We start from the raw sequence: 57,671 nt of genomic DNA, 5'->3' as shown, positions 1-57,671 counted from the left end.
TCGAGTCACCCCGTCGCCTCAAAGCCACGCTCCGGGAAATCGCCGAGTTCGATGCCGACCGCGAAGTAGTCACGGCGCGGGAGCTGACCAAGAAATTCGAGCAAGTTCTCAGGGGTACGGCGGGCGAAATGCTCGAGCGCTTAGATGCGACCGAGATAAGGGGAGAGGTGGTTCTGTTGATAGCGCCGTCAAAAGAAAAACGTCCCCGAATATTGGAGGCCGATGGTTTAAGGTCCGCGGTTGTCGGTCTCATGAACGAAGGTATGCCAAAGAAGCAGGCGATTTTCGAGGTAGCTAAAGGTTTGGGTGTCGGCAAGCGTATAGTCTACGAGTCCGTTAAGGATATCCACACGTAGACTCTTGAGACAGGCCCATTGACGCTACATCCATGCTATATCGCAGGGCCGCCGGTTCTTCCTACCGGTTACTCCACTGTTGTCCGCTATACTTTTCGATCTATCAGAAGCTCCTTTTTGCAGTCTTGGCAGACATTTTTGCCTTTAAAAGTTTCGATCCGGGTGCCGCTTCCGCAAAAGACACAGACCGATTGATACTTGGATAAGACGATAGAATCACCGTCGACAAAGATCTCTAAGGGGTCCTTGATCTCTATGCCAAATGTTCGTCTTAGCTCCATGGGTATTACTATTCTTCCTAGTTCGTCTACACGCCTCACAATGCCGGTGGACTTCATGGTGTACCTCCTGCTGCTTTCCTTGACAAGTGGTTGCATCAATTATATGGTTGAGGAAAATTTGTGTCAACGCAGACTATTATAGAATTAAGTGAAATTTTTACAACAGGCGCGGGGAGATTTTAACTTGTCAAGGAAGGCTTTTTACGTAACGACGCCTATCTACTATGTTAATGATGTTCCCCATATCGGACACGGATATTCGACTATAATCGCGGACGTTATGGCTAGGTACAAGCGTTTTACCGGCTATGACGTGCTGTTTTTGACCGGCACCGACGAACACGGCCAGAAAGTAGAGAAGGCCGCGCGTGAAAAAGGGCTCTCTCCTCAAGAGCACTCCGATCGAATGGTCGAACCGTGGCAATCGTTATGGAAAAAGCTGAACATATCGTACGACGATTTTATAAGAACGACGCAGGAGCGACATATCGAGGTCGTACAAAGCATCTTCCAGGCGCTCTATGATAAAGGGGATATTTATAAGGGGCTGTATGAAGGCTGGTACTGTGTCCATGAAGAGACTTTTTATCCCGAAGCTCAACTTGTCGGCGGATGCTGTCCCGAATGCGGCCGCGAGGTCGAATGGCTGAAAGAGGAGAGCTATTATTTCAGGACCTCCAAATATCAGGAAGCTCTCCTGACGCATATCGAAAAGCATCCCGACTTCGTTCAGCCCGATTTTCGCCGCAACGAGGTTTTGAGTTTCATGGAGGGCGGCGTCCAAGACATATCGGTTTCGCGCACGACCTTTCAATGGGGCATACCCGTACCCTTCGATTCGAAGCACATCATATATGTCTGGTTCGACGCGCTAATCAACTACATTACCGGTAGCGGCTACCTCCAAGACGATGAGAAATATCGGAAATACTGGCCCGCGGACATCCATGTCATCGGCAAAGACATCATCCGCTTCCATGCGGTTATCTGGCCCATAATGCTGCTGGCGCTCGGCGTCGAGCTTCCCAAAAAAGTATTGGCCACCGGTTTCTGGACGCTCGGCGGCGAAAAGATCTCGAAATCCAAAGGCATTGTAGTCGACCCCAACGAGTTGATAGACGAGTTCGGAGAGGACACCATCCGTTATTTTCTCTTGCGCGAGATCGGCCTGGGGCTCGATGGTGAGTTCACCAAAGACGCCGTCGTGCGCAGGATCAACGGCGACCTCGCCAACGACCTCGGCAACCTCGTCCACCGCACGGTGGCGATGATGATGAAATACTTCGAGGGAGCGATTCCCGAGGCGGGGGAGGTAGGCCCGATCGACGCGGATTTAAAAAACGAAGCGCTCGGTCTAGCCGATGCCGTCGGGGAAGCGATGGATAGGATTGATATTCGAGAGGCGCTTGTGCGGATATGGAAGGTAGTCGGCAAAGCCAATAAATATATCGATGAAGCGGCCCCTTGGGCGCTGGCTAGAGAAGGACAGGCCGAGCGGCTCGCAACCGTGATGCGCACGCTCCTGGAGAGTATTCGTATCGTCGCACTCAACCTAACTCCGGTGATGCCGAAGACCGCCGCTCAGATATGGAGCCGGCTCGGGCAGGAGGGCTTCGAGGAACTCTCTTTCGAGGACGCTAAGAGCTGGGACGGTCTAGCCTCCGGCACATCGGTCAAGAAAGCGCCGCCGCTCTTTCCTCGAATCGAGATAGAAGAAGACGCATAAACTCTTGCCAAGTTGGATAGTATTGTGGTGTAGTTGTTGCTCTGAGGGTTACTTTTATGTGTGAGATCGGAGGCCGATGGGTAATAAAAGAGGCGGTTTGACCGATAGCCATGCGCATTTGGATTTCTATGGCTCAGAGCCTAAGATAGAAAAAGTATTGGCGCGCGCGGCCGAGAACGGTGTAACCGGTATAATCACGATTGCGGATAGTCTTGAGAGCAGCTATAGGGTCGTCGAGCTGGCCCGGAAGTACAGTGAGGTATACGCCGCGGTCGGCGTCCATCCCCACAACGCGAGCGACGTCAACCCCGAGACGCTCAAAGAGTTGGAGCGCCTGGCAAAAGAGCCGAAGGTCGTGGCAATAGGGGAGATAGGACTCGACTACCATAAGAACCACTCGCCCCATCTGGTGCAGCGGAAAGTCTTTGAGCAACAGCTCGAGCTGGCCAAGAAATTGAAATTGCCGGTCATAGTCCACGATCGCGATGCGGATGCGGATGTTATGGGGGCGCTTATCAAACATGGGACCAAAAAGGGGGTCTTTCACTGCTTCAGTGGAGACCTGGCGTTTGCCGAAAAAGTTCTCGCCATGAATTTCTATATATCGATCGCCGGCCCCGTCACGTTCAAAAACGCGGGCGCATTGGCCGGTATAGCCAAATTCGTTCCTTTGACCAAACTCCTCGTCGAAACCGATTCACCGTATCTTACACCTCACCCGTACCGGGGCCGCAAAAACGAGCCCGCGCATGTGCGCTTGGTCGCGGAGAAGATCGCCGAACTCAAAGAGATCGACGTTTCGGCGGTCGAGGCATCGACGCAGGAAAACATACGGCTTCTCTTCGGCATCGCTTAAATAGTCCGCTTATATTGTATCGACGCGGGTTACATCGTCTAATATTCGGGTCTCAGCGTTGGGCGACTCGAATAATCGCCGTGTTTCTGTCGATGCCGTACCGTGCCCGTCATTTAAGTTTTTCAAAACGAAACCGATTGTGCTATAATGACAGGCACTCGTTGCGATTGTGCCTTGACAACTTAATAAGCAAGCTGAAGGGACTGATTTGATGAAGGCACGTTTTCCTCAGCTAGCCGGCGGTTTTGGTGTAAGAAAGTACGAAGTGCTTCTTCTCGCGCTAATTATGGTACTTGTCTTGATGGATATGGTTTACAGTGAAGCTAAAGTAAACCTGGTCATCGATGGAGAGGCGAAGACGATAACGACGCGAGGCCGGACTGTGGCTGCTGTATTGAACGAAAACGGCGTAACGATCAAGGCATCAGACGAAGTAACGCCCGAACCCTCCGACCGAGTTAGGGAGGGTATGACAGTAAAAATACAACAAGCCGTACCATTGAAAATAAGAATCAACGAAGCTGAATTTGGAGTGATGTCGACTAACGGCACCGTTGGAGGAGCCCTGGAAGACATCGGGTTACGTCTAAAGCCCGCCGATAAAGTGGAGCCGAGTATCGACACGAGGCTCAAGGCAGGCTTAGCGATTAACGTAGCGCTGGTGACGAGCAAGTTTGAAGTCACCAAGACCACTATTCCTTATGAGACCGTAAACAAGACGGACGCGGGTCTCGATTATGGGAAGAAGAAGGTCGTAGCGGCGGGCAAGCAAGGTTTGCTCGTAAAGATTGTCGAAGTTGTGTACGAAGGCGACCGGCCGGTCACGAGAAGTGTTAAATCTCAGAGTGTTGTGACGCCGCCGTCGAGCGAGGTGGTGGCGGTCGGCACAAAACGTAAGGTCGCCCGATTGGTAGGGTCCAGTGTATCGCGAGGGGCTACTCGTGCTCCCGCCGGAAAGACGGTTGTTATGGAAGCTACCGCCTATGCGCCGAATTACGGCCCGGGCGTCGGCAGCATAACCGCTAGCGGCATGAGAGCACAGAGAGGCGTCGTCGCGGTAGACCCGAGAGTTATTCCTCTGGGCACAAGGGTGTATGTCGAAGGTTATGGCGAAGCGATCGCAGCGGATACCGGTGGAGCGATTAAAGGAAATCGTATCGACCTGTGCTATAACACACCGGGGGAATGCTTTAAGTTTGGCCGACGGGATGTAAAAGTTACCATCCTGGAATAGGTTACTACGAGGCGATGGAGCCACAGTGACTCTAGCTACGCCACACGCGACACTGGAAGTTGTCAAAAAATTTAGCCTCAGGCTCGATAAGAGCCTGGGGCAACATTTTTTGGTAGACCAGAATATCCTAAATAAAATCGTCGACGCCGCGGACCTCTCGGCCGACGACGTCGTTCTCGAAGTCGGCCCCGGCATCGGAACCCTTACCCAGGCCTTGGCCGAACGAGCGGGCAAAGTCATATCGCTCGAACTCGACCGGCGGCTAGAGCCGGTCCTCGAATACACGCTCAAAGACTTCCCCAATGCCGAGGTGGTCTTTATCGATGCGCTCAAGGCGGACTTGCCGCACCTTCCAGGAGGTCTGCCGGTTCCAAACAAGCTGGTGGCGAACCTTCCTTATCAAATAGCGACACCGCTTCTCGCCGGCTATCTCGACAACTTCGAAGAACTAAAGCTTTATGTGGTCATGATCCAAAAAGAAGTCGCCGATAGGGTCACGGCAAAACCCGCGACTCGGGATTATGGCGTGTTTTCGGTAAAAGCGCAGTTCTACTGCGATATAAACAAGGTCGCGACGATATCGAGAAACGTCTTTATCCCTCCACCGGAGGTGCGGTCGGCGGTTATCAAGATGGAGCGTTATGTCGAGCCGAGCGCGGACGTAGTCGACCGCGACCTCTTCTTCGCGGTCGTCAAAGGTGCTTTCGGGATGCGGAGAAAGACCATAAAGAATGCTCTGGCCGGGAGTGAGCCGCTCCGTCTCGACCCCTCTACCTTAGGTGAGCTGCTCCATCGAGCCGGCATCGACCCGCTGCGCCGCGGAGAGACGCTTTCAATAGATGAGTTTGCGCGTATAGCGGACGTCATCTATAAGGAGACGCATAGGTAGTTTTGCGCATGTCTCTCAAGCAACGACGAGGTTGCAAGAATATCCGCGAATGTTTCAAAATTTTATTAATAAAGAAGGATTTGACCGTACTTTGTCGTATAAAAAATATTGGCGAAGATATTCTTGCATTTGATTACCGCTCAAGGTAAACTTGTAGTTTTTGCGATTTTGATATATAATTGGTGGGTATCTGAAGGAGAGGATAATAGCGATGGCATTAATTCAAGTGCCCCATGCCGAAGTCGTCGATCGTATTCGGAAGGAGCTTGACGAGTTCGTAGGCGAAAAAATGCGTCTTAAGGCAAATATGGGGCGCTGCAAAATCATAGAAAGAGAGGGTGTTCTTGAAGAGACACACCCTAATTTGTTCGTCGTCAAAGTCGAGGAGAAGAGGGATCGTTGCAGGAGGGTCTCTTATAGCTACGCCGACGTTTTGACCAAGACGGTCGAACTTTCAAACCCCGATAACGGGGAAAACTTACTACCTTGGCTCATTCAATAATATCGAGTTTAGGCTTGACGACGGATTACGGGGCCTGGTGAACCAATGACGGCTGAGACCAGCAAAAATTTGCTTACGATTAAGGCTTTCGCCAAGATAAACCTTTACCTCGACGTAATCTCGCGCTATCCCGACGGATACCACCGGATTGTAAGTATCATGCAAAGCGTCTCACTCCATGATTTGCTCGAAATATCCGAAGCGCCCTATCCGGTCATCGACGTGCGTTGTACCGCGGGGGGCTTAAGCGGAACGACCAACCTGGCGTATCGGGCGGCGCTGGAGTTGAGGGAGCAGACCGGTGTTAGGGCGGGCGCTCGCATAAGCATCAAGAAGAACATTCCCATCGCGGCCGGATTGGCGGGAGGAAGCGCCGATGCGGCCGCGACGCTTTTCGGCCTCGACCGTCTATGGGGCCTCGACCTTTCAAGCGAGTATCTCAAAGAGATAGCGACTAGAATCGGTGCCGACGTACCGTTCTGCCTTATCGGCGGCACTATGCTGGCCGAGGGCAAAGGCGAGATACTGGCGTCCCTGACACCGGTGCCCGATGTTTCGCTGGTAATAGCGACCCCACCGATGCCTGTCTCTACCGCGGAGGTCTACCGTCAGTTCGATGAGGCGGGGCCGGCGCCGCTTGGGAAAAAAGACGAGATATTGAGCGCGCTTTACCACGGCGACGCCCGAGGCATCGCGGGTTCACTCAACAATCTTCTCGAATATGTAGTGCTCAAACGCTATCCCATAATTTTAGAGGCCAAAGATATAGCGCTTGCGTCCGGGGCGCTTGCGGCGTTGATGTCGGGAAGCGGCCCATCGGTCTTCGCGCTCTGCGGCGATGAGGTTGCGGCGCTCGAGGTCGCGCGGGCTATGCGCCTCCACGACAGCTCGTTCTTTGTGGAGGTTGTAAAACCGGCGCGTACCGGTGTGGAACTGGTGTAAGAGGCGCCAAGCGTCGGCTGGAGCGCCGATATTGGACGAAGCGCCGACCGCAATTTGAAGTTTTCCGTCGATATGTTGAGATTCTTTGAGCAAACTTCATCTAAACTAGAGGAAAAACAGGTAAGAATAACGAATATGTAACACCCAATAGAAGTTTAGAGGTGGCAAGTATTGGTAGACGCGATTGTCCTGGCCGGAGGCAATGCTCGTGGGCTCGCGCCGGTTGCGGCCAAAGGAATGGTCCCGATAAACGGCAGGCCCATGTATGAATATATTGTCGAGACTCTTTTGAGTTGCGCCGATATCGGCCGGATTTGCGTAGTGCTCCCCTCCGAAGAGGGAACGTCTCATATGGATGACCGGGTAACGATCAAGGTCGCGAGTGGTAGTTTGCCGCAAGTGGCAAAGGCCGGTTTTGAGTCTTTGGCGGCGAAGAAGCCGGTCCTTATGCTCTCGGCCGATATCCCGTTGGTAACCGTTGAGGCCGTCGGCGATTTTCTGCTTCGATGCGCAAAACGCGATGTCGATATATGTTATCCGATTATCCGTTACGGTGAGCCCGAGCGCCGTTTTCCCGGCATGAAGCGGACCTATGTCCGTTTGCGGGAAGGAAGATTCACGGGGGGGAATATTATGCTTATGAACCCGGTCGTGGTCTCGAAGAACATGGATTTGATGGAAGACGTTTATGATATGCGAAAGAGCCCGATGAAGCTCTTTCAAATACTTGGTTTTTGGTTTCTGGTCGGGTTCTTTCTGGGGATGCTCGACATTCGCCGGATGGAGCAACGAGTGGGCGATGTGTTAAACGCCACATGCGCGGGGATTGAGACGCCGTTTATAGAGATAGGGGTCGATGTCGACAAAGAATCGGATTTAAAATTGGTCGAAGCAGTTCTCTCTGGGGGTCGACATGAATAAGATAACGATAATAACCGAAGGCGCACCGCTTCCCGTGGGACCATATTCGCAGGGGATACGGGCCGAGAACCTCGTCTTTGTCTCGGGTCAGATTCCGCTCGACCCGAATACGGGGGAACTCGTCGACGGCGACATGCGAGTGCAGACGCAGCGCGCTCTTAAGAATGTCGAAGCCATCCTTTTAGCGGGAAACAGTTCGTTTGACAAGACTTTAAAGATGACGGTGTATCTGAGCGATATAGCTGATTTTTCAACCGTCAACGATGTTTTCGGTGAAATATTTTCCCAACAGCCGCCTGCCAGAGAAGCGGTTCAAGTCGCAGCTCTGCCAAAGGGCGCTAGGATAGAGATTTCAGCCATCGGGTTGGCAACCACACAGTAAAGGAGCGCAAGTATGGAAATTACAAAGGTGAGCATTCGACCGGTAGAGATGAACAAGGTGAAAGCGATAGCGAGCATTACCATCGATGACCAGTTTGTCGTTCACGATTTGCGAGTCGTCGAAGGGGACAAAGGCCTATTTGTCGCTATGCCCAGCCGTAAGTTGCCAAACGGCGATTTCAGGGATATCGCCCATCCTATCAACAGTGAGACTCGGGAGCGCATCCAAGCCGCGGTAATCGAGGAGTACAAGGGGCAGCTCGATCAATAGCAAGAACGTCTGTGTGTGCCGGCTCTGTTCTTTAGGCGATAGGGGCGTTAAATAAAACAAGGACGTTTTGCGGTAAAACCGGTATTTGGAGTGACCGCGTGTCGCATATATGTCCCGATTCTACCGGCTTAAGCCGCTTTCAGGTCGAATTTCGAAAGTGTTCGAGGGGCGCCGTTTTCCGGCGTCCGACAAGTCTTAAGTAACCCCCGCCCCTTCGATTGTTCCCGCCGGGAAACCGTTTTTTTATCAACGCTGAAGTCTGGAATCTTTTGCCGTGGATTGTCCGACATGCGCTCATTATTACGCATAGTTTTAAATATCGGGCTATAAGTGTATAATTTCTTAATTATGAACCTTGCTGTGATTGTTTTGGCCGCGGGTGAGGGAACCCGCATGAAATCGTCGACGCCGAAAGTTCTCCACGCCGTCTGCGGGAGGCCGATGTTGCACTATGTCGTCGATGCGGCCCGCGCGCTTGAGCCGAAAAAGATTATAGTCGTCGTCGGTCATAAGGCCGAGGAGGTCATGTCCGCCGTCGACGGCGTCGAGTTCGCCCTCCAAGAGGAGCAGCTCGGTACGGGGCATGCGGTGATGGCGAGCCGTCCGATGCTCTCCGGATTTGAGGGTAGTCTTGTGATCTTAAGCGGTGATACGCCCCTTATCAGACCCGAGACGATATCCGAACTCATCGATGCCTACCATACCGCGGGCGCCGCCGTCGGCATTTTGACCGCGCGGCTCGATAATCCTACCGGATATGGCAGAATCGTTCGGGCGGCCGATGGTTCGGTCGCAGCCATCGTCGAGGAAAAGGACGCGACCGAGGAGGAGAAAAGAATCGACGAGACCAATTCCGGGATTTACTGTTTTGACTCGGAGAAGCTATTTGCGGCTTTGGGGCAAGTTGGCGCCGACAACGAGCAGAAAGAGTATTATCTGACCGACGTCATCGAAATCCTGCGCGAGCAGGGTGCCGCGGTCGCCGCACGCACCGCGGGCGACGCCGATGAAATCGCCGGCGTAAACTCACGGGTGCAGTTGGCGCAGGCGGATAAGGTTATGCGCCACAGAGTCAACGAGGGCTATATGCTGCGCGGCGTGACCATCATCGAATCCGCATCGACCTTTATAACGCCCGGCGCCCAAATCGGCGCCGACACCATCATTTATCCGATGACCTTTATAGATGCCGAGACAATCATCGGCGAGGGATGTGTTGTGGGGCCATCCTCGCGACTGAAGGGCTCCAAGGTCGGGGATAATACTACGATAGACAATTCCATAGTGCTCCAGAGCACCATAGAGGACGACGCGACCATCGGCCCGTTCGCTCATGTTCGACCGGGGACGCATGTCAAGACGGGGGCCAAGGTCGGCGGTTTTGTAGAGATAAAAAACAGCGAGCTGGGCATCGACAGCAAAGTGCCGCATCTCAGCTATATCGGGGACGCACTAATCGGCGATTATGTTAATATAGGTGCGGGAACCATAACCTGTAATTATGACGGTTTCGAGAAACATAGGACCGTCGTCGAGGCCGGCGCTTTCATCGGAAGCGACACCATGCTCGTCGCCCCCGTCAAAGTAGGCAAGGGTTCGTTTACGGGCGCGGGTTCGGTTATCTCTAAAGACGTGCCCGAGGATAGCTTGGCGATTGAGCGTTCAGAGCAGCGGACAATCGGCGACTGGGCTAAGAAGCGAAGAAAAAAGGCGAGACGGCCTGAACAGTAAAGCATGAGGAGATAATGGCTAGCGAAGAAAGCAAACGGTTGATGATGTTTAGCGGCCGGTCCATACCGGCGCTCGCCCAGGAGATCGCGGGGCATCTCGGGATACATCTGGGTGAGGTGGAGTTGGCGACCTTCAGCAGCGGCGAAATCTACGTTCGGTACCTCGAAAGCGTGCGGGGCGCCGAGGTCTTTGTCGTTCAAACATTGTGTGATCCCATAAACGACTATCTGGTCGAGCTGCTGATCATGATCGACGCGCTCAAACGCGCTTCCGCGCACCGGATTTCCGCGGTTGTCCCATTTTACGGCTACGCGAGGCAGGACAAGAAGGCGGCCGCGCGAGAGCCCATCACAGCGAAGCTCGTCGCCGACATCTTGATGACCGCCGGTATCAACAGAGTGATAACGGTAGACCTGCATGCCGGGCAGATACAAGGCTTCTTCAACGTCCCTGTCGACCACCTGACGGGCCTTCCGCTCCTGGTGGACTACTTTAAAGAGAAAAACCTCGAAAATCTGGTTATTGTCTCGCCCGACGTCGGCAGGGTAAAAATGGCTAAGAAGTTTTCGGACAGAATCGGGGCGACGCTTGCTATTCTTCATAAGAGCCGACCGGCGCATAATGTCGCCGAGATATCGCACGTTATAGGTGAAGTCGAAGGAAGGCCGTGTCTGCTCGTCGACGACATGGTGGATACCGCCGGGACGCTGAGCAACGGCGCCCAGGCGCTTATGGAGCACGGCGCGAAAGAGGTCTTCGCCGCCGCGACGCATCCGGTACTATCCGGTCCGGCAATCGACAGGATAGCCAAGTCGCCGATAAAAGAGCTGGTGGTCTTGGACACGCTTCCGATACCGGAGAATAAGCTTCTATCCAGGATAAAGGTCGTCTCCATCGCACAGCTCTTTGCTGAGGCGATTAGAAATGTATACGAGGACAGGTCGGTAAGCGAGCTTTTCGACGGGCAAAACCAAGACTAGGGACGAGAAGCGGTTTACAATTACAGGTAAATGATGATTATATGGCATGTCGCGGTTGGGCCTAAAAAGCGGCTCGCTAAGGAGTTGACAGGTCGGCGGCATGGCGAAAGCACAGGAGTGATGAGATGGAAACAGCCGAACTTAAGGCGGAAAAGCGTGATGTCGTAGGTAAAGAGTCGAGCAAAAAACTGCGACGTGAAGGAAGGGTGCCCGCGGTCTTATACAGCGACGGGGAGTCGTCGACGCTGACAGTCGACGCCCGTGACTTTCGCGCGATCGTGCACTCGAAATCAGGAACCAACGTTATCGTCAAGCTCAAAATCGCGGGTATGCGGAGCCACCCGAGCGCGATAATCAAAGAGATTCAAAAGAATCCCTTGCGGAACGAGTATTTTAGTATCGACTTTCAGAAGATAGCGATGGATGAGAAGATAAACGCGATGGTTCCGATATCGGTCGTAGGGGAAGCGCCCGGTGTAAAAGCCGGCGGGATGCTCGAGCAGCAGCTTTGGGAAGTAGAGCTTGAGGGTCTGCCTACGGACATGCCGGGAAACCTTGTGGTCGACGTGAGCACTTTGGTGGTCGGTGCCGCCATCCACGCGCGGGATATCGTAATTCCCGCCGATATCGAGCTGGTGACCGACCCGGATTCGACGATTCTTGCCATATCCTTAGGCAAGGCGGAGGTCGAGGGCGCTGAAGCGGTCGAGGGCGCTGAGCCTGAATTGGTCGCAAGCGGCGGAGCCGCGGCTAAAGCGGCCGAAAAGGAAGCCGAAGCGTCTAAATAGGATCAAACCTGGAAGCGCGGGCGCGATCCGCGCTTTTTTCTTTGAGGTTGCATGAATATAGTAGTAGGATTGGGAAATCCCGGAACCGAATATGAATCGACACGCCATAACGCGGGCTTTATGGTCGTCGAGCGCTTGGCGCAAACCCGCGACATCGCTCTCGACAAGAGAACCCGGTTGGCGCGGTGGGGCGAGGGCGCCATCTCAGGGATACCGGTAACGTTAGCCGAGCCGCGCACGTTCATGAACAATAGCGGGCTGGCGGTGAAGGAGCTTCTCAGGGCGGCCGACGCGGACCCCGAGAAGCTCATCGTCGTCTACGACGACCTCGACCTGGAGCCGGGTCAGATACGCGTTCGAGAGAATGGCGGGAGCGGCGGACATAAAGGAATAATCTCCATCGTAGACCAAATCGGCTCCGGCGCGTTTGTGCGAGTGCGGGTCGGCATCGGCAGGCCGCCGGGCCGCCAAGACCCGGCGCGCTATGTTCTAAGCCCTTTTAGCAAGCGTGAGCGCGAAGATATGGCTGTCACAATCGAGCGCGCGGCGGACGCGGTAGCATATTTGCTCTCGGAAGGCGTCACCAAAGCTATGAACGAGTTTAATCGCCGTTCCGACCAAGACTAAATTTTGAATCGAACCAACAGGGGCCTGGGCAGCTTGCCGAGGCCTATGCGGCATGCGAATGATGCGGGGATTTATGTGGAAATAAGCAAACTGGTCGAATATATCTCAAGCGACGAGCGCTATAAGAGTATTATCAGCGAGTTAAAGAGCGGCTCCGAAGCGGACGTGTCGATTAGCGCGAGCGCGCGGGCTTTTCTGCTCGCGGCGATTCGCTCGGATTTGCGCTCATCGATGCTGGTACTAACGGCAAGCGCGGAGCGCGCCGTCCGTCTGGCCTCGGACTTGCGGGCGTTCTCGGTCGACGCGGATGTCTTCCCGGACCCCGAGACGATGCCCTATGATCCGCTCTCACCCGGCGCGGCATCCGCGGGTAAGCGACTCGCGGTTCTCGACAGCATGGCCGCGGGCGTGCCGCGGGTGTGGGTAAGCTCCATTCAGACGGCGATGGGCGTACTGCCTCCCGTCACGGAATCACTCCATCATCCGGTCGAGGTGCGCGTCGGTGAGACGATAGATATCTATGGCTTAGCTGAGCGGTTGGTGTCGATGGGCTATTTGCGAACGATGCGCGTCGAGGGCCAAGGTCGGTTTAGCGTGCGCGGCGGCATCATCGACGTCTTTCCGGCACAGGGGAAGACACCAATCCGTATCGAGCTTTTCGGCGACGATGTCGAGTCGATACGGACATTCAGCCCGACAACACAGCGCTCGACCGGCAATATGATCAGCGCCGTCGTCTACGGATGCCGTCACCTATCGCTCAACGAGGGCAATATCGAACGGGCGCTCCGGAGGCTTCCGGAGAGATACCGGGCCGAGCATGAAGATGAGATAGCCGCGTTGCGGGAGTTTCGCTACTTCGACGGAATCGAGAAATACCTGCCGTTTCTCTACGAAGAGACGGCTTCATTGATGGATTACCTGCCGGAGCATTGTATAATCGTCCTCGATGAACCCGAGGAGACGGAGCAAGCGGGCGAGCGCTACTACGAGCAGCAACAATCCTATATCGAGCACCTGGTGGAGGACAGCGCCGCGACGGGCTCGGCCGATACGTACTTCATGCGGCCGGCGGCGCTCCTCGAGAAGGGCGCGCCGACTTTGCGGTTGTTCTCTATAGGCCAATCATCAAACGAGGTCATGAGTTTTGCGGCCTCGGCGATTCAGCCGCTTTTCGGAGACATCGACGCGCTAGAAAAACTTCTCAAAGATTATGTAAGCGCCGGAATGGCGGTCGTAGTGGTTCTGCGCAATGAGGGAGAGCGCGCGCGTATGGCAGAGATATTCTCTGAGCGGGGGATTGCCTACTCGCGGGATTCGCTCGTTTTGCACGGTGTCTGTCTCGCGCTCGGAAATCTTTCCGGCGGTTTCGACAGCGGCGACCTCGCGCTCGCGGTAGTATCCTTTGCCGATATTTTCGGGAGGCAAAGCGCCGCGACTAAAGTCGGCGGTGTGACGCCGGGTCGGGCTATCGCAAGCGTCTCCGAACTCAACCCGGGCGACTTTGTCGTCCACAGCAACCACGGCATAGCGGTCTACGCGGGGCTCAAGCGGCGCGAAGTCGCCGGTATCGTCCGCGATTACGCGCTCCTCGAGTATGCCGGTACCGACAAGCTCTTTGTCCCGATGGAGCAGCTCGACCGGATAACCCGCTTTATCGGCACAGCCGGCGAGGAGCCGACTATATCGCGACTCGGCAGCGCCGAGTGGCTCAAAGCGAAGCGAAAGGTTCAAGCATCCGTCAAGAAGGTCGCCTATGACCTTTTGTCGCTCTACGCCGAGCGTTCGAAGGCGAGGGGCCACGCGTACTCGGCCGATACGGCGTGGCAAAACGAGATGGAGGGCGACTTTGTCCACGTCGAGACGCCCGGCCAACTGACCGCGATAGACGATGTCAAGCGCGACATGGAAGCCCCAAAGCCTATGGACAGGCTGATATGCGGCGACGTCGGCTACGGTAAGACCGAGGTCGCGGTCCGCTCCGCGTTCAAGGCGGTCGTAGACGGCAAGCAGGTTCTCGTTCTCGTGCCGACGACTATTCTGGCGCAGCAGCACTACACCACATTTAAAGAGCGGCTCTCGGCCTATCCGGTCAATGTCGATATGGTCAGCCGCTTCAGGTCGCGCAACGAGCGGAAGGATACCATAAAGCGTTTTAACGAGGGCGAAGTAGACATTCTGATAGGGACGCACCGGCTGCTCCAGGCCGATGTGAAACCGTTCGACCTGGGGCTCGTAATAATCGACGAAGAACAGCGCTTCGGGGTCAACGACAAAGAGAAAATCCGCAACTTCAAAAAGAGCGTCGATGTCCTGACGCTGAGCGCTACGCCGATACCGCGTACTATGCAGATGTCACTGGCGGGTGTGCGCGATATGTCGGTGATAGAGACGCCCCCCGAAGATCGCCGCCCGATCATCACCCATGTCGGCCGTTATGATGAGGAGATGTTGCTCCGGGCCGTCCGCCGTGAGCTTGGCCGGGGTGGGCAGGTTTATTATGTCCATAACCGCGTAGAGACCATTACCGGTGTCGCGGTGCGCCTGACCTCGCTAGTGCCCGAGGCGCGCGTCGCCGTCGCGCATGGGCAAATGAGCGAGAACCAACTTGAAAAGATAACGGCGGCGTTTCTAGAAGGTGATTACGATGTCCTAGTCAGCACGACTATCATCGAGTCGGGAATCGATATCCCGAACGTAAACACGCTCATAGTCGACCGCGCCGAGCATCTGGGCCTGGCCCAACTCTACCAACTAAGGGGGAGGGTCGGACGGAGCGAGCGCCGCGCCTACGCCTACTTTTTCTTTACTCCGAACCGGCTCCTAACCGGCCGGGCTTTCGAGCGGCTCAAGACGATCAGCGACTTTACCGAGCTGGGCTCCGGCGTCAAGATAGCCATGCGCGACCTCGAAATCAGGGGAGCGGGCAGCCTCCTCGGAGCCGAGCAGAGCGGGCATATGTCGGCGGTAGGTTTTGAACTCTACTGTCAGATGTTGCGCGAAGCTATCGAGGAGATGGAGGGAAAATCGGTGGCGGAACCCGCCGAGATAAAGATCGATTTGCCGGTCGACGCGTACCTGCCGGAGCCGTACATCGCCGAGGAGAATCTGCGGGTAGAGGCGTACAAAAAGATAATCCTCGCGCGGTCGCCCGAAGACCTCGATGAAGTCGCCTTGGAGTTAGCCGACCGTTTCGGTCCGGTTCCGGAGCCGGTCGACGCCTTGCTCGGTATCGCGCGCCTACGCTTAATCGCCAATGTTCTCGGCATAAAAGAGGTCAGCCTGCAATACGGCAAAGTAAGGGTGTCTCCGATACGAGTGCCCAAGCACCAAGAGGTTGTGTTATCGGTGTCATATAAAAATTTGTTATTCAAGCCCGAGCGCGAATACCTCCAGGTAGCCAAGGTGGAATCGTCGAACATAATTCCCTTCATGTTGTCTTTATTTAGTGATATAATGAGTTCGCTCTCTTCAAGAGACGATGTAAGCACGAAAGCGAGGTAATTTGATGAAAGTTTTGAGGTACGGCACGGCAATCGCGCTTATCGCGGTGGTTGCTCTATCCGTAGCCGGCTGCTCCAAAGAGCCCCTGGCTGCAAAGGTTAACGGTAAGAAGATCACATTGGCCGAGGTGGATGTGAGGATGGCTCAAATGGTTGGGCAGCAGGCCGAGATGTTCCAAGGAGAGCAGGGCGAGCAGGCGAAAGTGCAATTCCGAAATCAAGTCTTAGACCAAATGATTGAAATGGAATTGCTCATGGCTGAAGTCAACAAACGCGGCATCAAGGTGACCGATAAAGAGATAGACGACAAGTTAAAAGAGTTGATGAAAGAGTACGGTCTCAAGGAGCAAGCGGAACTCGAAGCGGCTCTTAAGCAGCAGAACATGACGCTTGTCCAGTTTAAAAAAGAGTTGGCGGACCGTATCCAAATAGAGAAACTCGGCGAGCAGGTGACCAAGGATATCAAGGCTTCGAACAAAGAGGTCAAAGAGTATTACGAAAAGAACAAGGCGAGTTTCGCGGTAAAAGACCAGGTACAGGTGGCTCACATTCTCGTCCAAGAAGAGGATAAAGCCAAGAAGATACTCGCGGATGTCCGGGCGGGCGCGGATTTCTCCAAATTGGCCAAAGAGCACAGCATCGACCCGGGGAGCAAAGATAAAGGCGGCGAGATGCCGATGACCGACAAAGACCAGTTTGTTCCAGAGTTTGCGGAGGCGTCCTGGAAGCTTGAGCCCGGGCAAATCAGCGATCTCGTAAAGACGACCTACGGCTTTCATATCATCAAGATGATCGCCAAGAAGAATGGCGGAGAGAAGGCATACAAGGAAGTCAAAGACGAAGTCGAAGAGCAGATGCTCAGCGCTGAGAAGCAAGAGACTTTCGGAAAGTGGCTCGAGGAGCTAAAGAAGAAGGCAAAAATCGATAGATATATAGACGCTAATCCACCGCAGGTAGCGCCGGGAGCGGCTCCAGGTGCGGCCCCGGGAGCGGTTCCGCCCGCCGACCAGGGAGCGCCTCAAAATACGGTGCCCCAGACAGGCAAATAATAATTTAAAATCAAAGGCCCGCAAATGCGGGCCTTTTTTTGATACACGCGGATTGCTCCGGATGGTTTCGGGAAAAGACCTAATATGGGGTCGGGGCCGGTGGAGCCGCTTGAGCGCCCGATATAGGCGCGCTATGTATCCCGCCGGGTAGAGTATACTTCGCCGTCTTTTCGTGGTATCTTTCTCTCTGTGGAGGTGGACTCTATGGCGGGCGATTACGGATGTGAGGACCTTATAGAGCTGATGGCGACGCTCCGCGGCCCGCAGGGGTGTCCGTGGGACAAAGAGCAGACCCATGAGACACTCCGGCGCTATCTTATCGAAGAGGCCTATGAGACCGTCGAAGCAATCGACAACGGTGACCGTCGGCACTTAATGGAGGAACTCGGCGACCTCTTGCTCCAAATAGTCTTTCACGCCCAAATCGCCTCGGAGGCGGGGCAATTTACGATGAGCGACGTCGCCGAAGGCATTGTCACCAAGCTTACGCGGCGTCATCCGCATATCTTCGGCGAAACGCAAGTTTCTTCCGCCCGCGAAGTGGTAATAAACTGGGAAAAAATCAAACACGAAGAGAAAGAGCGAGTTCGCGTGCTGGAGGGTGTTCCTAAATCGCTCCCGGCGCTACTCTATGCTTTTCAGATGCAAGGCAAAGCCGCCAGGGTCGGTTTCGACTGGGAAAACATCGAGGGAGCGCTCGAGAAGGTCGTCGAGGAGGCCGGGGAGCTTGCAAGGGCCGGGGCGGGCGACGGCGGCATCGAGCAGGAGGTCGGTGATTTGCTCTTCGCCCTCGTCAACATCGCGCGCCATCTTGAGGTCGAGCCCGAACTCGCGCTTAGAAAAACCTGCGAGAAGTTCGAGAGAAGATTTTGCTACATCGAGGACGAAGCGGCTCTGCGGGGGCAAAATCTTGCCGACATGACCCTGCAAGAGAAGGATAAGCTATGGGACGAGGCGAAAGAGCAAGAGTAGCCGCGGACCTTTGGTAGCTCATAGTTATATGAATTTCTTACTATTTCTTACTAAAACAGGAGGCGAAATGAGCACGATCGATCAGATTATCGGTAGGGAGATTATGGATTCGCGGGGCAATCCGACCGTGGAGGTCGAGGTCGTCCTCGAAAACGGGTATCTCGGGCGGGCGGCGGTTCCCTCCGGGGCGTCCACCGGCGCATATGAGGCGCTAGAGTTGCGCGATGCCGACCCCGGACGCTATCTCGGAAAAGGGGTTCAAACAGCGGTCGACAATATCAACGAGATCATAGCGCCCGAGATTATAGGTTTTGACAGCCTGGACCAGAGGTTCATCGATTTGACCATGCTCCGGCTCGATGGTACGGATAACAAGAGCCGTCTCGGCGCCAACGCCGTTCTCGGCGTCTCCCTAGCGGCGGCGAGCGCGGCGGCGAACTATCTCGGGCTGCCGCTCTATCGCTATATCGGCGGGGTCAACGCCCACGTTCTGCCGGTTCCGATGATGAACATATTAAACGGCGGTGCGCACGCCGACAACAACGTCGATTTTCAGGAATTTATGGTCATGCCGGTCGGCGCCGCCTCTTTTAAGGAAGGCTTGCGCATGGGTGCCGAGGTCTTCCATAGTCTGCGTAAAGTATTAAAAGCCAAGAAGCTCAACACGGCCGTCGGCGACGAGGGCGGCTTCGCGCCCGATCTCTCATCGAACGAGGACGCGATAAGAATGATCATCATTGCGATTGAAGAGGCCGGCTATATACCGGGCAAGGAGATATTTATCGCCCTCGACCCGGCTGCCAGCGAATTCTATAAGGACGGAAATTACGTTCTGGAAGGCGAAGGCCGGACCCTTTCAGCCTCGGAGATGGTCGACTATTACGCCCAACTGAGCGAGAAATACCCCATCATCTCAATCGAGGACGGCATGTCGCAAGACGACTGGGATGGCTGGAAGGAGCTGACCGAACGGATCGGTGAAACAGTCCAAATCGTCGGCGACGACCTCTTTGTGACCAACGTAAGGCGGCTCAAGGCGGGAATTGAAACGGCGACCGCCAACTCGATTCTGGTCAAACTAAACCAAATCGGCAGCCTTACCGAGACGCTCGAGGCGATAGAGATGGCGCAAACAGCCGGTTACAGCGCGGTAATCTCGCACCGTTCGGGCGAGACCGAAGACACGACCATCGCCCACCTGGCGGTCGCGCTCAACGCGGGCCAGATAAAGACCGGCGCGCCGTCGAGAAGCGACCGTGTCGCGAAATACAACGAATTGCTCCGCATCGAAGAGGAGTTGGGCTCCGCGGCGGCTTATCGCGGCATGGAAGCGTTCTACAACATAAGCCGCTAACCATAAGGCTTGGCGGTTGACGCACGGTATTAACGGAATTAACGCGAGTTTTTTTGGAGGCGATGTGAGACACGCGAAGATAGTATGCACGATAGGGCCGGCTAGCCGGGATAAAACGGTCATGAGAAGGCTGCTCGATGCCGGCATGGATGTCGTGCGTATCAATATGGCGCACGGAACGCACGACGACCACGCCCTCACAATCAAATTTACACGGGCCATGGAAGAGGAGACCGGCCGGCCCATCCCGGTTCTTATGGACCTCGCGGGCCCAAAACTCAGGGTCGGCGAGGTCGATGGCGGTGAAGTAGAGCTTATCGACGGTGACGAGTTTGTCGTCACCACTCGCGATATTCTCGGCACTAAAGACGCCGTCTCTATCAACTACCACGACCTGCCCGGGGATGTGCGGCCGGGCGACACCGTCTTGATAGACGAAGGTTTAATAACGCTGGAAGTGCTGGGGGTCGAGGGCGAAGATGTGCGCACCCGAATCATCGAGGGCGGCCCGCTCAATTCGCGCCGGGGAGTTCATCTTCCGGGCGTCAAGGTCAGCCTCTCGCCGCTCTCCGAGAAAGATCGTGCCGATTTAGAGTTTGGCCTTGAGAAGGGCGTAGACTGGGTCGGCCTATCGTTCGTCAGGAACGCGGAGGATATCGAGTTGCTGCTGAGCCTGATAGCGGAGGCATCTTCCAGCGCCAAAGTAATCGCCAAGATCGAAAAGACCGAAGCGGTCGAGGACTTCGATGATATTTTAAGGGTTTCGCACGGCATAATGATAGCACGGGGCGACCTCGGTATCGAGATGCCTACCGAGAAGGTCCCGTTTGTGCAGAAGATGATCATCGACAGGTGCATGAAGGCGGCCAAGCCGGTCATCACCGCGACTCAGATGCTCGATTCGATGATACGCAACCCCCGCCCTACGCGCGCCGAAGTAAGCGATGTCGCCAACGCGGTTTTGGATGGGAGCGACGCCTTGATGCTCTCGGGCGAGACCGCGATGGGCAGATTTCCGATTGAGAGCGTCGAGATGATGGGGCGGAGCATCATGGAAGCGGAGAAGGTTCTTACCTATTGCGTCGACCGCGGCGGAGCCAAAGGTAAAGCTGTCGGCACGACCTCGGCGATTAGCCGGGCTACGTGCGAAATCGCCTCGTCGCTCAAGGCTAAAGCCATTATCACCTCCACGCAGTCGGGCGAGACCGCCAGGCAGGTCGCAAAACACCGCCCGCTCCAGCCGATAGTGGCGGTGAGCCCGAGCCCGGAAGTCGTTCGGCAGCTCCAACTCTCATGGGGCGTCATCCCGCTTGTCGCGAGCCCGAGCATTCATCTCGACAACATGTTCGATATTGCCGTCGACATCCCGCTCAGGGTCGGCTTGATAGACAGCGGAGACCTCGTGGTAATCACCGCCGGCGTGCTGGTAAATGTGCCGGGAACTACTAATCTGATAAAGGTCCATCGCGTTTGAGCCGTTCGGTATGGCGGTTGACGCTCGACGCGCAGCGGCCAAGGCGGGCTTTCTTTTTACCGCGAGCGATTGTAATATTATAGTTAAGAAGGTTGGCCGGCGGGCGCTGGGGCGCTCTACCAATATTCGTAGCAATCGATACGGCAAGAGAGATAGCTGTGAGAACAGAGCAAAGGGGCAAGAATAAACAGCGGACGACTATGAAGTCCCTTAAACCGGCGCAGCTCAAAACCGCGTCGGGCGCTAAAGTCACGCCGGCGAAGGCGCGGCGCAAACCGGGCAAAGTCACGGCTATACGCCCGAAGCGGCGGGCTCGGCCCAATGTCGGGCGCATCATCTTACTCGGAATATCGATTGCGCTCATAGCTTGGGCCGTCTATCCGGTAACATACCGCATGGAGCACAGCCGTGAGCTGGCGCGTCTCGATACCCAGTTAGCGCGGATCAAGGCCGAAAATATCCGGCTCAAGGGAGAACTCAAAGAGTTGGACTCGGACGATTATGTCGAGCAGCAAGCCAGGTCGCTCGGGCTATCAAGAGCCGACGAGGAGATTATCATAGTCGTTCCCGAAAAGCCGAAAGAGTCGCTCAAGCCGAATCCGGATGACGCCGCAAAGAACGGGCAAAACGAAGGGTTCTCTTCGCTTTGGAAGCGTTTAACCGATTGGCTTACGGGTGTTTTTTAGGAAAACTAAATATCCAACAAGCGGGGATTTCGACGATAATACCCGCTTAGACATAGAGAAAAGTATCCTCACGGATGTTTTTTTGTTGTTTAATGGAGGATGTGAAAGAGAAGATAGCCGAGGATGATAGAGTAATCATCGAGACGCAAATCAAGCGCAAGCCTCGCCGACTAAGGCGCGTGGCTGCTCGCTGTGATTTCGGTTGTCCCGAAGTTGTCGAAACGGAACCGTTTTTGAGCGATGGAACGCCCTTTCCAACCCTTTATTGGCTTACTTGTCCGATGAAAGTCAAGGCCGTAGCGCGACTTGAAGCTAGCGGCTGGGCGGCCGGGTTTATCGACAGGCTCTCCCGCGATACGGAGTTACGGGCCCATCTCAACCAGGCCCAACGGGAGTACGGAGAGGCCCGCAAGTGCGGCGTACGCGATACGGCCCATCCCGTATACGACAAGGGCATCGGCGGCGTGCGAGACCTCGACGCCATCAAGTGCCTTCACGCGCACTTCGCGCACTATCTCGTGTCCGGGTCTAATCCCGTCGGCAAGCTGGTGGCGGAGAATCTCGGAGCCGGGGCGTGCGACGCGCGCTGTGACGGCAAATGAAAGCGGCGGTCATCGATATCGGTACCAATACGGTGCGGCTTCTAATCGCCGAGGAGGGCGCCGACGGCAAATGGCTCGATGTCGTGCGCGAAGTCGAGATAGCGCGACTCGGCGAAGGGGTCGAGCAGAGCCGGGAGATAAACCCGCGGGCGATGGAGCGCACGGTTGCCATACTCGAGGGCTACCGGGATTTAATGCTCAAACACGGCGTGCGCAAGGTGCGCGCGGTGTCGACGAGCGCGATGCGCGACGCCCGCAACGCGGACGATTTTATCGCCATGGTCGAGCGCCGGCTCGGGCTCCAAATCGAGGTCATCTCAGGAGAAGAAGAGGGGAGGCTCACCTTCGCGGGCGCCGCGTCGGAGTCGGCCGTCGCGCCCGGCGGCATGACCCTCGTCGTCGATGTAGGCGGCGGGAGCACCGAGTATATCCGGGGGGCCGGCGGCGGTGTTCTCGATGCGGTCAGCATCGATATCGGCGCGGTCCGCCTTACGGAACTCTTTTTCAAATCCGACCCACCGACCGATACCGAGTTCGCGGCGGCGCGCGCGATGATAGGGGAACGGACGCGCGATCTCTTCGAGCGCATAGTCGCGGCAAAGCCAAACGCTCTGGTGGCCGTAGCCGGAACCGCCACCCAGTTAGCCGCTGTTCTATATAGCGTTGAGCCCTACGACTCGGCGCGAATCCACGGCTCGAGAATCACGCGCGGTCAGCTGCAAGCATTGGTCGCACAGCTAGCGTCGCTCGACCTCGACGCCCGCAAAGCGCTGACCGGCATGGACCCCAAGCGCGCCGACGTCATAATCGCCGGAGCCCTCATCCTCGACGAGACGCTTGAGAGACTTGATTTTGCCGAGATGGTCGTTAGCGAGCACGACATCCTGGATGGCCTGATTCGCGCGCTTGGCGACGGGTCGACTTCGTAAGCCCTTTGTCGGTCCGAGAAGAACCGGATTGATATGTTTTGGATATGTTTTAGCGCAACGAAAAACAATCCATATTTAACTAGGATTTTATGAGTAAGATTTATATAATCGAAGAGATGCCCGAGTGGCGGAATAGGCAGACGCAGCGGACTTAAAATCCGCCGACCTTTAGGTTGTGCCGGTTCGACTCCGGCCTCGGGCACCATACTTTGAACAACCGGCGGTTAGCCGGCTTTGTGCTTCCGTAGGCGATAAGCCCAACAAAAATCTACCCACAATAATCAACGATAAATCCCCAAAGACGCCCCGCAAAATCCTTGATGCAAGCTGTTACCGGGCAAGTTTTATCTGGTCATTCTTATGGAAACTACTAAGTAGCGATAGAATTTAGACGACGATAAGAGCGGTGTCCGCGCCGTACTGTGAGAAGTTGGGGATGATGAGCAAGGATAGCGAGACTTTTAGGGAACTCGAGAGGGAGCTTAAGCGGTTCAAGAAACTCTTCGCGGAGGCTTTCGATGCCATAATCGTCTTCGGGCTCGATGGGACCATCGTCGACTCGAACGGCTACGCGAGCGAGCTTACCGGTTATTCGAGAGACGAACTCCTGCAAATGGACGCGTTTGGGCTGCGCCCGCACTCCGAGCGCCCGCAGGTGCGGAAAATACTCGATATACTCATCGCAAAGGGCCACGTTCGCGATTTCAGCGAAACTCACTTTAAGAAAAAGGACGGGACGTTGATTCCCGTCGAGATCAACGCGAAAGTCATCAAAGTAAACCGCCGCGCTTTTATATTGAGTATCGCCCGCGACATCACCGAGCGACTGCGAATCGAGAAAGAGCTGCGCGAAGGAAAAGACAACCTCGAACTACTCAACAAGGTCGCCCTTGAGATTACTTCACGCCTGGACTTTCGGGAGATTCTAACGCGCGTAGTGGAAAATGCGGTCGAAAGCATGGGCGGAAACGCGGGTGCGATAGGTTTCTACGATGAGCATGACGGCACGGTAAGCTATCCTTACCTCTACAATATGCCGCGAAATCTCGAGAAAGCCATAATAAGAAGGGGTGACGGGCTTTTCACCCGCGTCATCGAGACTAGAGAGCCGGTCATCATAGAGGACTATCCAAACCATGAGTTGGCGGTGGAGGAGTTCGTGGAGGCCGGCGTGAAATCAGCGGCCCTGGTCATATTGGAATCGAAGGAGACGGTCCTTGGAGTGCTCGGCGTCTTCGCCGTCGAGCCGGAGTCGGGGTTGCTCAGCGAAGGATTGGGCCTCTTGGTCGGTATGGGGCGCCAAGCCGCGGCGGCCGTTGAGAACGCGCGCCTCTTCGAGCGGGTAAAGGATTCCGAGGCGCGCCTGCGTGACCAAAATCGCAACCTACAGATACTCGCCAGGACCGCGCTTGAGATAACGTCCGGTCTTGAAGTCGACAAGTTTCTCCCGCTTATCGTCAGGCGCGCCGTGCAGTTGTCCAACGCCGACGCCGGTGCCGTCGGGTTTTACGATGAAAAATCGGATACCCTTACATACGGCCACGCATATCGTTTTCCGGGCACCTTGTCCCAGGCGGCCATACACTCCGGGGTCGGGGTGACCGGGGATGTCATCAAAACGAAACGGCCGTCTCTGGTAAACGAATGCCCGCCGCACGCGGCATCTTCCGTTGAGTTTGCGGGTTGCGGGGTAAAGTCTTTGATTGTCGTACCGCTGCTCGTAGACGAACGGCTGATAGGTTCGCTCTTGGTCGGCAACCTTAGCGAGGCGCGCAAATTTAGCGGCAACGACTTGACGATGGTCGAAGCGGTCGGACGTCAAGCGGCGATAGCCATCGAGAACTCGCGGCTCTTCGCGGAGACCGAGGAGCGGGCGAGGCGCAGCGAGGCCGCGAACGAGATAAGCCGAATCATCAGCTCCACCCTCGAACTCTCCGAAGTCCTCCAACGGGTCATCAATGAGACAAGCAATGCTATCGGCATCGAGGCCGGAGGCATCTTCTTTTACCAGCCTGATGAGGGTAGGTTCTACGGGCAGATGGGCTATGGTCCGGTCGGTGAGCGCATCCATGACATCGTCGAGGACGCGAGCAAGTTTCGCTTCGCCGCCGAGGCGATAAAGACCAAAGAATATGTGTTGATCAAGGACGCCAATATCGACCCGCGGGTTCCCTATAATTATGTTCAGATGTTTGGGCTGCGCTCGGTACTGGTGCTGCCGCTGGCCGTTAAAGACAAGGTGAGCGGGGTTATCGTATTAAGCCATACCGACGGGGAGCATGAATTCGACGAGGACCAGATAGCGTTTGCCGAATCCATCGCATTGCAGGCGGCAATCGCTATCGAAAACGCTCGTCTATTTGAAAAAAGCCGCCAATCGGCCAAGGAGGCGGGCCTGCTTATCGAAGCCAGCGATACGCTCACCTCCGCGCTCAATATCAATGATGTCCTCCAGCGGCTCGGCCTAGTCGCTACCGAGTTGACAGGGTTGAAGCGCGGCAGTATCCAGTTTTACGACCCCGAACGCCGGGGCATCGAATTTGTCGCGAGTATCGGTCGGCCAAATTTCGCGGTGGGGACGCGCGTCTCGCTAACGGAGATGGGCGATATGCTCGCCTCGATGTATGCGGAGATACGAACGGTCGTCATCGATGACCTCCAAACCGAGAGCCCACTCCGGGACTTCGTCGCGGACTTGGATATGAAGTCGCTCCTCGGTGTGCCCATAGCTCAGCGTGATGAAATAATCGGCGGCCTGTTTCTCGATAACCCGGGCGCCTCTCCGGCTTTTACGCCATCGCAAATCAGGCTGGCTGAAGCGATAGCGAGAGAGGCGGCGCTGGCCATATCGAACGCGCGTCTCTACGAGAAGATAAAGGACGCCTATGAGCGCGAGAGATACGTAGCCGATGTCCTGCAGCGCAGTTTCTTGCCGGGGCGCTTGCCGCAAATACCCAACACCGAACTGGCGGTCTACTATGCGTCGGCGAGCGAGGCCGCTAAAATCGGCGGAGATTTCTACGATTTCATCGACATCTCGGACAGTCTTATCGGACTGGTCATCGGTGATGTCAGCGGCAAAGGTATCGAAGCCGCCTCTACTACCGCGCTCGCAAAATATACGATGCGCTCGTTCGCCTACCAAGCCAAATATGCCTCAGGCGTCGTCGAGATGGCTAACCGGGTCATATCGCGAGACATCGAGACCGGCACTTTTATCACCCTTGTTTACGCGGTTTACGATTGGAACAGCGGTCGCTTGTTAATCTCCAACGCCGGACATCCTCATCCCATACATTATTCGGGAACGCTCCGTCGGGCGCGCCAGATAGAAAATTTCAACGCGGCGTTCGGCATTTTACCGGACTTGGCCTATACCGAGACGGTCGAGAGGTTGAGCGAGGACGACTTCCTCGTCTTCTACACCGACGGGGTAATCGAGGCGCGGCACGGCTCGGAGTTCTACGGCGTAGAGCGCCTGATGCGCGCAGTAGAGGTTCACGCGTACCTCTCCGCCGAAGAGTTGGTCGGACGCGTGATAGAGGAGGTCACGTTCTTCGCGCGCGGCCGCCTCACCGACGATATCGCCCTGAGTATACTCAGAAGAAAGTCGGCTAAGTAGAATACCTGGTATTTTCGGCTACTTCACCGTAAAATTATATCTCGAGGATTCTTATGAGGACTAAACCCTCGAAATGTTGGGCGCGCTCACACCCGTTTGTTTTTGCCGCGTCCGTTGTTCCCAAGAGGCCGTTCCCGTTTCTATCCGGTTGCGTATTGTGAGGTATGTCGATGCATGACAATAATATAAAGCGGTTGTTGAACGATATGAAGAGCGGCCAAATCGATGTCGATGAGGCTTACGCCAAACTAAGGGATTTGCCCTTCACGGAGCTGGGGTTCGCTAAGGTCGATAACCACCGCGCGCTGCGAAAGGGATTCCCGGAGGTCATATACTGCGAAGGAAAGACCGCGGAACAGGTAGAGGCTATCGCCGCTACTATCCTTGAGCGGGGAAGCGCGCTTTTGGCGACCCGAGCCGGGCGCGGCGCATACGATGCCGTCAGAGGCATCTGCTCCGACGCCGTCTATCACGAGGCGGCCCGGGTTATCGCGGTCGACCGCCGCCCCCAAGAGGCGCCCGTCGGCTTCGTGGCGATCCTGAGCGCCGGTACGGCGGATCTTCCCATTGCCGAAGAAGCCGCGATAACCGCTGAGATGCTCGGCGCGCGCGTCGAACGCGTCTTCGATGTGGGTGTCGCGGGTCTCCACCGCCTCTTGGCCTTTTACCAGACAATTGTCTCCGCCAAGGTTATTGTGGTCGTCGCCGGTATGGACGGCGCGTTGCCGAGCGTCGTCGGAGGCCTCGTATCTTGTCCGGTCGTAGCGGTTCCCACCAGCATCGGTTACGGGGCGCACTTTGGCGGACTCGCCCCGCTGCTGACGATGCTCAACTCATGCGCCACCGGTGTCGCGGTCGTCAATATCGACAACGGCTTCGGCGCGGGGTATATGGCCGCGCTCATAAACCAAATCGGCGAAGACGAAAGATAGGACATGAAGACGCTTACCCAAAAACACGCGCATCTCGAAGATATGCTGCGCGAGATGGACAGCCTTCTCGTAGCGTTTTCCGGGGGTGTCGACAGCACGCTCCTTTTGAGGGTGGCGCATGGGCTTCTCGGTGGCGACGTCCTGGCGGTGACCGGGGTCTCCGCGACGCTCCCGCCCGGTGAGCGGGGGCGGGCGGCGAGCATAGCCGCCGCCATCGGAGTCGACCACCTTTTCGTCGAAGCCGGCGAGATGTCTAATCCTGATTTCATCGCAAACCCTCCCGAGCGCTGCTATCATTGCAAGAAAGCGCGGTTTTCCGAGTTCTTAGAGATTCAATCCGAGCGCAAGCTGGCCTTGGTTGTAGACGGCGCCAACGCGGATGACGCCAATGACTGGCGCCCCGGTATGCGGGCCGCGGCGGAGCTGGGGGTGCGAAGCCCGCTGAAAGAAGTCGGCTTCACCAAAGCCGAGATACGCCGGCTCGCGGCGGAGTTGGGCCTTGCCAATTGGGACGCCCCAAGCTCACCGTGCCTCGCTACGCGCATCCCATACGGACAGCCCATTACCGAAGAGAAGCTCCGTCAGATAGGAGAGGCGGAGCAGTTTCTTGCCTCGCTAGACTTGGGTGAGTTGCGTGTTCGTCACCACGGCGAGCTGGCGCGGATAGAGCTTGGCAGAGTAAAGATGGCCGACGCGCTCGCCTGTGCGACTGAGATACACGAGCGCTTTGCCCAAATCGGTTTCAGGTTCGTCGCCCTTGACCTGCGGGCGTTTAAGAGCGGCAACATGAATATCGGCCTCGAAGAGGACTCGCCCAACAGGTAAGCGGTGCGGGCTCGTGTCGCATGTCGAATCTCCTAAAACTCCTAATTCGCAGCGTTATCCATAGGCAATTCCACGGATAATAGACCTCGCTATCCTGGAAGAGCTTGACATCGTCAAAGCGCGGTGGTACGGTCGCTCTATAGTAAGGCGCACTAAATTTATCGGAATTATAAAGAAAGCAAAGCAGGGAGTAAGATGAAATTTTCGGCCAAGAGCGAGTACGCGCTTAGGGCATTAGTCGATATGACACACTATTTCGGACAAGGCCCCGTCGGCGTGCGCGAAATAGCGGCGCGCCAGGGTATTCCCGAGCGCTTTCTTGAACAGCAAGTAACGGTTTTGCGCAAAGCAGGACTAGTAAAAAGCCGGCGCGGCGCCCAGGGCGGGGTTTTGTTGGCGCGCGACCCGGAGAGTATCACGGTCTTTGAGGTAATAGAAGCCCTGGAGGGGTCGCCCGCCGAGGTGAGCTGTGCCGGGAGCTATGCGTCCGAGTGCGCGAGAAACGCGCAGTGCGCGATACAAGACCTTTGGTGCCAAGTCGGACGCGCGGTCGAGCGTGTCCTCAAGGGGACGACCTTGAGGCAGCTGGCGATGGACCAGGTTCACTATGACCAAACACTCAAACCGATGTATTATATCTAAAACATTAAGGGGGAGACACATGGCGCAAATCTATAACGACCTTTCGGAGACTGTCGGTCGAACGCCTTTAGTCAGGCTCAACCGGGTCACCGACGGGGCGGACGCGGTGGTCGTTGCGAAGATAGAGTCGTTCAACCCGGCCGGCAGCGTAAAAGACCGAATCGGTGTCAACATGATCGACTTCGCCGAGCGCGAGGGAAAGTTGCGTCCCGGGCAGACCATCGTGACCTTCGCAAGCGGCGGCGCAAGGGCGAAAGGCTCGACCATAATCGAGCCTACTAGCGGAAACACGGGAATTGCGCTCGCTTTTGTCGCGGCGGCCCGTGGATATAAGGTCATTCTTACCATGCCGGATACGATGAGCCTCGAGCGGCGCAATCTGCTCAAGGCGTACGGCGCGGAGCTTATTCTCACCTCCGGCGCGGAAGGCATGAAGGGGGCGATTGCTAAAGCGGAAGAGATAGGCCGCGAAAACCAGGAATTTTATATGCCGCAGCAATTCGAGAACCTGGCCAACCCCGATATCCATCGCCGGACGACGGCGGAGGAGATATGGCGCGACACCGATGGCGCAATCGACATATTGGTAGCAGGCGTCGGGACCGGCGGGACTATTACCGGCGTCTCCGAAGTAATAAAGGAGCGCAAACCCGGTTTTAAGGCCATCGCCGTCGAGCCGACCGATTCACCAGTGCTCTCTGGTGGACAGCCGGGTCCGCATAAGATTCAAGGAATCGGGGCGGGCTTCGTGCCGCCGGTGCTCAATCAAGAGATAATAGATGAGATAGTCCAGGTCACAAATGACCAGGCGTTTGAGTATACTCGCAGGTTAGCCCGCGAGGAGGGCATACTGGCGGGCATCTCAAGCGGTGCCGCGGCCTGCGCCGCGGTCCAGATAGCCCAGCGTCGAGAGTACCGGGGCAAGCTGATCGTAGTTCTTCTGCCCGATACCGGTGAGCGGTATTTGAGCAACCCGGTCTTCGCCGATTTTGAATAATCCGCTAACGCGTAAGGGGTGCTTTAGGTGTTTAAGGCGCTAAGGGAAGAGATAAAAACGATATTTGAAAAAGACCCGGCGGCAAAGAGCGTGCTGGAGGTAGTCTTCTGCTACCCGGGGTTTCACGCTATCTTAATGCATCGATTCGCGCACTTGCTTTACGAAAGGCGCGTGCCGCTCATACCGCGCATCATATCTCAATTTAACAGATTTCTAACCGGAATCGAAATCCATCCGGGAGCGCAAATCGGGAGGCGCTTCTTTATCGACCACGGCATGGGCGTAGTGATAGGAGAGACCGCCGAAATCGGCGATGATGTCCTCTTGTACCAGAACTCGACTCTCGGAGGTACCGGCAAAGAAAAAGGAAAACGCCACCCCACAATCGGCGACCGGGTTGTCGTCGGCGCGGGCGCTAAGGTCCTTGGCGCCATCACCGTCGGCGACGACGTAAAAGTCGGAGCCGGCTCGGTCGTGGTGCGCTCGGTGCCGGCAAACACCACCGTAGTCGGCATACCGGGGCGCGTCGTTATGAGCCATGGGAAGCACTTGAGCGCCGAAGAAGTCCTCGAGCACGGGCATCTGCCCGACCCGGAAGCCCAGGCCATCAAATGCCTGGGGGATAAGATACGCGAGCTTGAACAAAAGATAGAAGCCCTGTCGAAGGGGGAGCAGCCGTCGGAGTTGCGGGTAGTCCCCGGTGAGCAGGGGGAGACATCGTGCGGCATCGACTTAGGCGCGACGCAAAAAGAAGGATAAGGCGCACCCTCTGCCGCTAGGATTAACGGCGCGCGTCGAGCGGGCGAGAATTTCTAGGTTTTATCAACGAGGAGGCAGCAGACTTGGAAAAATCGATTTATATGGATTACGCGGCTACGACGCCGATGAGACGAGAGGTTCTCGACGCGATGATGCCGTATTTGACCGATGAGTTCGGCAACCCGTCTTCGCTCTATACGTTAGGGCGAAGGAACAGGGGCGTCATCGAGGAAGCCCGCGAGCGCATCGCGGCGTTTCTCGGAGCCGACCCGAGGGAGATAATCTTTACGAGCGGCGGGACCGAGGCCGACAATTTTGCCGTCAAGGGGACGGTCTACGCGAATGAAAAAAAGGGTAATCATATAATAACCACCCCAATCGAGCACCATGCGGTGTTGGCGCCATGCCACTATCTCGAGAAACGCGGTTTCGATGTCACGTACCTGCCGGTCGATGAGTATGGTCTGGTCGAAGCGGCCGACGTCGCAAAAGCGATAACCGATAAGACGGTGCTCGTCTCGGTCATGCACGCGAATAACGAAATCGGCACAATCGAGCCGATAGGGGAGATATCGAAGGTGACCCGCGACAAAAAGGTATTGTTCCATACCGACGCGGTGCAGACCTTCGGCCACATCCCGACCAAGGTCGATGTGCTCGGCGTCGATTTACTCTCGATCTCCGCGCATAAGCTGTATGGCCCGAAAGGCGTCGGCGCGCTCTATGTCCGCAAGGGGACGAAGATGGTACCGATAATGCACGGCGGCGGCCAGGAGCACAACCGCCGCGGCGGGACGCACAATGTCGCCGGCATCGTAGGCTTCGCCAAGGCGGTCGAGCTGGCCGAAGAAGAGATGGACGCCGAGGCTAAGCGCCTCATCGAATTACGCGATTATCTCATCGCCGGCATCGTCGAGCGGGTCGAAGATGTCCGGGTCAACGGCCATCCGGAAAAGCGCTTGCCGAACAACGTGAGCGTATGTTTGAACGGGGCGGAGGGCGAGGCGATTCTGTTAAGTCTCGATATGGAGAATATCAGCTGTTCGAGCGGCTCAGCGTGTACCTCTGGCACTCTCGACCCATCGCACGTCCTCCTGGCCATCGGTGTACCGCCGGAGGTGGCGCATAGCTCGCTCAGGCTGACGTTCGGCGGCACGACGACCAAAGCCGAGATAGATTACGTCTTGGAGGTCTTGCCGCCTATCATAACCAAGCTGCGCGCCATGTCGCCGCTCGACGCATCCTGGGGTAAGAAGTGTTAGGAAAGTACTTATCGGGCTGCTTGACGGTTGATTGGCAGGCTAGTTGCGTTAAAAATATTATGGAGGGAAAGGATAGAAGATGTACACCGAGAAAGTAATGGAGCATTTCAGGAATCCTCGAAATGTCGGCGAGGTCGAGAACCCGGACGGCGTCGGCGAGGTCGGCAATCCGACCTGTGGGGATATGATGCGTATCACCATCAAAGTCAAGGATGACAAAATAGATGACATTAAGTTTAAGACGCTCGGCTGCGGTGCGGCAATCGCGACCAGCAGCATGGTCACCGAACTTGCCCAAGGAATGTCGCTCGGGGATGCCGAGAAGATATCGAGACAGGATATCGCGGATGCGCTCGACGGCCTGCCCCCACAGAAGATGCATTGTTCGGTACTCGCGGCTGACGGCCTGCGCGAGGCGATAACCGATTATCGCTCCAAGCATCCCGCTGAGGAAGGTTAGGGAGGTTCGCCGCGGCATGGTCGAGGCAAAGCAGCGCGTAGTCTGCGCGATGAGCGGCGGTGTGGACAGCTCTGTCGCCGCCGCCTTACTAGTCGAGGCAGGCTATGAGGTCATTGGCATCACGATGAATATCCGGCCGTCGGCGAAGACCGCTGAAGCGGCCGAGCGCTTTGGGGGTTGTTGCTCACTCTCGGACACGGACGATGCCAAGAACGTCGCCCACAAGCTAGGCATACCTCATTATACCTTTGATTTTCGCGAGGTCTTCAAAGAGGCGGTCATCGAAGACTTCGTATCCGAATACCGGCGGGGCAGAACTCCCAACCCTTGCATACGCTGCAACCAATTCGTAAAATTCAAAGCGCTGTTTAATAAAGCATTCGCCGTGGGCGCCGATTTTATAGCGACCGGACATTATGCGCAAATCGAGTTCGACGAGCGCACCGGGAGATTCGTTCTGAAAAAAGGGCGAGACAAACGGAAAGACCAGACCTATGTTCTTTATTCGCTAACACAGGAGCAGTTGGCGCACACGCTCTTTCCCCTGGGGTCGCTGACGAAAGAGGAGACTCGTGAAAAAGCCGAGTCGCTCGGCCTCTCCGTCGCCCGGAAAGAAGAGAGCCAGGAAATCTGCTTTGTGCCCGACAACGACTACGCGCGTTTTGTCGGCGAGTATGCGCCGGGAGCCGAGAAACCGGGACCGATTTACCATAAGGATGGGACTGTTCTGGGTGCGCATAAAGGGATAATCCATTACACTATCGGCCAGCGCAGAGGATTGGGGATATCCTGGCCTGAGCCGCTCTACGTCATCTCCATCAGCGAAGAGGAAGCCGCGATAATCGTCGGCACAAAGGAAGACCTTGGCGGGAGAGGGCTTGTGGCCAATGATATCAATCTTATCTCAATCGCCGAGTTGACATCGCCGATGAGAGTGTGCGCAAAGATACGGTATAAGTCGCCCGAAGTCCCCGCGACGCTTGTTCCCCTCGACGACGCCCGGGTCAGGGTCGAATTCGACGAGCCGCAATCGGCTATCACACCAGGTCAAGCCGTCGTCTTCTACGATGGGGATATTGTGGTCGGCGGCGGCACTGTAGAGGAAGCCCTCTAGGCCAATATTTTCGCCAAACGCATGTCGTCCGTGCGAGGTCTCTATTATTCGGCGCTTCGCAGCGTCGCATACGGGTTTACAGCGGAACCCCCGCCTCTGTGAATCTCGAAATGCAGGTGGGGGGCGCTCGCGCTCGCGTTCCCGGTGCTGCCGACCGAGCCGATGACTTGACCCGCCTCGACCCTCGTTCCCGAACCGATCCCCGCGCTGATGCCGTTGAGGTGCGCATAGTAGTAGGTATTTCCGTCATCGCCGTCGAGATATATGGTAACCCCGCCGAGACCCCTGTCGTAAGGCGTCGTTCTGCCGATGGTTCCCGAGACGCACGCGACTACCGGTGTGCCCTTTAACGACATGATATCGGTGCCTTTATGCCGGCGGCCTCCCGAGCGCGGCGCGCCCCAAGTATCCACATAGGAGTTTGAGCCGGTGACCGGAAAGACGAAGCCCGTTCGCGATTGACCGCGGGACACATAGGCTCTAGAAGCGCCGGCGCGAGCCATGGCGAACTTGCCGTCATTGCTTCCGGCAGCCCTTTTGTTTAACTGCGCCAACTTCGCGTTCCTAATAGAGTACTGCTGGTAAAGCTCTTTTCTAAGTGATTCGGCAGTAGCCAGTTGCTTCGCATATTTTGCTCTCGAAGCCGCGAGTCCCCGGCTCTGCTTGTCGAGGCCGGCTCGGAGTGTCTTAGTCGTGCTTATCAAATCGAAATCGCGGTAAAGAACGTATGACAACAATTTTGCCCTGGAGAGGAAATCCGTAAAATCATCGGAGAGTACGAGAACGGATAGGAAGCTGGACGGTCCCGTCTTGTACATATAGGTTACGCGCCTGTCGAGGTTTTTTCTCAGGGTTTCGATCTTGGCCTTAGTCTTATTGACTTCAGCCTCGTTCTTGCGAATTTCGTCATCGACGACTCTGACTTCCGTCAGCGATTGCTCGTAAAACAAGTTGGCCTTCTCGAGGGAGGCCCGGTTGTTTGCCATCTCTTCTCGTATTCGCTCTATCTCCTCTTGCTTATCTACTACGTCCGCGCCCGCGGACACGGACACGCCCGACAATATCAGCACGACTACTAGTATCGGCAAGATCAACACCGTCTTTTTACCGCCCAAACAAAGCACTTCCTTCCAAGTAACAACGCTTGAAGGCCGCGAAAGACACGCATGTTACGCTTGACACACCATGAAACAGCCGAGCACGCCTGCCCGATGTCCTATAGCGGTTCAGATCGGTATTCTTGGGATAAAGAAATCTTCAATGCTAAAATGCGGTGTGAGAACTCGTGTTGTGTTTAATGCAGGGATTAAGTAGCTGCGTGTCCGAAATCATCAAGAAAGATGCATTATTTCGCTAGGCCTATAAACGTTTGATTTTAATTTCAAAGAAAATTTTGTATATCACTCCTTCTTATCACTGCTTAAGTGTTATATTCTCCCTCAAGGATTCGCTATTGTCCATGCCAAAAACTGGAAAAGCGCGTCCAGCGGCTAAGTGTAGCCGTAGTAATCGCAGGTAAGACGGTTCGAGCTAGCCCGATAAAAAGTCGCAATAATTATTAGCGCAAGCCGGTTGTCACTGCTCTTTTTCGGAGAATATCTTGCCGGTGGAGAGGCCGGGGACAGGAGACCGACCTGCTTCGAGCGTCTTCACGGAGGCCGGCTGCCACTATAGCATACATGGACTAGGGGTACCCCGTATACTATATGTATAATTAAGTTATACAGGAAGTATATGAACATACTTACCCAAATTTATCAAAGACCCCTTGCTTTTTGGTGACGATTTTGTTATTCTAAAGACAACATAGGTCCCGGATGTGCAATGGCGCCCCTCCAGTTGCTCATCCGGGTTCTTTTTTACCCCCAAACCTCATCTCTTATCAAAAACCGTTGCCGTGCGAGGGCTGATAGGGGTCACGCATAGACTCGTAGCCCAGCCCGTTAGGGTTAGATTTCTAATCATATCCGTACGCCTGCCGATACTAATGGAAAAGTGTGAGGGGTAGGGTCGAGATGGCGGTTCCCAAACAAAAAGCAGAGAATATAGGTAGACTGACGATAGACGCGAACTATCGGCATATATCGCGAGCGCGCGAGTTTATTCTCAATATCGCACGGACTGTGGCTATCGGCGATGAAGCTGCCGACGATATAGTTCTCGCGACCGTCGAAGCGGTGACCAACTCGATTCGCCATGCAAACTCGGCTTGTGTAGTGGTTGAAGTCAATCGTAGCGGTGACTCGATGGTGGTTCGGGTAATAGATGATGGGAGCGGTTTCGATACCTCCTCCGATATCCGCGAGTTCCCCTGCGTGGAGGATTTGGGCGGACGGGGCATACCGCTCATGCACCTTCTCATGGACGACATTTCCATCAACTCCGAGCCCGGCAAAGGGACCGAAGTCGTTCTTTTGAAGAAGTTTAAAGTCGCCCAAGACGGTTCACGGCAGAAGGCCAGGGCGGCAAGCGGCTAATAATTCTCTTATCGGTAAGGCTTAGCCTTTTTCTTTTAGCGCGTTATTTAGAATTGCGTAGCCCCCGTGAAATTGAAATCCCGAATTTTCAGCGCCGGCACGTAAATCGTTCCCAAAAACGCGTCTTTCATCTGTCGCTCATCCGATACTTGTTCCACCTGAGAGAGGGCTCCCAGGATGCTCTGCGTAAAGCGGAGGTTCTTAATGCCGGTTTTTATTTCGCCGTTTTCCACGAGGAAGGTACCGTCTCTAGTCATGCCGGTAAGCGTCGTCTTAATCGGGTCCTCAAGGTTCGTGTAGTGAAAACTGGTCACGAGTATGGCGCGCTCAGAGCCTCTAACCATCTCGCTCAAGGACAAATTCCCGGCGCCGACGATGAGGTTGAGCGGAAGCGGGCCGTGGATATTCGGGGCCGGCAGGCCGTGCCCGGTCGACTCCACCCCTTCTTTTGCCGCCGTATACGTATCATAGCAGACGCCCTTAGCGACACCGTTTTCAATGAAGGATACCTTTTGCTTAGGGACGCCCTCGAAATCGAAGGGCAGGCCTATAGTGTGGTCGTCGAAGGCGTCATCCCAAATCGAAATCAGGGGGCTGACGATCTCTTGCCCGAGACGCTCTTTCATGAAGCTTCGGCCTTCCTGGAGCGAAAGGGCGCCAAAGCCCGCAAACGCCATGAACGAGACCATGTCGGCTACCGCGTCAGGCTCGAGTATGACCGTGTAGTGCCCAGGCTCGATATCTATGGGGTCAATGCTCATACGCGCTTTGTCGGCCGCCTCTGAGGCGACTTGGTCGACATCGATGTCGTCGACATCGACGGCTATCGCGCTGCCGTAGCCGGAACTCGTCTCGGCCATCATGACCGTCTTCAGCGACGCGTCGCTCACGACCGTTGTCGCCAACACCCCGAGCGTATTCGCGATTCCGATGATGTTGTAACCGGTCGAAAACGCCCCCGCTGCCGTCAAGTCTCCGTCTTCAGCGACGCGGATCAGCTTCTCGACCTGTCGGGCCCGTCTCTCAGGAGAGCAATCTACCGTCGACGAGGCGACGAGGTCTCTCTTGAGCGTATCTTTAGGGGAGGGGAGAGAGATAAACCGGTCGTCCGGCGGCCGGTGCGCGGCCATCTCGACGGCTCTGTCGACCATAGCTTTGACCGAATCGGCGTCGAGACGGTTGGTCGACGCGTACCCGAGACGTTTTCCCACCGCCGCCCGTATCGACAATCCCATATTCGTCTCGGAGACGTTTTGGTGAATGTGGTTGTTGGAAAAACGGGTGAGGGCGGTTTCGCGCGCACTCGCCAAGACCTCTAGCTGGTCCGCGTTCGAATGTTCCACAGCGAGGCGCATAACGTCTTCGATTTGCTTTACGTCTATCATCGACCCACACCCACCCTCACGTTGCGAAATCTTGCCGGAGCGGCCCCGTGGGCGACGTGAGACACCTGCAGGGGCTCTCCTTTGCCGCAATTGGCGAGACCCCAGATACGCCATTCGTCTCGACCGGCAATCGCGTCGCACGAGTTCCAGAAATCCGGCGTAAGTCCGGTGTAGTTGGGGTTTTTGATTACCGCCCCAAGCTTGCCGTTCTTTATCTCCCAGCCTATCTCGGCGGCGAATTGAAAATTCAGGCGCTTGTCGTCAATACTCCAACTGCGGTTTGTCGAAAGGTACAACCCGTCTTTTACGCCGTCTATCATCTCGGCAAGCGAAGAGTCGCCGGGGAGCAAGTTTATATTGGTCATCCTTATAAGAGGCAGTCTGCCCCAGCCGTCCGCGCGCATGCAGCCGTTGCTGGTCTGCCCGAGGATGGGCGCGGTCTCGCGCGACGTCAGATAGCCTTTGAACAACCCGTTTTTTACGATATCGAATCGCTGCGCCGGGATACCTTCGTCATCGTAGGCGAAGGTGCCGAGTGCCCCGGGTATCGTCGCGTCGGCGGTGATGTTTACGATGGGCGAGCCGTATCTTAGTTTGTCGAGTTTATCCAGGGTCAGAAAGCTCGTGCCCGCAAAGCTCGCCTCCATCCCGAGAACCCGGTCCAGCTCTACCGGATGCCCGCAGGACTCATGGACCTGGAGCGCGAGCTGGCTCCCATCTAGTATAATAGTCATTTCGCCGCTCGGGCATTCTTTCGCCGTGAGCAGTTCGACCGCTTCCTCAGCGATTCGCGCGGCGTGCTTACCGAGTTCGAGACTTTCGATGAACTCATAGCCCGCGGTCGCCCAATCTCCGCCATGAGAATTTGGATAAGAACGTTCCTGGATATCCTTTCCCGAAATCGCTATCGCGTGAATTCCGGCACCGCACTCGGTCGTCTCTTGTTCGATATAGCTTCCTTCAAGGCTCGCAAAGACCTTTTTTTGCCGCGCCATTTCCATCGACGCGGTGGCGATGGAGACCCCCGGTGTTTTCCGGATAACCTCCTCGGCTTGGCTCAGTAGCGCCAGTTTGTCTTTGAGCGCGACGTCAAACGGGTCTTTCTGAACAGGTGATATAAACGAGTCCGTTATAACGGGGGCGGGGGCGAGGGTTACGTTCTTATGCTTGACGAGAGCGCTAGCCTTTGCGGTCGCTACCGCGAGGCGGGCGACCCGCTCGATCTCGACCCGCTCGACTAAAAAGCTGCCCGCGAATCCCCAGGCTCCATCGGCGATGACCCGGATGCCGAAACCGTAGTTGGTGGAGGTCCCGAGTTCTTCGACACGCCCGTTTTTGATAATAATCGCTTCGTTCTGTCGCTCGATAATCCGAATATCCGCATATGTCGCGCCGTACGCTTTGGCGACATCGAGGGCGAGAAAGGCCAATTCCTTCATTTATCCTCCCATTCGATGATATATGAATTCCCCTAAAGGCCTTCTGATAAGCCTTTTATTCTTTATCGAGGCACTCGCCAAATAAAATAAGTAAACGCTAGACTTGCCGGCGTTTCTCAGGAATAGATAATACCACAATTTTAAGATTTGTTTAAGTCGCGACGATGGCCTAAGGTGTTTCGCCCGCGACGGGAATGTTGCTCAAGATGCGACGCGCGCCCGCATGGTCTCGGCGTTCGCTCATCTTGCTGATTTTGACGAAATCGTTGCGTTTAGGTGCGTGGATGAAGTAGCCTTCGCCAAGGTATATACCGACATGGTGGATGGGTCGCCCGAAGAAGACCACGTCTCCCGATTGGAGGTCGTCATAGGCCACCCCGACGCCGAGTTTCGCTTGCGCGCGGGAATAATAGGCGAGATTGACGCCAAATTTTGCAAAGACGACCTGAACCAGTCCCGAGCAGTCGAGTCCGGTTGCCGGGTTTTTCCCGCCCCACACATAAGGTACGCCGAGATATTGGAGCGCTTCGTATGCGATCGTGCCGGGCTCAAGCGATATCTCGTCGGCAGACCGCTTCGACACGAGCGTGTTTACGACGTTGACTTGTTCGCGCCGGCGCTCGGCTTCTTTGTTCTCGATTATCTGCCTGGTCTGCGCATCTATACTCGCCAACAGCTCTGTCTCTTCCCGGATTTTTGCTTCAATCGCTGTTTTTCTCTGCTCTAGCTGGACGGTGAACTCTTTTTGCTGCGCGAACAAATCATCGAGCGAACTCTTGGTCTCCTCGACCTTGGCGTGCTGTTCTTCGATGCCGCGAAGCAGCTCGGCATCGTGTTCGCTGATTTTAAGCAGGAAGCTGAGGCGTGTTATCAAATCTTTGAAGCCGGCTTTGTTGACGAGGGCGTCAATCGGCTCCACGTTGCCGTGCCGGTAAATCTCCACGATACGCTCATTGAGGATTTTGCGTTGCGCCTCCAGCTCGGCTTCGTACCAGCGTAGCCTTTCGTTGGCGTTGTTTAGGCTGGTCTCAATCGCGGCCAACTTAGCGCTTTCCGCGAAGAAGTCTGTGTTTAGGCCTTCCAGCTCGCCGCCTAAGAGGTCGAGTTCTTGAGTTATTCTCTCTGCTTGCGTCTGTCTGACGACTGTTTCCGCTTCCGCGAGCGCGCGCTCCAGCTCGGCGGTGGCTGTCGTGTCGCTGCTTATCTGGTTCGATGTTTCGGTTGCGGGGTTGGTAGTTTGTGGTGCGGGTTCTTGTACCGGCTCCGGTATTGCTAATACCGGTCCTATTTGGATAAACAGCATCAAGACTGCGAGAGTTAAATATACAGCCTTATGGCGATACAATGATTCCTCCTAAAAAACTTACTGAATCGTATTTTAGCATATCACACATGCGATTACCAGTAATCTAAAAAACCACTATATCAGCCAAGTATAATGTGGCTCAGAAGCTTTTGCAATCGCGAAACCGATATGCTATCATTATTGATGCCGCAAGGCGATAATGGCGCGGGGTGGAGCAGTCCGGTAGCTCGTCGGGCTCATAACCCGAAGGTCACAGGTTCAAATCCTGTCCCCGCTACCAGGTAAAAGAGGCTTCTTGGAAGCCTCTTTTATGTTGTGCGCCATGGTGCGACGTGTTCCACGAGCCCGCTTCTTGCCCGATTCAAAATAATACTGAAATAAACGATAGGGTAACGCGCAAATCCAGACAAAATAAAAAACGGCGAATGGGTTCGCCGTTTTTTTGTGGCAACGGTGGTTCTAATGCGGAAATAGAGGAGAAGTCAAGTTGTCTCGACTCCGTTAACAATTGGTACAAACTTTTTCGAACCGCTCCCGTGCCCCCAGTACGTAACATATATTAGCAAGTTATTCGCTCAAAAACAATATGATTTAGCATAAAAGTGCGAGAATACCGGCGATGGCCGGCGATGTCGCGCTCAATGACGGTCGTTGCCCCAATGCGTAACACTCCGTTGTCGCGAGCGCTGATGTTTTTGAAGTGCGACTATTGTGGTTTTGGCAGGGTGCCGATATGAGATACGAGCGCGGGATTTCAAATCTTGGGCATCGTCAAGTTAATGGGGTGACGATAGCGTGCCGTTGAGTCAAGCTGAGCTGAAAAAGGTCTTCGGTTCGTTTAGCTACCGGAAGGACCCGAAAAAGAGAGGCGCGGTCATAATCGACCGCGGGTGGGTGAAGGCGCACATCGTCTCGATTTCGACGCCGTTCGGGCGCTTTCCGTGCCACAGACGTGTCTCATTTCAAATGGAGGCTTTCGTGCGCGAGGCGTGTGGCGAAAAGCTGGTCACCGATATCGGAGGGATTTGGGTCGCCCGTCATATCTTGTGGGACCCGCGCCGTCCTCTCTCGGGCCATGCCTACGGATGTGATATCGACATCAACGTCGATGACGGCCTGGATGGGCCGGGAGGTAAGCTCAATTACGGCGCGAATTCCTACCAGCCCCCGGCACTGCTCGGGCTTGCTGAAAAATGGGGTTTTGAATGGGGCGGCCACTGGCGACGCAACCAAGACGGCATGCATTTTTCGTGCATCCGCGTGATTGCCAAAGAAGGCGCCGCTATCAAACCATAGGGCTTCCCGACTGCCCGGTCGGGAAGTGTGAGCCGAGCGTACTTATCTCCATCAGGTTGACGATGAGTTGCACTTCGTCCGCGCTCATACCCGCATGTTTCGCTATTTGCGCGGAACTCCAGCCCTTTCTGCTCAGTTCGTATACTTCTTTGTGTTTTAGGGAGTGACTTTTCGGGGGAGGGGCCACGGTCGGATTACCGATTTCCTCTATGACGAGCGGTTGCAACTCTTCACCGTATTCATAGTAATATTGGAGTTGTCTCAAGCGGTCGTCGGCGGATTCTATCATCTCATTGAGCCTGGTGGCCGCGTTATCCATATCGGACATAGCACGGGTAACCGATACTTGGAGTTCTTTTATCATAAAGCTCAATGAGTTTTCGAGTGAGCGCATCTCTTCGTGCTGTTTCTGCGCTCTGTCGCCGGATGATAGTTTGCGCAACGCTATCCATGCCGCGACAGGCAACACAATCAGTACTGAGAGAAGTATGATGACAATCGACAAGAAGCTCGAATCCACTGTTACCTCTAAATTGTTATATCTATCATGTGCTCTGGTTCGTCTTTTGGTCCGTTCGTGTTACCATTGTCTTTCTCAGCAGCGCCGTCCGCACCCGACCGACCATCTTTTTGACCGCTGCCTTTTTCTGAATCTTTCTGTTTGTGCTCTATTCTTACCTCATCGGCACGGGTCGAAGAGCGAACCTGTTGCTTCTTGATTTCACTCTTTTTTTGTAGCTCTTCAGCGAACTGCTGCTGCTGTGTTTTCGATTGCTGCTGCTGGTTTTGGTGCATTTTTTCGACTTCTCGAGCCTTATGCATCAAAATCTGAAGATCGGTTGGCCGTATTGACATCGTAGATCCTTTCAACTAAGGAAAAGCCGTAGTCAACAACCCTTACTCAACAAATCAGCTCGTGTAAGAATTATAGCATGCAAGCATACGACCATCCAGCGCAAAAGCTTCTCAATAGCGTCCTATCGTTTCATCGATGCGAGTTGCGCCGATGATGATATTTTTGTCGACCGGTGTCTTTATGTGATGCTCTTTTACGCTTTCTTCGGGGTCGCTCCTTGAAATCCTCTAATGTAATCTTCGAGAAGGAAAATGTGGTGAAAAACAGAGCATCGAGCGGCCACGTTATTTCCTTTTCATATTCTTATGGGAGACTTGTTCCTCAATGACAAACTTGATGATTTTGTCGCGGTCAGCCTCGCGAATCTTTGTGAAACCGATGCCTAGCAGGTATTCGTTCTTAATGATGCTCTTCGGTACGACTCGGGTGATTTCGCCGAACAGCTCCATTTGTGAGCCGCCGGGCAGAGTAATCGATAGCCGAATCCTCGACCCCGTGTAGGGGGTTCTCGTAGCGCGAATCATCATGCCTATACCGCTCTTAGGTCCCAAACTAATCCTTCTATCGGCATTCCATCGGTAGCTTCTTCGTTTGCGCCGATGATTTGGTACAAAGCTAAAGCCGACGGTTTTGAGACGCGAAAATATTGGCGACGTTGCACAAAGTCGACTTCCGCCGAAGGTCGAAGCATAAACCGGGTACTCTCGTTTTCGAACTCGACAACCTCTGCTTTGATCAGATAGGCGCCGTTATCTTGCGGGAGAATCATCGTCAACCTATTTTCGGCATCGGGTTGTATCGAGATCGTTTTCTTTCCAAGCGCCCGGCAGGCTACGAGTTCGCGGTTGAGCACGTTATCGATGCCGAAAGGCCATGAGTTGCCCCTAGCGTCTTCGATATAGATAATCTGACCTGTTTTGATTATATCCAGCGCCCCAAGTTGCATCTGTCCATCCGCCTTTTTCTAGTCGAGCGGCCTCGAAAATATATTCTAATTTAATTGAGGAGTTCGGACATGTGCGCGCGGAGTTTTGCGACAGCACGCAAGCGAATCTGTGAAATCCTCGATTCCGAGAGTTCGAGAACCTCGCTCGCCTCTCTTAAAGTAAGACCTTCGTAGAAGTATAAGGTGACGACGGAGCGCTCCTGTTCGTTGAGACTGTCGATCGCCTCGACAAGCGCGGTACTGAGTTCGGTCGACTCCAGAAGCTCGACCGGGTTATAGGAGTTCTTGTCTTCGATGCGCTGGCCCAGAGTGATTTCGCCCCCGTCGTCCTGGACGATAAAATCATCGAGCGACAGTAAGGGGAGCCTGCTTACGGCGGCCTGCATAGCGTTGAAAGATTCCAAGTCCACATTAAGCTCTTCGGCCACTTCTTGATCCGTAGCTGTTCTGCCCAGCCTCAACTCGACTTCGGTAAACGCCTTTCCGAGCACTTTCGCCTTCTGTCTCAATGAGCGGGGAGCTATATCATACGCTCGGAGTCCGTCGAGGATCGCGCCTCGGATTCTCGGTATGGCGTAGGTCTCGAATTTGATGCCCCGGCCATGGTCGAACTTTTCTATGGCGTCCATTAGACCGAAAACTCCATAGCTTACCAGGTCTTCTCTCTCGACCTCCGCCGGCAAGTTGTCCTTAATGCGCTCGGCGACATACTTTACGAGCGAAAGATGCTCGAGAGTGAGTTCTTCTTTTGCCCGTTGGTCACCGTATACCTTGCAACGCACCCAAGTATTCGGCGTAACCAGTACCATCGTTGTTGTTCACCGCTTCCGATTGCCCTGCTTATTGAGCGACATTGTCTGTATCGGTCTCTATTCTTTTAGGCTTGAACGGTTCGAATTCTTTTATTTCGGGGGAGTCGGCGTCATTGGGCGGGTTGTTTGTCGAGAGCATGTTTTCCAGCGGTGTCGAGGTCAAGTCGAGGCCGGTTCCTTTCCTATCCTCTTCTTGGGCTTTACGGAGAGCATCCGCTATTTCTTGAGCGTTATCGGAGGATCGCTCGGCGGTCGCGGTTAGTTTCGCAATCGAGTCTCTCGCCGCACCGATCACCACCGAGCCTATGATGCTTAGCACAATCCACACAAGGAACGCGCTTATGGCGAAGACGATGAAAAAGCGCTCGACTATTACGTAATATATATCGCCGCCGGTCGCGAGCGCCAGAAGGGAAGAGATGAGGCTTAAGACGATACTAAACGCGACCGTTAGTTTTTTGATTGTCTCACTGGTCATCTAGTTTCTCCTAGGTGACCGCCGACGTTTTCCGGCGCGGTCTATCTGCTCCTTAAAAAGATGGCCGACGATTCGGTCGCGGTCTACTTCATCGATGAGCGCAAAGTGCACACAGAGCAGGCTCTTGCCGATTATGGGCTCATCGGGGATACAGCGGACTACCTGACCGACCAAGCCGATAGTGCGCCCGTTTGCGACCTCGATTTCCGTGCGCAATGGGGAGCCCGACGGCAATTCGGCGCTCTTATCGATAATAAACGACATTCCATTGCCGCTAAGGTCTTTTACCGGAGCCTCGATGAGGTTGTCCGTGAGTATGTCGTCGGGGCCGTTTACCGGGCGATAGCGCGCTCGCACAAGTGGCCTGGAAAGCCTGAAAAACTCGCGCCGTTGTACGCGAACGGTTCCTTTTAGCAGCGAAAGTTTTAGTCGGACCGGGTCCTGTTCGATCTCGACTACGCGGGTAGGGAACTTATAGATGCCGCTCTCCGTTGCGCAAACGATTATGAATTCTTCGCCGGATTTAATTTCGATGGAACGCGGCTGCTCCATCAAAAGTTCGCAGGTTATAGTATTAAAGTCGTCCGAGGTCGAGCCGATTGTAAAAGGCCAGCTTTGTCTGGGCCTTATCTCGATCGTTATAAACAATCCTGGTTTTAGCACTTTATGGTTGCGCAAAATCTCACCTATCTTTCGAGCAACCTGGAGAGAAAACCCCTTAGGCCGGCTCCTCCGCCCGTGCTCAAACCATACTCCTCCGGCACATCGAGCTTCGCGGCAATCTCCTTTATGCATTTCGATGCGCGTGAACTGGGATACAGCGTCAAAAGAGGCTTCTGTTTTCTTACGGACATGTTGACCGAGGGGTCTGTGATAATGAAGCCTATGGTGTCTATGTGTTTATTGAGGAATTGCTTTGACGCCATGGTTATCCTATCGGCAATCTCGCGTCCCTCTTTTTCACTGGAGACCATGTTGACCACTATTTTTATATCGACCTCTATATCCCGTTGCGTTAGTACTTTTATGAGGCCGTATGCATCGGTAATTGCCGTTGGCTCGGGTGTTGTGATGACGAGGGTTTCGCGCGCCGCAAGGATAAAGGCGATGATATCCTTAGAGATGCCCGCGCCCGTATCTATGAGTGCGATGTCGGCCTCTTCATCGAGGTACACAAAGTTTTCGATGAGCTTCTGCTGATTTTCGTCGCTAAGGTTGGCCAGTTCGGGTATGCCTGAGCCGCCGGGGACTATCTTTATGGACTCCGGACCGTCGACAAGGATGTCGTTTATCGATTTTGACCCATCCACCAGGTGTTGAAGGTTGTATTTTGGGTTTATGCCGAAGAGTACATCGATGTTGGCCATCCCCAAGTCAGCATCGAGTATAACCACTTTGCGTCCGCGCATCGCCAGGGCGATGCCCAGGTTCGCGACAAGGTTACTCTTGCCGACTCCGCCCTTACCGCTGCTCACGGCGATGATTCTAGTCGGAGTCGGGCCCGGTTCGCGCGCGGTTGAAGCTATCGCGGCCGGCTCGCCCAAGATTCTGGGTGTTTCGACGGCCATCCGCTGTTGAGCGGGCGCCGCGGCCATTCGCCCCTTGGTAGCGTCTCGGTATGCTTGGACATCTCCGGCGGATGCAATTCGTTTCGTCGCGCGTTCATATTTGGCCGCGTCCTTATCGTTCGGGTCTCGGCGCGGGAGCCGGGACTTATCGATATCATATTTCGCCTCCGGTTTTGCAATGGTCTCGGGGCGCGAAGAGCCGGGGTCGACGATGGGGTTGGCGCGGTCTCTTTCATCCCTTATTTTCTGGGCAAGCTCGCGGAGTTTTTGTGCTTGATCATTCATCTAGCGGCACCCCTAGAATAATATTGGCCAGATGTTTGGATTCGGCGATGCTAATATCTTCGGGAACGTTCTGACCTATCGTCAAATAAGAAATCGGAACCTTGACCTTGTTTACTATATTTAAAATCGTTCCCGGAGTATTTGTCTCGTCGAGTTTTGTAAAGATAAGTCTGTTTACCGGCACCGACGAAAAGCGATTAATCGCGTGCATCTGGTCTGAAAGTTTTGTCGTGACGCTCAGAACCAGATGTATCTCATCGGGGGTACAGATGTTCATTAAACCCGCCAGCTCGTTTATTTGGGCATCGTTATGCGGGCTCCGCCCGGCCGTATCTATGAACACGAGTTCCTTGTCGTCATGGCGCTCAAGAGCTTCCCGCACGTCTTGGTTACTGAAGACTATCTCGATCGGCGCCCCTATGATGTCCGCGTAAGTCCGAAGTTGTTCGACCGCGGCGACCCTATAGGTGTCGGCCGTGATGAACAGCACCTTTCTTCCCTCGTACAGGCTATATCGGGCCGCGAGCTTGGCAATTGTCGTTGTCTTACCGGCACCGGTGGGACCGATAAGCGCTACCACCTTACGCTCTCCATCGGCTAGCGTAAGGGGAGGGCAGACCGGTAAGAGTTGAGCCATCTCCCGCGCCACGCTTTCTTGTAGCATGTCGGGGTCGGCCATTTGCGAAGTCGTCAGTTTCTCCTGCGCCGACTTCATCAGCTTCTTCGCGATATCGTCGTCGACCTTGTTCAGCAGCAACTTCTCATAAACATCCAGGAAGCAAGCGGGGACCTCTTGAAAGAGGGGGTCGGTCAATTGACCGGCAATAGTCTTGACGATCGATTTAATCTCATCGATTTCCAATTGAAGCTGGTCAAAGCGCTCACCGAGGACGATGTTTCCCCCGTCGGCTTCCCCAAAGTCGGCCCCGCCGTTCGATTTAGGTTGCGAAACGTTTATGTCGAGAGCCGCGGTAATTTCGACGGCGCTCTTATTGATTATATTAAACGGCCACGCTTTATGGAGCCGGCGAGTATGGAGTATTATAGCCTCCGGCCCCAAATCGGCTTTAACTTTTGAGATAGCTTCTTCCATGCTCGATGCTTCGTATCGTTTTATTTTCATCTTAGACTCACCATCCCCACAGATTGAAGCTCAAATTCCGGCGCTATCTCATTGTAGGATAAAACAGCTAGATTCGGCAGTTTTCTTTCGATAATTTTTCGAAGCGCGCGCCGTGTGTTCGCGGATGCCAGGACGGCCGGAACCCGGCCGGTGCTGAAAGCCTTTTCCAAGACATTCGAAAGCTCGATTACGATTTTTTGCATTATATCGGGGTCGAGAGCGATGCTCATTCCTTGATCCGTATACTCGACCGCTTCGGAGATCTCTTTTTCGACAAGCGGGTCGATGGTGACTACGTCGAGCTTGCCGTCCTCGGATTGGTGTTGACGGCATATGTTTCTGCCTAGCGCCGCCCGGACGTTTTCGGTCAGGATATCGATGTTCTTGGTCACTCTCGCGTGGTCGCCGAGCGCTTCTAAAATCGTGACCATATCCCTGATAGAGACCCGCTCACCCAAGAGATTCTGCAAGACCTGCTGGACTTCGCCGACCGCCAACACACCCGGCACCAGTTCGTCGACGACTATCGGGTAGTTCTCTTTTACGTTGTCGAGCATCGACTGAACATCTTGTCGACCTATCAGCTCATGGGCGTATTTCTTGACTATTTCGGAGACATGCGTGATTACCGCGGACGTTGGGTCGACCACCGTGTATCCCAAGACCTCGGCTTCTTCGCGACGGTTTGGGTATACCCAACGAGCGGGCAAGCCGAACGCCGGCTCGATAGCGTCGATTCCTTCCACCTTGCCGCTCGTCGTGCCCGAGTCGATAGCGATAAGCTGGTCGAGATAGACAGTCCCCCGTGCGATATCGACGCCTTTGATCTTTACGCGATATTCGTGTGACGGAAGCCGGATGTTGTCGCGGATGCGAATCGGCGGCACGATATAGCCCAAATCGATCGCGATTTGGCGCCGCATCAAAGTTATCCTATCCAAAATATCGCCGCCCTGGTCCGGGTCGACCAGCGGGACGAGGCTGTAGCCGATTTCAAGCTCCATCGGGTCTATCTGCAACATCCCTATCAGATTGTCGGACGCCGGTGTTTCCGGCTCGGCAGCCGTGCTCTCATCGAGCGCCGGCCTATGCGTTTCCGCTCGTTTCAGGTAATACGCGGCCGCCGCCGCGATACCGCCGAGTAGAAGGAAGGGCAGCTTGGGCAGCCCCGGGGCAAAGCCGAAAGCTATAACCAGAACACCGGCGAGCATTAGACCGCGCGGTTGGGAGAGTAACTGCCGCGAAAGGTCTCGGCCCAGGTCGCTATCGGAAGACATTCTCGTGACTACAATACCGGAAGCGGTCGAGAGCAGAAGCGCGGGAATCTGAATCGCTAAACCCGCGCCAATCGCTATGCGGCCGAACGTTTGCATTGAATCGACGAGGCTCATACCTTGCTGGGTCGCACCGATAATAAAGCCGCCGACCAGGTTGACTATCGCGATAATTATGCCGGCGGTGGCGTCGCCTTTGACAAATTTAGACGCGCCGTCCATGGCGCCATAGAAGTCGGCTTCCCGTTGAACCGCGCGCCTCCTATCTTTTGCCTCGACCTCGGTGAGGATACCGCTGTTTAAATCGGCATCTATCGCCATTTGTTTTCCGGGCATGGCGTCGAGCGTAAATCTTGCGGCTACTTCGGAGATTCTGCTGGTACCGGATGTGATTACAATGAACTGTACAACGACTAAGATCAGAAAGATGATGATGCCGACGACGTAATTATCTCCGATGATTATCGAGCCGAAGGCATCGACCACGCTGCCGGCATCGCCGAGGGACAGAATCGCCCTCGTTGTCGAGATATACAAGCCCAGCCTAAAAAGCGTCGAAACAAGGAGGTAGGTGGGGAAAATCGAGAATTCCAGCGGCTCTTTGTTGTACATCGTGGTCAGCAGCGTCACGACCGCTACGATAATATTGAAGACGAGGAGTGCGTCTATGATCGCGCTCGGCATCGGTATGATTAGGAGCGCGATTATCAACGCGATAATAATAGCGAGCGCGGCGTCGCTATACTTGTTTAGTTGTCCCATCGATGATGCGGGTAGCGCTTGATCTTGTGCCATGTCTGTTCCGGCTATTCTAGGTGATGGACGCTGTCTTTATCCGTTTATTGTATACTATCAGCGCTCGAATATCTATTTTCCGACCTGTCGTTCGACTCGGGTATTTACAATCTTCTTGTCGGTTTGAGGTGCTCCGAGGCTACCTCGTTAATGTCGGCGCGGGTGTTTTTCGAGTGCGCAAGCCTTTATTGAGCTGGTATACGAAGGCGAGAACCTCGGCTACCGCTTTGTATAGGTCCGCCGGTATCTCCTGGTCGACATCGACCGATTTAAACAGGGCTTGCGCCAGCGGTTTGTCTTCGACAATCGGGATGGCGTGTTCTTTTGCCAGGGCGCGAATCCGTTCGGCGACTAAGCGTTGCCCTTTGGCTATGACTGTGGGCGCGCCCATGTTTGCCTGGTCATACTTGAGCGCTATGGCCAATCGCGTCGGGTTGGTGATAATCACATCAGCGTTTGGAACCGCTTGCATCATCCTGTTCATGCTGAGTTCCATTTGCTGCTGCTTGATCTTCGCCTTAATTAGCGGGTCGCCTTCAGCTTGTTTGTATTCGTCCTTAATCTCTTTCTTGGTCATCATGATGCTTTTGTTGTGGTCATAGCGTTGGTATGCATAGTCGAAGACAGCGATTACCAGAAGGGTGATGCCCGTCTTGATTCCTATTTCATATGCAATGGAGCCAAGGACAACCAGCATCTGCCAAACATCGAGGTTTATAATGTTGACCATGTTCTCGAAATTGCCCGCAATGACCGAGTAGGAGATATAGCTGATTGCGATGATTTTGACGCATGACTTGAAGAGTTCCACAAATGCTCTTGGCGAAAAGAGCCGCTTCAGCCCTGAGATAGGGTTTATCTTTTTAAAATCCGGCACCAAGGGTTTCGCGGTAAACAAAAAGCCGACTTGGGCGAAGCCGGCGACCAGGCCGACAATCGCACCGACTACGATAACCGGCAGAAGATTCTTCGCGAAAAAAAAGGACAGATTGAGGAAGAGGGTCGACAGAATTCGCTCGTTCATTTCGAATGAAGCGGGGCTCTGCAGGAAGTAGCGCATCAGGTCGGTTATGCCCTCAAAAGCGTTTTGTCCGAAGTTGCGCATGGCAAGCAGGATAGCGATGATGATAAAGGCCGAGTTGATCTCCGCGCTCCGCGCGATCTGCCCTTTATTTCTCGTTTCTCGCTTCCGTTTAGGTGTAGCTTTTTCGGTTTTTTCCGAGTTCGCCATATCCCGACAGTCCTTATTTAATAGACCTGATCATTTGTTCAGGCATCTGGCCAAAAATTTGGCTCATATATATTAATAGCAGTGAGAGCATAGAGATTATCGCGATGAAGCCGACCGTTATTTTTAGCGGCATGGCTACTATGAAGACGTTCATCTGCGGCACGGTCCGAGCGATTATGCCGAGCGCCAGGTCGGTGATGAGCAGCACCCCGATTGCCGGCCCGCCGATCTTCAAGCCGATTATGAACATGTTGGCGACCATTCCAACGAAATGGCTGGTTATCGCGGGGCTGAATTCGAACATCGTGAGCGGTACGACATCAAAACTCTTTGCCAGCGCGCTGAAGAGGAAGTGATGGCCGTTGATAGATAAGAACACCAGGATCGCAAGGAGGTTTTTGAACTGGCCCATAATCGAGACGGAGAGGTTGCTTAGCGGGTCGATGACGTTGACCATGCCAAAACCCATCTGTATATCGATAATCTGTCCGGCAAGTAAAAACCCCATAAAGATCAGGGTCGCCGTAAAGCCGATCAGCGCGCCGACAGTCAGCTCCTTCGCTAACAGCAGCGCAAAGTCGACCATATGCATGCCCGGGTCGACGTCGCTCGGGGTAAAGGGAAAGATGACAAGGCTGGTTATCAGCGCCAACCCTACCTTTGCCTGCGTTGGGATGTTGCGGCTTCCGAAGATAGGGGCGAGAAAAAACACACCCGAAACGCGGGTGAGAACCAGCAGAAATGTGAGCAAACGCCCCGGTTCGAGCTGCAAAACGTCCAAGTCATGCTCCTGTATCGCTTATCGCTCGGCCGGCCGGCTCTTTTCAAATCTTGTGTTTATGGCAAGACCCCAAAAGCCAACGGCCGGGCTACTTGATATAGGTCGGCAAATTTACAAAAATGCTCGTCGTAAAATCAATCAGCTTGTTAAGCATCCAAGGTCCGAAAATCGCCAGCGCCAACATCGTTGCGAGCAGTTTAGGTATGAAGGTCAACGTGAATTCTTGAATCTGTGTCACGGCTTGGAGAATGCTTATCGTAAGGCCGGTAATTAGGCTGAAGACAAGGACCGGCAGCGCCAGCTGAAGGGTCAATATGAGGGCGTTTTTCCCTATTTCCATCGCTAATGAGTCTGTCATGCGCACCCGTTTCCGCAATCAGTTGAACCCCATAACCAGCGCTCGTGTGACAAGATGCCAACCATCGACTAAAACAAAGAGCAATATTTTTAGCGGCAGAGATATCATCACCGGAGGCACCATGAGCATACCCATGGACATCAGTACGCTCGCCACTACCATGTCTATTACGAGAAATGGAATAAATATAAGAAATCCGATGATGAACGCGGCGCGTAGTTCGCTGATAATAAATGACGGGATAACGACGTAGGTCGGCACGTCGGCGCGGGTTCGGGGCTGATCGAGTTTGGCTAGGTGGACGAAGAGCGCCAGGTCTTTCTCGCGCGTCTGCCTAAACATGAAGTCGCGTATCGGGTTGGACGCTCGCTCGAACGCCTGGTCGAATGAGATCTCTTCCGCGGTATATGGTTTTATAGCGCTATCGTTGATCTGGCCTAAGACGGGCGCCATGACGAAGAAGGTTAGAAAAAGCGCCAGCCCTATAAGGACTTGCGTCGGCGGTATCTGCTGTGTTCCGAGCGCGTTTCTGATGAAGGCGAGGACGATGATTATTCTGGTAAAAGAAGTGACCATAATCAATAACGCCGGCGCCAGCGAAAGAACGGTGAGGAGTAGAAGTATCTGGAGGCTGGTCGAGATATCTCGTGGGTTTTCAGCCGTCTCCACGCCAAACGATACTTTTGGCAAAGGTATCCCGTTTGGCCCCTGCTCCGCTCCCGAAACAAATCCGGTCATGACCGTAAAGAGGAGTCCCAGGGCTAATATCGTGATTTTGCGAGCAGCTCGTGACTGTGGCAAGAGCGCGCTCATCTACTCTTTTCACCCCTACCCTTGTTCGTCGATGACGGTGTGCCTTCAGACCTCTTGCTATCTTGTTTCTTAATCTCCTCAAGGAGTTGATTGATGTTCTGTCCGGTGGAGTGAAGGTCGTCTCTCCAGTGATTCTCGGTGCCAAGTGACGACTCCGTCTCACGCTTCGCCGGCCTCCGCGACCTTGTCTCGGATCTCTTTTGCGCCTTTGAAAAACGGCCGCTAAATTTTTCAAGATAGGCCTGGAATGGTTGGAGCGGCTCCGGTTTTGTCGCCGCAAGGCTTCTGAGCGCTTCAACTTGCTCGAAGTCGTCGATTTCGGCGAGAGGGTTGATGTTGTTGCCGGCAAGGCCCACGACCAAAATTTTGCCCGCCGCCTCCACGAGGCATATCGCTTTGCCCGGCGCGAGATAGCGGATGTCGAGAACACGGATAAGCTCTTGGCCGCCGGTGATCGAATTGTATTTTGTCGTAAAAACCTTAACACCGAATATCGCCAAGAAGCCGACTCCGATGACGAGCGCGAAATAGAATATGTACTTGACCGCGTTGACTACGGTCTGGAAGATTCCCGCCAAAAAGCCCGTTGTTTCTTGCGGCTCGCCCGGGTCGCGGTATGCGTCGAAAAGGAATTCGCCGCCGCTTTCCGTTTTAGGCCGTGAGGCGGCCTCATCGTCGGTGCCTTGGCTCGAAGAAGTGACCGCGCCCGCTTTTTCTTTAGGTGCCTCCGCGCGCTCCTCAGCGCCAACGACGGCAGTCGCTTCGCCGGCGGGGTCGCCAACGCTCAACTCGACATCGCCGTCTTCGGCAAGCGGCGGTATGGCGAATGCGGCGGCGGTATGGCTATGAATAAAAAGAGCGGTGAGCAATGCTAATATTGTCGGTGCCGCAATATGTTTGAGCCTGGAGCACAGGCTCGACAAACCCGTGGGAATAACCCGCGGCGCGAGGCCTTTTCGGCCCGCGAATCCAATCCGGTCGCTTTCGTTGGTCATGGCTACCATCCATTTATGCTGCGTTCAGTGATACTATTAACCGGTCTATCGCTGTGTGGCGGTATTCGCACTACTATATGATTGTTAATTTAGGGCCGGCACGGCTTTCCGTGGCTATAACGGCCGATGCTGTCCTTATAAATATCCCAAAGTTAACTTGCTAATGCAAGCATCATGCGCTAGTTAAGCGACCGAGAGGGGCGCAATGGTGTCGTATCTGTCGGTTCGAGAGAGATAAACCCTCGCCGTAGAAGTATAGCGCTTGTCGGGCCTCCCGTAAAACTAATCCTCGTAATTTCGTTATTTACTATTAAAGCACCCGTGAAATCGCCGATTAAGTTACGTAGAGGAACCACGGGGGATGGTTGCCGATTAGCCTGGACCTTGCCCGATAAGGGCGGTAGGCGAGGGTCATGACCGGCGACATCGAGCACCTGAAAATCGAGGGAGGCAGATAATAATGGAAGATAGATCTTTTGATCAAGGCCAGCTAGTCGTCTTTGAGTTATCGGGAGAGTCTTTTGGCATAGACATCAATGCCGTGCAGGAAATCATCAGGATGCAGCAGATCACCGATGTGCCGAAAGCCCCGATGCATGTAAAAGGCATTATCAATTTGCGCGGCAAGGTGATTCCGATAGTCGACCTTCGCGATAAGTTCGGGTTGACGCAGACCGAAGAGACCAAGTCGACAAGGATCGTAGTCGTAGACGTTACCGGCTGTACGGTCGGGATGATCGTAGACGGGGTCTCCGAAGTGCTTAGAATCGGCAAGGACCAGATCGAGGAACCATCGGCGATAATCGAGTCGTATGAGAAATACTTGCTTGGAATAGGCAAACTAGAGGAGCGCTTAGTGCTCCTCCTCGACCTGGGAAAGGTTATTCCTGAAGCGTCGCAGCTTCAGGCCGTCGCGTAACAGCTCGACTAGAATACGCGTCGCGTTAGTCTCGACCCAATAAGGGATGTAGGCAGCAAGCAGGTCTGGTGTCGAGCCGGCCTGCTTGCTTATTCATATCGACATAATGGGATATTTAAGCTCGAAAGCTTTTTGTCGATATAGTTTCTAGCTATTTTCTTACATGACCGGATATGGAGGAGTTCATGGCAGGGCAAACAAGAATGGGAACGAAGATCACGGTCGGTTTTGTGCTGATGCTGCTGCCCCTGCTAGTCATGGGCTTTATGAGCTTCAATGGACTTTCCGATATAAGGCGGACCTCTTTCCTATATAAAGATGTCGAAATGAAATTCAAGAAGGTCGGCGACTTGCAATCGCTTATAGGGCGCAGCGCCATGGAACTCGACGATACCTATAATAAGCGCGACACCGCGCAAACCCAAGAGTACGGCGCGCTCCATGGCGAGATAGACAAGACTATTGTCCAGCTGCAAACCCTGATGTCTTCGCCCGAGGCCAAGCAGGTGATTTCGCGAATCAAATCCGATATGGCTCTAGCCGACGCTAAAGCGAGCGAGGTGTTAGCCGTTGACGACTCGCCCGAGGCAAACTCGAAGATGGCAGAGTATGATGCCTTGGCGGCCAACGCGCTTGTCGATGCCGACCGGCTACAGGTCTTGATTCGGCAATATACCGATGGCCTTTCGCAGCGGATGGTGACGGTGGGGCAACGGACAAATGCCGTCAACGCACTTCTTTTGGTCATAGCGGTGGTTATTTGTATTAGTGTTATCGCCTGGGTCAGGATCGAGGTTATCGAGCCGTCTAAGCGGATGTTTTTAGAGCTTGCCGACGCGTCCGCAAGCCTTAACTCACTCCTAGGCGATGTCTTCGCGGACTCGGAGCATGTCAACCGGGCCGGCACCAAAATAGCCACATCTCTCGGCTCGTTGTCGGAGAGTTCCGATATCGAGCATGAAGCCGCGAAAGAGGTAAATAAACTGATAGAACAGATAGCGCTAGCCGTTAATCAGGTCGCCCACGGGGCGCACGAGCAGTCGAAGGATGCCGTCGAGATCAACGATATGATGGGGCGCTTTAAGTCGGCCATAGAGAGCGTTGCCGGTAACGCCATGACGGTCGCGCAGTTTGCTTCGGAAAGTCTCGGAATAGCGGAACAGAGCAAGGATACCGCTGAAGAGGCGACCTCCGGAATCGCACAGACCACGGAGACCGTCCTCTCCTCGGCCAACAAGATTCAGATGCTGGGCGAGAAGTCCAAGCAGATAGGCGAAATCATCGAAGTAATCGACGACATCGCCGAGCAGACCAACCTCTTGGCGCTAAACGCGGCCATCGAGGCCGCGCGCGCCGGTGAGCACGGCAAAGGTTTTGCCGTAGTCGCCGATGAGGTGCGAAAGCTGGCGGAGCGCTCAGCGAGAGCGACCGGGGAGATCGCAAAACTCATAAAGGGAATCCAAGACGAAACACTCGAGGCGGTAGCCGCCATGGAGCAGGGCACGCAAGAGGTCGCATCCGGGACCGAACTCACGAAAAACATAGGCCTGTCCATCGATGAGATGATCGAATCCATCGAAGAAGTGATGATGCAGATAGCAAGTGTTCGGTCTGCGTGTAATGGAATGGTTGCCATATCGGAGACCGTTGTCGGTTCCGTCGCGGACATAGCGGCCGTAACGCAAGAGAACACGGCGCTGACACAGCAAGTCGCCGCCTCCGCCGAGAGCATGACCCATACCGTTGATGGTATGACCAGCCGGCGTGAGCTGATACACAAGTCGATTCAGGATATAACGGCATCGGCCGGTGAGACCAGCATATCGCTCGACCAGATGACGGCGACATTGCGGAAACTATCGTCGATGGCGAATGGGCTGGATAAGCTGGCCGGCTCTCTTAAATGGTAGTTGGGTTTTTCTAAAGAGGACATAAATTGAGACGATATATACAGAAGCATTAACGTCGCCAAACAGGCCGCGTTAGTCGAGTTGCCTAAGGAGGAAGCAGAGTGATTCCAGTAGTAATAGTGTCGATCGGTGCTTTAATAATGCTCGCCGCGGTAATCAATTGTCGGCGGTTGATCGCTATCGTCAAGAAAACGGAATACGGCTCGAAATGGCGGGCACTATTCGTCTTCATGATGGCTTTTCTCGCGAGCTACCTGTTTTACGGCGCAATCTTGTTCAAGAACATTCACTTGGTCGACCCAAACCTTCTAGTAAGCCTCGTCTTTCTCTTTGGCGCGATATTCGTCTTTATGGTCGTCGCGCTCAACTATTCGACCTTCGACGGCCTTCTTGTGAGGAAGCAACGAGAGCTGTTCGAGAAGATCACGAAGAGCGCACACCGCTTGCAGACCTCGGCCAAGCGTCTGGCAACCGGCTCGGATGCCATCAGCCAAAGCTCCACTCAGGTCGCACAAGGCATCCACGGGATCGCTGACGATGTGGAGCAACAGAGCAGGTCTACTTCTGAGGCGCACAGCTTAATCGATCAAATCGCCTCCGCTATCGACCAGGTCTCAAAAGGCGCCGTCGAGCAATCGCGAAGCGTCTCCGATACGACGCTCAGTATGAATCAGCTCGCAATGTCGATCAATAAGGTCGCGGAAAACGCGAAAGTCGTCTCGAACGCGGCTTCGGAAGGCTCGATCGTCGCGACCAGGGGACAAGAGGCCGTCAGTGAGACAATCTCCGGCATGGAGAAGATTAGAGGAACCGTCCTCTCCTCGGCCAACAAGATTCAGATGCTGGGCGAGAAGTCCAAGCAGATAGGCGAAATCATCGAAGTAATCGACGACATCGCCGAGCAGACCAACCTCTTGGCGCTAAACGCGGCCATCGAGGCCGCGCGCGCCGGTGAGC

56 protein-coding genes and 2 tRNA genes (1 of these 58 running past the window's edge) are annotated in these 57,671 nt (G+C 54.7%); 38 read left to right on the top strand and 20 right to left on the bottom strand.

Annotated features, from left to right (window positions below):
• Nucleotides 1-356, top strand: partial view of a 16S rRNA (cytidine(1402)-2'-O)-methyltransferase gene (rsmI, locus tag KGZ93_08970; protein ID MBS3909739.1) — the final stretch only. Its footprint begins 490 nt before the window's first position; the window shows 356 of its 846 coding nt (coding positions 491-846); the start codon falls outside the window, past its left edge; the stop codon is at nucleotides 354-356.
• 86 nt (nucleotides 357-442) lie between these two features.
• On the opposite strand, the gene KGZ93_08965 is transcribed toward rsmI, so the two are convergent.
• Nucleotides 443-694, bottom strand: coding sequence for an AbrB/MazE/SpoVT family DNA-binding domain-containing protein (locus tag KGZ93_08965; GenBank protein MBS3909738.1), 252 nt, complete (start codon nucleotides 692-694; stop codon nucleotides 443-445).
• Nucleotides 695-821: 127 nt separating this feature from the next.
• On the opposite strand from KGZ93_08965, the gene metG reads away from it, so the two are divergent.
• The 31 genes from metG (at nucleotide 822) to mnmA (ending at nucleotide 33,667) form a co-directional block, all read left to right on the top strand.
• Nucleotides 822-2,363, top strand: coding sequence for a methionine--tRNA ligase (metG, locus tag KGZ93_08960; protein MBS3909737.1), 1,542 nt, complete (start codon nucleotides 822-824; stop codon nucleotides 2,361-2,363).
• Nucleotides 2,364-2,439: 76 nt separating this feature from the next.
• Nucleotides 2,440-3,219 carry a TatD family hydrolase gene (locus KGZ93_08955; protein ID MBS3909736.1) on the top strand — a complete coding sequence of 260 codons (780 nt, stop codon included), beginning with the start codon at nucleotides 2,440-2,442 and terminating at the stop codon, nucleotides 3,217-3,219.
• 208 nt (nucleotides 3,220-3,427) lie between these two features.
• A complete protein-coding gene (locus tag KGZ93_08950) occupies nucleotides 3,428-4,453 on the top strand; it encodes a DUF348 domain-containing protein (GenBank protein ID MBS3909735.1) in 1,026 nt (341 codons plus the stop codon).
• A gap of 25 nt (nucleotides 4,454-4,478) precedes the next feature.
• The gene (gene rsmA, locus KGZ93_08945; protein MBS3909734.1) at nucleotides 4,479-5,342 is read left to right on the top strand and encodes a 16S rRNA (adenine(1518)-N(6)/adenine(1519)-N(6))-dimethyltransferase RsmA; all 864 of its coding nucleotides are present in this window, start codon (nucleotides 4,479-4,481) and stop codon (nucleotides 5,340-5,342) included.
• Between the two features lie 211 nt (nucleotides 5,343-5,553).
• The gene (locus KGZ93_08940; GenBank protein MBS3909733.1) at nucleotides 5,554-5,844 is read left to right on the top strand and encodes a Veg family protein; all 291 of its coding nucleotides are present in this window, start codon (nucleotides 5,554-5,556) and stop codon (nucleotides 5,842-5,844) included.
• A 45-nt stretch (nucleotides 5,845-5,889) separates the two neighbouring features.
• Nucleotides 5,890-6,786 (top strand): 4-(cytidine 5'-diphospho)-2-C-methyl-D-erythritol kinase, encoded by an 897-nt coding sequence (locus KGZ93_08935; protein MBS3909732.1) that lies wholly within the window; start codon nucleotides 5,890-5,892, stop codon nucleotides 6,784-6,786.
• A gap of 171 nt (nucleotides 6,787-6,957) precedes the next feature.
• Entirely contained in the window at nucleotides 6,958-7,707 is a 750-nt protein-coding gene (locus KGZ93_08930; protein MBS3909731.1) for a nucleotidyltransferase family protein, read from the top strand.
• Nucleotides 7,700-8,089, top strand: a complete 390-nt coding sequence (locus KGZ93_08925) for a Rid family detoxifying hydrolase (GenBank protein MBS3909730.1) — start codon at nucleotides 7,700-7,702, stop codon at nucleotides 8,087-8,089. The genes KGZ93_08930 and KGZ93_08925 overlap by 8 nt, the downstream gene beginning before the upstream one ends.
• A 12-nt stretch (nucleotides 8,090-8,101) precedes the next feature.
• Nucleotides 8,102-8,359: a septation regulator SpoVG gene (gene spoVG, locus KGZ93_08920; GenBank protein ID MBS3909729.1), complete on the top strand. Its 258-nt coding sequence runs from the start codon at nucleotides 8,102-8,104 to the stop codon at nucleotides 8,357-8,359.
• A 348-nt stretch (nucleotides 8,360-8,707) separates the two neighbouring features.
• Complete coding sequence (gene glmU / locus KGZ93_08915) at nucleotides 8,708-10,090, top strand: bifunctional UDP-N-acetylglucosamine diphosphorylase/glucosamine-1-phosphate N-acetyltransferase GlmU (protein ID MBS3909728.1); 1,383 nt, start codon at nucleotides 8,708-8,710, stop codon at nucleotides 10,088-10,090.
• 14 nt (nucleotides 10,091-10,104) lie between these two features.
• The gene (locus KGZ93_08910) at nucleotides 10,105-11,070 is read left to right on the top strand and encodes a ribose-phosphate diphosphokinase (protein MBS3909727.1); all 966 of its coding nucleotides are present in this window, start codon (nucleotides 10,105-10,107) and stop codon (nucleotides 11,068-11,070) included.
• A 125-nt stretch (nucleotides 11,071-11,195) separates the two neighbouring features.
• Entirely contained in the window at nucleotides 11,196-11,858 is a 663-nt protein-coding gene (locus KGZ93_08905; GenBank protein MBS3909726.1) for a 50S ribosomal protein L25, read from the top strand.
• Between the two features lie 51 nt (nucleotides 11,859-11,909).
• Complete coding sequence (gene pth / locus KGZ93_08900) at nucleotides 11,910-12,485, top strand: aminoacyl-tRNA hydrolase (protein MBS3909725.1); 576 nt, start codon at nucleotides 11,910-11,912, stop codon at nucleotides 12,483-12,485.
• Nucleotides 12,486-12,560: 75 nt separating this feature from the next.
• Nucleotides 12,561-15,989, top strand: a complete 3,429-nt coding sequence (mfd, locus tag KGZ93_08895; GenBank protein ID MBS3909724.1) for a transcription-repair coupling factor — start codon at nucleotides 12,561-12,563, stop codon at nucleotides 15,987-15,989.
• 4 nt (nucleotides 15,990-15,993) lie between these two features.
• Complete coding sequence (locus tag KGZ93_08890; protein ID MBS3909723.1) at nucleotides 15,994-17,037, top strand: peptidylprolyl isomerase; 1,044 nt, start codon at nucleotides 15,994-15,996, stop codon at nucleotides 17,035-17,037.
• A 204-nt stretch (nucleotides 17,038-17,241) separates the two neighbouring features.
• Nucleotides 17,242-18,009: a nucleoside triphosphate pyrophosphohydrolase gene (gene mazG, locus KGZ93_08885; GenBank protein MBS3909722.1), complete on the top strand. Its 768-nt coding sequence runs from the start codon at nucleotides 17,242-17,244 to the stop codon at nucleotides 18,007-18,009.
• A 67-nt stretch (nucleotides 18,010-18,076) separates the two neighbouring features.
• Nucleotides 18,077-19,363, top strand: coding sequence for a phosphopyruvate hydratase (gene eno, locus KGZ93_08880; protein MBS3909721.1), 1,287 nt, complete (start codon nucleotides 18,077-18,079; stop codon nucleotides 19,361-19,363).
• 64 nt (nucleotides 19,364-19,427) lie between these two features.
• Entirely contained in the window at nucleotides 19,428-20,837 is a 1,410-nt protein-coding gene (gene pyk / locus KGZ93_08875; GenBank protein ID MBS3909720.1) for a pyruvate kinase, read from the top strand.
• A gap of 158 nt (nucleotides 20,838-20,995) precedes the next feature.
• Nucleotides 20,996-21,523 carry a septum formation initiator family protein gene (locus KGZ93_08870; protein ID MBS3909719.1) on the top strand — a complete coding sequence of 176 codons (528 nt, stop codon included), beginning with the start codon at nucleotides 20,996-20,998 and terminating at the stop codon, nucleotides 21,521-21,523.
• A 101-nt stretch (nucleotides 21,524-21,624) separates the two neighbouring features.
• Complete coding sequence (locus KGZ93_08865; GenBank protein MBS3909718.1) at nucleotides 21,625-22,125, top strand: DUF501 domain-containing protein; 501 nt, start codon at nucleotides 21,625-21,627, stop codon at nucleotides 22,123-22,125.
• The gene (locus KGZ93_08860; GenBank protein ID MBS3909717.1) at nucleotides 22,122-23,054 is read left to right on the top strand and encodes a Ppx/GppA family phosphatase; all 933 of its coding nucleotides are present in this window, start codon (nucleotides 22,122-22,124) and stop codon (nucleotides 23,052-23,054) included. The genes KGZ93_08865 and KGZ93_08860 overlap by 4 nt, the downstream gene beginning before the upstream one ends.
• A gap of 118 nt (nucleotides 23,055-23,172) precedes the next feature.
• A tRNA-Leu gene (locus KGZ93_08855) sits at nucleotides 23,173-23,259 on the top strand.
• A 231-nt stretch (nucleotides 23,260-23,490) separates the two neighbouring features.
• A complete protein-coding gene (locus tag KGZ93_08850) occupies nucleotides 23,491-26,676 on the top strand; it encodes a GAF domain-containing protein (protein MBS3909716.1) in 3,186 nt (1,061 codons plus the stop codon).
• Nucleotides 26,677-26,846: 170 nt separating this feature from the next.
• Nucleotides 26,847-27,608, top strand: a complete 762-nt coding sequence (larB, locus tag KGZ93_08845; GenBank protein ID MBS3909715.1) for a nickel pincer cofactor biosynthesis protein LarB — start codon at nucleotides 26,847-26,849, stop codon at nucleotides 27,606-27,608.
• A gap of 3 nt (nucleotides 27,609-27,611) precedes the next feature.
• Complete coding sequence (gene larE, locus KGZ93_08840; protein MBS3909714.1) at nucleotides 27,612-28,433, top strand: ATP-dependent sacrificial sulfur transferase LarE; 822 nt, start codon at nucleotides 27,612-27,614, stop codon at nucleotides 28,431-28,433.
• Between the two features lie 195 nt (nucleotides 28,434-28,628).
• Nucleotides 28,629-29,075 (top strand): Rrf2 family transcriptional regulator, encoded by a 447-nt coding sequence (locus KGZ93_08835; GenBank protein ID MBS3909713.1) that lies wholly within the window; start codon nucleotides 28,629-28,631, stop codon nucleotides 29,073-29,075.
• A 19-nt stretch (nucleotides 29,076-29,094) separates the two neighbouring features.
• Nucleotides 29,095-30,072: a cysteine synthase A gene (gene cysK / locus KGZ93_08830; protein MBS3909712.1), complete on the top strand. Its 978-nt coding sequence runs from the start codon at nucleotides 29,095-29,097 to the stop codon at nucleotides 30,070-30,072.
• 27 nt (nucleotides 30,073-30,099) lie between these two features.
• Entirely contained in the window at nucleotides 30,100-30,831 is a 732-nt protein-coding gene (gene cysE / locus KGZ93_08825) for a serine O-acetyltransferase (protein ID MBS3909711.1), read from the top strand.
• Nucleotides 30,832-30,932: 101 nt separating this feature from the next.
• Nucleotides 30,933-32,093: a cysteine desulfurase NifS gene (gene nifS / locus KGZ93_08820; GenBank protein MBS3909710.1), complete on the top strand. Its 1,161-nt coding sequence runs from the start codon at nucleotides 30,933-30,935 to the stop codon at nucleotides 32,091-32,093.
• A gap of 79 nt (nucleotides 32,094-32,172) precedes the next feature.
• On the top strand, nucleotides 32,173-32,553 hold the full coding sequence (gene nifU / locus KGZ93_08815; GenBank protein MBS3909709.1) for a Fe-S cluster assembly scaffold protein NifU: 381 nt from the start codon (nucleotides 32,173-32,175) through the stop codon (nucleotides 32,551-32,553).
• Nucleotides 32,554-32,569: 16 nt separating this feature from the next.
• Nucleotides 32,570-33,667: a tRNA 2-thiouridine(34) synthase MnmA gene (mnmA, locus tag KGZ93_08810; GenBank protein ID MBS3909708.1), complete on the top strand. Its 1,098-nt coding sequence runs from the start codon at nucleotides 32,570-32,572 to the stop codon at nucleotides 33,665-33,667.
• Nucleotides 33,668-33,711: 44 nt separating this feature from the next.
• Here the strand turns inward: mnmA and KGZ93_08805 are convergent, their stop codons facing one another.
• Nucleotides 33,712-34,782: a peptidoglycan DD-metalloendopeptidase family protein gene (locus tag KGZ93_08805; GenBank protein ID MBS3909707.1), complete on the bottom strand. Its 1,071-nt coding sequence runs from the start codon at nucleotides 34,780-34,782 to the stop codon at nucleotides 33,712-33,714.
• A 900-nt stretch (nucleotides 34,783-35,682) separates the two neighbouring features.
• On the opposite strand from KGZ93_08805, the gene KGZ93_08800 reads away from it, so the two are divergent.
• Nucleotides 35,683-36,144 carry an ATP-binding protein gene (locus KGZ93_08800; GenBank protein MBS3909706.1) on the top strand — a complete coding sequence of 154 codons (462 nt, stop codon included), beginning with the start codon at nucleotides 35,683-35,685 and terminating at the stop codon, nucleotides 36,142-36,144.
• Nucleotides 36,145-36,191: 47 nt separating this feature from the next.
• Here the strand turns inward: KGZ93_08800 and KGZ93_08795 are convergent, their stop codons facing one another.
• From KGZ93_08795 to KGZ93_08785, 3 genes are all read right to left on the bottom strand, one after another.
• Complete coding sequence (locus KGZ93_08795; protein MBS3909705.1) at nucleotides 36,192-37,529, bottom strand: TldD/PmbA family protein; 1,338 nt, start codon at nucleotides 37,527-37,529, stop codon at nucleotides 36,192-36,194.
• Nucleotides 37,526-38,968: a TldD/PmbA family protein gene (locus KGZ93_08790; GenBank protein ID MBS3909704.1), complete on the bottom strand. Its 1,443-nt coding sequence runs from the start codon at nucleotides 38,966-38,968 to the stop codon at nucleotides 37,526-37,528. The genes KGZ93_08795 and KGZ93_08790 overlap by 4 nt, the downstream gene beginning before the upstream one ends.
• Nucleotides 38,969-39,137: 169 nt before the next feature.
• On the bottom strand, nucleotides 39,138-40,271 hold the full coding sequence (locus KGZ93_08785) for a C40 family peptidase (protein MBS3909703.1): 1,134 nt from the start codon (nucleotides 40,269-40,271) through the stop codon (nucleotides 39,138-39,140).
• A 206-nt stretch (nucleotides 40,272-40,477) separates the two neighbouring features.
• Between KGZ93_08785 and KGZ93_08780 the strand changes: the two genes are divergently transcribed.
• A tRNA-Met gene (locus KGZ93_08780) sits at nucleotides 40,478-40,554 on the top strand.
• A 521-nt stretch (nucleotides 40,555-41,075) separates the two neighbouring features.
• On the top strand, nucleotides 41,076-41,570 hold the full coding sequence (locus tag KGZ93_08775; GenBank protein ID MBS3909702.1) for a M15 family metallopeptidase: 495 nt from the start codon (nucleotides 41,076-41,078) through the stop codon (nucleotides 41,568-41,570).
• On the opposite strand, the gene KGZ93_08770 is transcribed toward KGZ93_08775, so the two are convergent.
• The 15 genes from KGZ93_08770 to KGZ93_08700 form a co-directional block, all read right to left on the bottom strand.
• The gene (locus KGZ93_08770) at nucleotides 41,560-42,090 is read right to left on the bottom strand and encodes a hypothetical protein (protein ID MBS3909701.1); all 531 of its coding nucleotides are present in this window, start codon (nucleotides 42,088-42,090) and stop codon (nucleotides 41,560-41,562) included. The genes KGZ93_08775 and KGZ93_08770 overlap by 11 nt on opposite strands.
• An 8-nt stretch (nucleotides 42,091-42,098) precedes the next feature.
• Complete coding sequence (locus tag KGZ93_08765; protein ID MBS3909700.1) at nucleotides 42,099-42,425, bottom strand: hypothetical protein; 327 nt, start codon at nucleotides 42,423-42,425, stop codon at nucleotides 42,099-42,101.
• Nucleotides 42,426-42,710: 285 nt separating this feature from the next.
• On the bottom strand, nucleotides 42,711-42,977 hold the full coding sequence (locus KGZ93_08760; GenBank protein ID MBS3909699.1) for a PilZ domain-containing protein: 267 nt from the start codon (nucleotides 42,975-42,977) through the stop codon (nucleotides 42,711-42,713).
• Nucleotides 42,956-43,372, bottom strand: coding sequence for a hypothetical protein (locus KGZ93_08755; protein ID MBS3909698.1), 417 nt, complete (start codon nucleotides 43,370-43,372; stop codon nucleotides 42,956-42,958). Before KGZ93_08755 ends, KGZ93_08760 begins: the two co-directional genes overlap by 22 nt.
• A 50-nt stretch (nucleotides 43,373-43,422) precedes the next feature.
• Nucleotides 43,423-44,181, bottom strand: a complete 759-nt coding sequence (locus tag KGZ93_08750; protein ID MBS3909697.1) for a FliA/WhiG family RNA polymerase sigma factor — start codon at nucleotides 44,179-44,181, stop codon at nucleotides 43,423-43,425.
• Between the two features lie 31 nt (nucleotides 44,182-44,212).
• Nucleotides 44,213-44,662, bottom strand: coding sequence for a hypothetical protein (locus KGZ93_08745; protein MBS3909696.1), 450 nt, complete (start codon nucleotides 44,660-44,662; stop codon nucleotides 44,213-44,215).
• Complete coding sequence (locus KGZ93_08740; GenBank protein MBS3909695.1) at nucleotides 44,663-45,340, bottom strand: PilZ domain-containing protein; 678 nt, start codon at nucleotides 45,338-45,340, stop codon at nucleotides 44,663-44,665. It lies immediately after the preceding gene.
• An 8-nt stretch (nucleotides 45,341-45,348) separates the two neighbouring features.
• On the bottom strand, nucleotides 45,349-46,515 hold the full coding sequence (locus KGZ93_08735) for a MinD/ParA family protein (protein ID MBS3909694.1): 1,167 nt from the start codon (nucleotides 46,513-46,515) through the stop codon (nucleotides 45,349-45,351).
• A complete protein-coding gene (locus KGZ93_08730) occupies nucleotides 46,508-47,638 on the bottom strand; it encodes a flagellar biosynthesis protein FlhF (protein ID MBS3909693.1) in 1,131 nt (376 codons plus the stop codon). Before KGZ93_08730 ends, KGZ93_08735 begins: the two co-directional genes overlap by 8 nt.
• Nucleotides 47,635-49,707 carry a flagellar biosynthesis protein FlhA gene (flhA, locus tag KGZ93_08725; protein MBS3909692.1) on the bottom strand — a complete coding sequence of 691 codons (2,073 nt, stop codon included), beginning with the start codon at nucleotides 49,705-49,707 and terminating at the stop codon, nucleotides 47,635-47,637. The genes KGZ93_08730 and flhA overlap by 4 nt, the downstream gene beginning before the upstream one ends.
• A gap of 139 nt (nucleotides 49,708-49,846) precedes the next feature.
• Nucleotides 49,847-50,938 (bottom strand): flagellar biosynthesis protein FlhB, encoded by a 1,092-nt coding sequence (flhB, locus tag KGZ93_08720; protein MBS3909691.1) that lies wholly within the window; start codon nucleotides 50,936-50,938, stop codon nucleotides 49,847-49,849.
• Between the two features lie 13 nt (nucleotides 50,939-50,951).
• The gene (gene fliR, locus KGZ93_08715) at nucleotides 50,952-51,719 is read right to left on the bottom strand and encodes a flagellar type III secretion system protein FliR (protein ID MBS3909690.1); all 768 of its coding nucleotides are present in this window, start codon (nucleotides 51,717-51,719) and stop codon (nucleotides 50,952-50,954) included.
• 88 nt (nucleotides 51,720-51,807) lie between these two features.
• Nucleotides 51,808-52,077 (bottom strand): flagellar biosynthesis protein FliQ, encoded by a 270-nt coding sequence (fliQ, locus tag KGZ93_08710; protein ID MBS3909689.1) that lies wholly within the window; start codon nucleotides 52,075-52,077, stop codon nucleotides 51,808-51,810.
• A gap of 18 nt (nucleotides 52,078-52,095) precedes the next feature.
• Nucleotides 52,096-52,890 (bottom strand): flagellar type III secretion system pore protein FliP, encoded by a 795-nt coding sequence (fliP, locus tag KGZ93_08705; protein MBS3909688.1) that lies wholly within the window; start codon nucleotides 52,888-52,890, stop codon nucleotides 52,096-52,098.
• Nucleotides 52,887-53,885, bottom strand: coding sequence for a flagellar biosynthetic protein FliO (locus KGZ93_08700; GenBank protein MBS3909687.1), 999 nt, complete (start codon nucleotides 53,883-53,885; stop codon nucleotides 52,887-52,889). Before KGZ93_08700 ends, fliP begins: the two co-directional genes overlap by 4 nt.
• A gap of 460 nt (nucleotides 53,886-54,345) precedes the next feature.
• Here KGZ93_08700 and KGZ93_08695 point away from each other — a divergent pair, with 460 nt between their 5' ends.
• From KGZ93_08695 to KGZ93_08685, 3 genes are all read left to right on the top strand, one after another.
• The gene (locus KGZ93_08695) at nucleotides 54,346-54,804 is read left to right on the top strand and encodes a purine-binding chemotaxis protein CheW (GenBank protein MBS3909686.1); all 459 of its coding nucleotides are present in this window, start codon (nucleotides 54,346-54,348) and stop codon (nucleotides 54,802-54,804) included.
• A gap of 185 nt (nucleotides 54,805-54,989) precedes the next feature.
• Entirely contained in the window at nucleotides 54,990-56,714 is a 1,725-nt protein-coding gene (locus KGZ93_08690) for a methyl-accepting chemotaxis protein (GenBank protein ID MBS3909685.1), read from the top strand.
• Between the two features lie 101 nt (nucleotides 56,715-56,815).
• Nucleotides 56,816-57,671: methyl-accepting chemotaxis protein (locus KGZ93_08685; GenBank protein MBS3909684.1), on the top strand; the 856-nt coding region annotated here is incomplete at its 3' end.

It is taken from the genome of Actinomycetota bacterium (assembly GCA_018333515.1).
Classification (GTDB): Bacteria; Actinomycetota; Aquicultoria; order Aquicultorales; family Aquicultoraceae; genus Aquicultor.
The sequence above is the reverse complement of the archived record's forward strand: the minus strand, read 5'-3'. Positions and strand labels throughout refer to the sequence as shown.

Coding starts and splice junctions, on each gene's coding strand:
- cysK (MBS3909712.1), top strand. CDS start 29,095: ATGGCGCAAATCTATAACGACCTTTCGGAGACTGTCGGTCGAACGCCT.
- larB (MBS3909715.1), top strand. CDS start 26,847: ATGCATGACAATAATATAAAGCGGTTGTTGAACGATATGAAGAGCGGC.
- KGZ93_08965 (MBS3909738.1), bottom strand. CDS start 694: ATGAAGTCCACCGGCATTGTGAGGCGTGTAGACGAACTAGGAAGAATA.
- KGZ93_08795 (MBS3909705.1), bottom strand. CDS start 37,529: ATGATAGACGTAAAGCAAATCGAAGACGTTATGCGCCTCGCTGTGGAA.
- KGZ93_08835 (MBS3909713.1), top strand. CDS start 28,629: ATGAAATTTTCGGCCAAGAGCGAGTACGCGCTTAGGGCATTAGTCGAT.
- fliQ (MBS3909689.1), bottom strand. CDS start 52,077: ATGACAGACTCATTAGCGATGGAAATAGGGAAAAACGCCCTCATATTG.
- eno (MBS3909721.1), top strand. CDS start 18,077: ATGAGCACGATCGATCAGATTATCGGTAGGGAGATTATGGATTCGCGG.
- KGZ93_08700 (MBS3909687.1), bottom strand. CDS start 53,885: ATGACCAACGAAAGCGACCGGATTGGATTCGCGGGCCGAAAAGGCCTC.
- KGZ93_08905 (MBS3909726.1), top strand. CDS start 11,196: ATGGAAACAGCCGAACTTAAGGCGGAAAAGCGTGATGTCGTAGGTAAA.
- KGZ93_08955 (MBS3909736.1), top strand. CDS start 2,440: ATGGGTAATAAAAGAGGCGGTTTGACCGATAGCCATGCGCATTTGGAT.
- KGZ93_08785 (MBS3909703.1), bottom strand. CDS start 40,271: ATGCTGTTTATCCAAATAGGACCGGTATTAGCAATACCGGAGCCGGTA.
- KGZ93_08765 (MBS3909700.1), bottom strand. CDS start 42,425: ATGTCAATACGGCCAACCGATCTTCAGATTTTGATGCATAAGGCTCGA.
- flhA (MBS3909692.1), bottom strand. CDS start 49,707: ATGGCACAAGATCAAGCGCTACCCGCATCATCGATGGGACAACTAAAC.
- KGZ93_08755 (MBS3909698.1), bottom strand. CDS start 43,372: ATGCAACTTGGGGCGCTGGATATAATCAAAACAGGTCAGATTATCTAT.
- KGZ93_08890 (MBS3909723.1), top strand. CDS start 15,994: ATGAAAGTTTTGAGGTACGGCACGGCAATCGCGCTTATCGCGGTGGTT.
- mnmA (MBS3909708.1), top strand. CDS start 32,570: ATGGTCGAGGCAAAGCAGCGCGTAGTCTGCGCGATGAGCGGCGGTGTG.
- KGZ93_08910 (MBS3909727.1), top strand. CDS start 10,105: ATGGCTAGCGAAGAAAGCAAACGGTTGATGATGTTTAGCGGCCGGTCC.
- KGZ93_08925 (MBS3909730.1), top strand. CDS start 7,700: ATGAATAAGATAACGATAATAACCGAAGGCGCACCGCTTCCCGTGGGA.
- mazG (MBS3909722.1), top strand. CDS start 17,242: ATGGCGGGCGATTACGGATGTGAGGACCTTATAGAGCTGATGGCGACG.
- KGZ93_08745 (MBS3909696.1), bottom strand. CDS start 44,662: ATGACCAGTGAGACAATCAAAAAACTAACGGTCGCGTTTAGTATCGTC.
- glmU (MBS3909728.1), top strand. CDS start 8,708: ATGAACCTTGCTGTGATTGTTTTGGCCGCGGGTGAGGGAACCCGCATG.
- KGZ93_08695 (MBS3909686.1), top strand. CDS start 54,346: ATGGAAGATAGATCTTTTGATCAAGGCCAGCTAGTCGTCTTTGAGTTA.
- KGZ93_08690 (MBS3909685.1), top strand. CDS start 54,990: ATGGCAGGGCAAACAAGAATGGGAACGAAGATCACGGTCGGTTTTGTG.
- KGZ93_08860 (MBS3909717.1), top strand. CDS start 22,122: ATGAAAGCGGCGGTCATCGATATCGGTACCAATACGGTGCGGCTTCTA.
- KGZ93_08935 (MBS3909732.1), top strand. CDS start 5,890: ATGACGGCTGAGACCAGCAAAAATTTGCTTACGATTAAGGCTTTCGCC.
- KGZ93_08750 (MBS3909697.1), bottom strand. CDS start 44,181: ATGGTACTGGTTACGCCGAATACTTGGGTGCGTTGCAAGGTATACGGT.
- KGZ93_08940 (MBS3909733.1), top strand. CDS start 5,554: ATGGCATTAATTCAAGTGCCCCATGCCGAAGTCGTCGATCGTATTCGG.
- nifU (MBS3909709.1), top strand. CDS start 32,173: ATGTACACCGAGAAAGTAATGGAGCATTTCAGGAATCCTCGAAATGTC.
- fliP (MBS3909688.1), bottom strand. CDS start 52,890: ATGAGCGCGCTCTTGCCACAGTCACGAGCTGCTCGCAAAATCACGATA.
- pth (MBS3909725.1), top strand. CDS start 11,910: ATGAATATAGTAGTAGGATTGGGAAATCCCGGAACCGAATATGAATCG.
- larE (MBS3909714.1), top strand. CDS start 27,612: ATGAAGACGCTTACCCAAAAACACGCGCATCTCGAAGATATGCTGCGC.
- KGZ93_08730 (MBS3909693.1), bottom strand. CDS start 47,638: ATGAAAATAAAACGATACGAAGCATCGAGCATGGAAGAAGCTATCTCA.
- KGZ93_08790 (MBS3909704.1), bottom strand. CDS start 38,968: ATGAAGGAATTGGCCTTTCTCGCCCTCGATGTCGCCAAAGCGTACGGC.
- KGZ93_08735 (MBS3909694.1), bottom strand. CDS start 46,515: ATGAATGATCAAGCACAAAAACTCCGCGAGCTTGCCCAGAAAATAAGG.
- KGZ93_08800 (MBS3909706.1), top strand. CDS start 35,683: ATGGCGGTTCCCAAACAAAAAGCAGAGAATATAGGTAGACTGACGATA.
- flhB (MBS3909691.1), bottom strand. CDS start 50,938: ATGGCGAACTCGGAAAAAACCGAAAAAGCTACACCTAAACGGAAGCGA.
- spoVG (MBS3909729.1), top strand. CDS start 8,102: ATGGAAATTACAAAGGTGAGCATTCGACCGGTAGAGATGAACAAGGTG.
- nifS (MBS3909710.1), top strand. CDS start 30,933: ATGGATTACGCGGCTACGACGCCGATGAGACGAGAGGTTCTCGACGCG.
- KGZ93_08850 (MBS3909716.1), top strand. CDS start 23,491: ATGATGAGCAAGGATAGCGAGACTTTTAGGGAACTCGAGAGGGAGCTT.